45 protein-coding genes and 1 tRNA gene (1 of these 46 running past the window's edge) are annotated in these 57,671 nt (G+C 37.8%); 34 read left to right on the top strand and 12 right to left on the bottom strand.

Annotated features, from left to right (window positions below; genetic code table 11):
• The first annotated feature begins 112 nt into the window (after nt 1-112).
• The 12 genes from ACFINK_RS05880 to ACFINK_RS05935 all read left to right on the top strand — a co-directional run bounded on the left by ACFINK_RS05880 (nt 113) and on the right by ACFINK_RS05935 (nt 16,152).
• Nucleotides 113-188 (top strand) — tRNA-Trp (locus ACFINK_RS05880).
• A gap of 199 nt (nt 189-387) precedes the next feature.
• Entirely contained in the window at nt 388-600 is a 213-nt protein-coding gene (gene secE, locus ACFINK_RS05885) for a preprotein translocase subunit SecE (RefSeq protein ID WP_273790652.1), read from the top strand.
• A gap of 20 nt (nt 601-620) precedes the next feature.
• Nucleotides 621-1,151, top strand: a complete 531-nt coding sequence (gene nusG, locus ACFINK_RS05890; RefSeq protein WP_273790740.1) for a transcription termination/antitermination protein NusG — start codon at nt 621-623, stop codon at nt 1,149-1,151.
• Between the two features lie 150 nt (nt 1,152-1,301).
• Nucleotides 1,302-1,730 (top strand): 50S ribosomal protein L11, encoded by a 429-nt coding sequence (rplK, locus tag ACFINK_RS05895; RefSeq protein ID WP_273723157.1) that lies wholly within the window; start codon nt 1,302-1,304, stop codon nt 1,728-1,730.
• Between the two features lie 4 nt (nt 1,731-1,734).
• Nucleotides 1,735-2,439 carry a 50S ribosomal protein L1 gene (rplA, locus tag ACFINK_RS05900; RefSeq protein ID WP_375638421.1) on the top strand — a complete coding sequence of 235 codons (705 nt, stop codon included), beginning with the start codon at nt 1,735-1,737 and terminating at the stop codon, nt 2,437-2,439.
• Between the two features lie 354 nt (nt 2,440-2,793).
• Nucleotides 2,794-3,312, top strand: coding sequence for a 50S ribosomal protein L10 (gene rplJ, locus ACFINK_RS05905; protein ID WP_012755027.1), 519 nt, complete (start codon nt 2,794-2,796; stop codon nt 3,310-3,312).
• Between the two features lie 101 nt (nt 3,313-3,413).
• The gene (gene rplL / locus ACFINK_RS05910) at nt 3,414-3,785 is read left to right on the top strand and encodes a 50S ribosomal protein L7/L12 (protein WP_273790654.1); all 372 of its coding nucleotides are present in this window, start codon (nt 3,414-3,416) and stop codon (nt 3,783-3,785) included.
• Nucleotides 3,786-4,074: 289 nt separating this feature from the next.
• Entirely contained in the window at nt 4,075-8,223 is a 4,149-nt protein-coding gene (rpoB, locus tag ACFINK_RS05915) for a DNA-directed RNA polymerase subunit beta (protein ID WP_375612113.1), read from the top strand.
• 172 nt (nt 8,224-8,395) lie between these two features.
• Nucleotides 8,396-12,607 (top strand): DNA-directed RNA polymerase subunit beta', encoded by a 4,212-nt coding sequence (rpoC, locus tag ACFINK_RS05920; RefSeq protein ID WP_375638422.1) that lies wholly within the window; start codon nt 8,396-8,398, stop codon nt 12,605-12,607.
• 714 nt (nt 12,608-13,321) lie between these two features.
• On the top strand, nt 13,322-13,525 hold the full coding sequence (locus tag ACFINK_RS05925; protein WP_375638423.1) for a hypothetical protein: 204 nt from the start codon (nt 13,322-13,324) through the stop codon (nt 13,523-13,525).
• A gap of 205 nt (nt 13,526-13,730) precedes the next feature.
• Nucleotides 13,731-14,420, top strand: coding sequence for a nitroreductase (locus ACFINK_RS05930; protein WP_375612167.1), 690 nt, complete (start codon nt 13,731-13,733; stop codon nt 14,418-14,420).
• Nucleotides 14,421-14,760: 340 nt separating this feature from the next.
• Entirely contained in the window at nt 14,761-16,152 is a 1,392-nt protein-coding gene (locus ACFINK_RS05935; protein WP_375620780.1) for an L-serine ammonia-lyase, read from the top strand.
• Between the two features lie 1,831 nt (nt 16,153-17,983).
• Here ACFINK_RS05935 and ACFINK_RS05940 read toward each other — a convergent pair.
• Entirely contained in the window at nt 17,984-18,262 is a 279-nt protein-coding gene (locus ACFINK_RS05940) for a hypothetical protein (RefSeq protein WP_375629616.1), read from the bottom strand.
• 32 nt (nt 18,263-18,294) lie between these two features.
• Nucleotides 18,295-19,644: a D-alanyl-D-alanine carboxypeptidase gene (locus ACFINK_RS05945; protein ID WP_375629618.1), complete on the bottom strand. Its 1,350-nt coding sequence runs from the start codon at nt 19,642-19,644 to the stop codon at nt 18,295-18,297.
• A 234-nt stretch (nt 19,645-19,878) separates the two neighbouring features.
• Here ACFINK_RS05945 and clpS point away from each other — a divergent pair, with 234 nt between their 5' ends.
• Together clpS and clpA are read left to right on the top strand one after the other, a co-directional pair.
• Nucleotides 19,879-20,250, top strand: coding sequence for an ATP-dependent Clp protease adapter ClpS (gene clpS / locus ACFINK_RS05950; protein ID WP_375612119.1), 372 nt, complete (start codon nt 19,879-19,881; stop codon nt 20,248-20,250).
• Between the two features lie 6 nt (nt 20,251-20,256).
• The gene (clpA, locus tag ACFINK_RS05955; RefSeq protein ID WP_375613468.1) at nt 20,257-22,608 is read left to right on the top strand and encodes an ATP-dependent Clp protease ATP-binding subunit ClpA; all 2,352 of its coding nucleotides are present in this window, start codon (nt 20,257-20,259) and stop codon (nt 22,606-22,608) included.
• Between the two features lie 7 nt (nt 22,609-22,615).
• Here clpA and ACFINK_RS05960 read toward each other — a convergent pair whose 3' ends face one another.
• A complete protein-coding gene (locus ACFINK_RS05960) occupies nt 22,616-23,038 on the bottom strand; it encodes an HIT family protein (RefSeq protein WP_375607220.1) in 423 nt (140 codons plus the stop codon).
• Nucleotides 23,039-23,172: 134 nt separating this feature from the next.
• Complete coding sequence (locus ACFINK_RS05965) at nt 23,173-23,634, bottom strand: RidA family protein (RefSeq protein ID WP_375607219.1); 462 nt, start codon at nt 23,632-23,634, stop codon at nt 23,173-23,175.
• Between the two features lie 145 nt (nt 23,635-23,779).
• Here ACFINK_RS05965 and ACFINK_RS05970 point away from each other — a divergent pair, with 145 nt between their 5' ends.
• The 13 genes from ACFINK_RS05970 (at nt 23,780) to lpxB (ending at nt 37,867) form a co-directional block, all read left to right on the top strand.
• Entirely contained in the window at nt 23,780-24,616 is an 837-nt protein-coding gene (locus ACFINK_RS05970; protein WP_375612121.1) for a cell envelope integrity EipB family protein, read from the top strand.
• Between the two features lie 167 nt (nt 24,617-24,783).
• A complete protein-coding gene (gene rpsB, locus ACFINK_RS05975; RefSeq protein ID WP_273788135.1) occupies nt 24,784-25,563 on the top strand; it encodes a 30S ribosomal protein S2 in 780 nt (259 codons plus the stop codon).
• A gap of 102 nt (nt 25,564-25,665) precedes the next feature.
• Complete coding sequence (gene tsf, locus ACFINK_RS05980; protein ID WP_375612122.1) at nt 25,666-26,589, top strand: translation elongation factor Ts; 924 nt, start codon at nt 25,666-25,668, stop codon at nt 26,587-26,589.
• A 156-nt stretch (nt 26,590-26,745) separates the two neighbouring features.
• Nucleotides 26,746-27,465 carry a UMP kinase gene (gene pyrH / locus ACFINK_RS05985; protein WP_273790666.1) on the top strand — a complete coding sequence of 240 codons (720 nt, stop codon included), beginning with the start codon at nt 26,746-26,748 and terminating at the stop codon, nt 27,463-27,465.
• Between the two features lie 37 nt (nt 27,466-27,502).
• On the top strand, nt 27,503-28,063 hold the full coding sequence (frr, locus tag ACFINK_RS05990) for a ribosome recycling factor (RefSeq protein ID WP_273790667.1): 561 nt from the start codon (nt 27,503-27,505) through the stop codon (nt 28,061-28,063).
• A 731-nt stretch (nt 28,064-28,794) separates the two neighbouring features.
• A complete protein-coding gene (locus ACFINK_RS05995) occupies nt 28,795-29,610 on the top strand; it encodes a phosphatidate cytidylyltransferase (RefSeq protein WP_375613469.1) in 816 nt (271 codons plus the stop codon).
• Nucleotides 29,611-29,625: 15 nt separating this feature from the next.
• Entirely contained in the window at nt 29,626-30,774 is a 1,149-nt protein-coding gene (locus ACFINK_RS06000) for a M50 family metallopeptidase (RefSeq protein WP_375613470.1), read from the top strand.
• Between the two features lie 202 nt (nt 30,775-30,976).
• A complete protein-coding gene (bamA, locus tag ACFINK_RS06005) occupies nt 30,977-33,373 on the top strand; it encodes an outer membrane protein assembly factor BamA (protein WP_375613471.1) in 2,397 nt (798 codons plus the stop codon).
• A 65-nt stretch (nt 33,374-33,438) separates the two neighbouring features.
• Nucleotides 33,439-34,485: a UDP-3-O-(3-hydroxymyristoyl)glucosamine N-acyltransferase gene (lpxD, locus tag ACFINK_RS06010; protein ID WP_375612127.1), complete on the top strand. Its 1,047-nt coding sequence runs from the start codon at nt 33,439-33,441 to the stop codon at nt 34,483-34,485.
• Between the two features lies 1 nt (nt 34,486).
• On the top strand, nt 34,487-34,954 hold the full coding sequence (gene fabZ, locus ACFINK_RS06015) for a 3-hydroxyacyl-ACP dehydratase FabZ (RefSeq protein WP_375629629.1): 468 nt from the start codon (nt 34,487-34,489) through the stop codon (nt 34,952-34,954).
• A 24-nt stretch (nt 34,955-34,978) separates the two neighbouring features.
• Nucleotides 34,979-35,803: an acyl-ACP--UDP-N-acetylglucosamine O-acyltransferase gene (gene lpxA, locus ACFINK_RS06020; RefSeq protein ID WP_375609506.1), complete on the top strand. Its 825-nt coding sequence runs from the start codon at nt 34,979-34,981 to the stop codon at nt 35,801-35,803.
• A 2-nt stretch (nt 35,804-35,805) separates the two neighbouring features.
• Nucleotides 35,806-36,678 (top strand): LpxI family protein, encoded by an 873-nt coding sequence (locus ACFINK_RS06025; RefSeq protein WP_375612129.1) that lies wholly within the window; start codon nt 35,806-35,808, stop codon nt 36,676-36,678.
• The gene (lpxB, locus tag ACFINK_RS06030; RefSeq protein ID WP_375612130.1) at nt 36,671-37,867 is read left to right on the top strand and encodes a lipid-A-disaccharide synthase; all 1,197 of its coding nucleotides are present in this window, start codon (nt 36,671-36,673) and stop codon (nt 37,865-37,867) included. The genes ACFINK_RS06025 and lpxB overlap by 8 nt, the downstream gene beginning before the upstream one ends.
• 20 nt (nt 37,868-37,887) lie before the next feature.
• Here lpxB and ACFINK_RS06035 read toward each other — a convergent pair whose 3' ends face one another.
• The 7 genes from ACFINK_RS06035 to gltX (ACFINK_RS06065) form a co-directional block, all read right to left on the bottom strand.
• Nucleotides 37,888-38,661, bottom strand: a complete 774-nt coding sequence (locus tag ACFINK_RS06035) for an amino acid ABC transporter ATP-binding protein (protein WP_375612131.1) — start codon at nt 38,659-38,661, stop codon at nt 37,888-37,890.
• A gap of 79 nt (nt 38,662-38,740) precedes the next feature.
• Entirely contained in the window at nt 38,741-39,448 is a 708-nt protein-coding gene (locus ACFINK_RS06040; RefSeq protein WP_375612132.1) for an ABC transporter permease, read from the bottom strand.
• On the bottom strand, nt 39,445-40,167 hold the full coding sequence (locus tag ACFINK_RS06045) for an ABC transporter permease (RefSeq protein WP_375612133.1): 723 nt from the start codon (nt 40,165-40,167) through the stop codon (nt 39,445-39,447). The genes ACFINK_RS06040 and ACFINK_RS06045 overlap by 4 nt, the downstream gene beginning before the upstream one ends.
• A gap of 79 nt (nt 40,168-40,246) precedes the next feature.
• A complete protein-coding gene (locus ACFINK_RS06050; RefSeq protein WP_375612134.1) occupies nt 40,247-40,999 on the bottom strand; it encodes a transporter substrate-binding domain-containing protein in 753 nt (250 codons plus the stop codon).
• Between the two features lie 464 nt (nt 41,000-41,463).
• On the bottom strand, nt 41,464-42,216 hold the full coding sequence (locus ACFINK_RS06055; RefSeq protein ID WP_375612135.1) for a transporter substrate-binding domain-containing protein: 753 nt from the start codon (nt 42,214-42,216) through the stop codon (nt 41,464-41,466).
• Between the two features lie 707 nt (nt 42,217-42,923).
• Nucleotides 42,924-44,219: a citrate synthase gene (gene gltA, locus ACFINK_RS06060; protein ID WP_375612136.1), complete on the bottom strand. Its 1,296-nt coding sequence runs from the start codon at nt 44,217-44,219 to the stop codon at nt 42,924-42,926.
• Between the two features lie 261 nt (nt 44,220-44,480).
• Nucleotides 44,481-45,911: a glutamate--tRNA ligase gene (gltX, locus tag ACFINK_RS06065; RefSeq protein ID WP_375613476.1), complete on the bottom strand. Its 1,431-nt coding sequence runs from the start codon at nt 45,909-45,911 to the stop codon at nt 44,481-44,483.
• Between the two features lie 111 nt (nt 45,912-46,022).
• On the opposite strand from gltX (ACFINK_RS06065), the gene ACFINK_RS06070 reads away from it, so the two are divergent.
• The 7 genes from ACFINK_RS06070 (at nt 46,023) to gltX (ACFINK_RS06100) (ending at nt 56,352) form a co-directional block, all read left to right on the top strand.
• Nucleotides 46,023-48,281 (top strand): ComEC/Rec2 family competence protein, encoded by a 2,259-nt coding sequence (locus tag ACFINK_RS06070; protein WP_375638424.1) that lies wholly within the window; start codon nt 46,023-46,025, stop codon nt 48,279-48,281.
• 482 nt (nt 48,282-48,763) lie between these two features.
• Complete coding sequence (gene rpiA / locus ACFINK_RS06075) at nt 48,764-49,468, top strand: ribose-5-phosphate isomerase RpiA (protein WP_375613478.1); 705 nt, start codon at nt 48,764-48,766, stop codon at nt 49,466-49,468.
• 106 nt (nt 49,469-49,574) lie between these two features.
• Nucleotides 49,575-50,144, top strand: coding sequence for a DUF2059 domain-containing protein (locus tag ACFINK_RS06080; protein ID WP_375612140.1), 570 nt, complete (start codon nt 49,575-49,577; stop codon nt 50,142-50,144).
• A 203-nt stretch (nt 50,145-50,347) separates the two neighbouring features.
• Nucleotides 50,348-51,739: a glutathione-disulfide reductase gene (gor, locus tag ACFINK_RS06085; protein ID WP_375620794.1), complete on the top strand. Its 1,392-nt coding sequence runs from the start codon at nt 50,348-50,350 to the stop codon at nt 51,737-51,739.
• A gap of 68 nt (nt 51,740-51,807) precedes the next feature.
• Nucleotides 51,808-53,187 (top strand): class II 3-deoxy-7-phosphoheptulonate synthase, encoded by a 1,380-nt coding sequence (locus tag ACFINK_RS06090; protein WP_375620795.1) that lies wholly within the window; start codon nt 51,808-51,810, stop codon nt 53,185-53,187.
• Between the two features lie 119 nt (nt 53,188-53,306).
• On the top strand, nt 53,307-54,968 hold the full coding sequence (locus tag ACFINK_RS06095; protein WP_375638425.1) for an NAD+ synthase: 1,662 nt from the start codon (nt 53,307-53,309) through the stop codon (nt 54,966-54,968).
• A gap of 10 nt (nt 54,969-54,978) precedes the next feature.
• The gene (gene gltX / locus ACFINK_RS06100; protein WP_273790689.1) at nt 54,979-56,352 is read left to right on the top strand and encodes a glutamate--tRNA ligase; all 1,374 of its coding nucleotides are present in this window, start codon (nt 54,979-54,981) and stop codon (nt 56,350-56,352) included.
• 59 nt (nt 56,353-56,411) lie between these two features.
• On the opposite strand, the gene ACFINK_RS06105 is transcribed toward gltX (ACFINK_RS06100), so the two are convergent.
• Nucleotides 56,412-57,671, bottom strand: the 3' portion of a protein-coding gene (locus ACFINK_RS06105; protein ID WP_273790690.1) for a DEAD/DEAH box helicase. It continues 144 nt past the right edge of the window; 1,260 of the gene's 1,404 nt are visible here — the last part of the coding sequence; the start codon falls outside the window, past its right edge — the gene reads right to left on this strand; its stop codon occupies nt 56,412-56,414.

The following is a 57,671-nucleotide window of genomic DNA, read 5'->3' on the forward strand; positions in this document are numbered from 1 at the left end:
GTTTTGCTATTCGTGAAGGTGGTCGTACTGTTGGTGCCGGTATCGTCTCTAAGATCATTGAATAAATAATGCTTGTTAAAGGGGTGTTAAAAGTGTTTTAGTTTTGAGAGTTAGGGGTATAGCTCAGTTGGTAGAGCGGCGGTCTCCAAAACCGCAGGTCGCGGGTTCAAGTCCTGCTGCCCCTGCCAAAGGGGGGTTTTACATATAAGGGAGTGGATTTTGCTGCCTTTTTCGCTTTTTTTGATATGGGGCTTGTTTTTTTGTGTGTGAAACGGTATTGAATAGAAAGTAAGGAAATTGCATAAGTCTGAAAGTTGGCTTTTGCGTTTTTTCCTGTTTATTTTGTTCTATAAAACACAATAGGACTAGAGAGAGTATAGTGTGACGATGGCATCTAAAACCAATCCGATTACCTTTTTGAAGCAGGTTTATGCAGAAACAATTAAAGTGAAATGGCCTACACGTCGTGAGACGGTTATTTCTACTATTATGGTTTTGTTGGTAACTGCATTGGCTTCAGCTTTCTTTTTTATTGTGGATCAGGTTATGCATTTTGGTGTTTGGCGGGTTATTGATCTTCTGAAATATCTTTTTAGTTGAGAATGTAAGGAAGTGTGACTGTGGCAGCTCGTTGGTATATTGTTCAGGCATATTCAAATTTTGAAAAGAAAGTAGCGGAAGCTATTGATAAGGAGGCAAAGCAAAAGGGACTTGATCATCTTTTTGAAAAGATTTTTGTTCCAACAGAGCGTGTTGTAGAGGTTCGTCGTGGACGCAAAGTTGATACTGAGCGAAAATTTTTTCCTGGTTATGTTCTTGTTCGTGCTGAGTTAACAGATGAAGTTTATCATCTTATTAAGAATACGCCTAAAGTGACAGGTTTTTTAGGGTCGGATGCGCGTCCTGTTCCTATTTCTGATCGAGAGGTTGAGCAAATTCTCAAACAAGTTCAGGAAAGGGTTGAGTCTCCAAAGTCCTCTGTATTGTTTGAGGTTGGAGAGCAAGTTCGCGTTGCTGATGGTCCTTTTGTTTCGTTTAATGGAATTGTTCAAGAGGTTGAAGAAGAGCGCTCTCGTCTTAAGGTTGAAGTGCTTATTTTTGGGCGTCCTACGCCTGTTGATTTGGAATTTGGTCAGGTTGAAAAACTCTGATTAAACTTAGAGTAGTTTTAATTACTTTAAGGAAGGAGTGGGAGGTGATTTATAGCTTTTGTCGGCTTAATGATCCGAACCACGTGACTGCAAGCGGGTAACGGGCAAGATGAATTGTCAGTATACCAGTGAAATTAAAGGCAGATTGTTATGGCAAAAAAAAGTATAGGTCAGCTTAAGTTGCAGGTTCCTGCAGGAGCTGCTACTCCATCTCCACCAATTGGTCCAGCTCTTGGGCAGCGTGGTATTAATATCATGGAATTTTGTAAGGCGTTTAATGCAGCGACACAAGAAATGGAAAAGGGGGCACCGATTCCAGTTGTTATTACGTATTACCAAGATAAGTCTTTCACCTTTTCTCTCAAGACGCCTCCTGTATCATTCTTTTTAAAGAAGGAAGCAAACCTGAAATCTGGCTCAAAAGAGCCTGGTAAAGTGTCTGTAGGAAGCATTTCTCGCGATAAAATTCGTTCGATTGCGGAATCAAAGATGAAAGATCTTAATGCGAATGACATTGAGGCAGCAATGCGTATGGTTGAAGGTTCTGCTCGCTCGATGGGCTTGGAAGTGGTGGGCTAATATTATGGCAAAAGTAGCAAAAAGAATAAAAAATATCCGAAAAGATATTGATTTTAATGAACTCTACGCTTTAAAAGATGCCGTTTCAATGGTTAAGGAGCGTGCCGTTGCTAAGTTTGATGAAACAATCGAAATTTCAATGAACTTGGGTGTTGATCCTCGTCATGCTGATCAAATGGTTCGAGGCGTTGCTTATTTGCCTAATGGAACAGGGAGAAATATTCGTGTTGCCGTTTTTGCTCGTGGGGATAAGGCTGAGGAAGCTAAGGCGGCAGGAGCTGATATTGTGGGTGCCGAAGATTTATTTGAAAGCGTTAATAGAGGGACTATAGATTTTGATCGTTGTATTGCAACGCCAGACATGATGCCTCTTGTTGGTCGTCTTGGTAAGATTCTTGGTCCACGGAGTTTGATGCCGAATCCGAAAGTTGGTACTGTAACACTTGATGTCGTCGGTGCTGTCAAAGCTTCTAAAGGTGGTGCTGTTGAGTTTCGTGTGGAAAAAGCTGGTATTGTGCATGCTGGTATTGGTAAGGCTTCTTTTGGTGTTGAAAAAATCGTAGAAAATATAAAAGCCTTTGCAAGTGCAGTTATTAAAGCCAAACCGCAAGGTGCAAAAGGTGAGTATATTAAGCGCGTTGCTGTTTCGTCGACTATGGGAATTGGTGTTAAAGTTGATCCAGCAACGGTTCGTTCAGAGCTAGTATAAGCTGATTTATAATTTTGTTTTGGGGTATGGGAATATCAAAATTGTATTTAAAATGCTGATTTTGATCAGCTCGCTATCTAAGCTTTATAGGGCTTAGGTTGTACCGGGAGAAATTCCGGAATATCCTGTCCGAGATTGTAGGTGATGCTTTTAAGTATCTTAATCAAAAAAACCTGCATGAGACTGGGGTAAAAACTGAGAGTTAAAAGACTTAAAGGGTTTGAGCCAAGGTTGCCTTTGAACGCTGTGCGTGAAAAAGGGGACAGGATCCTCATCGGTGACATGAAGTATTTTATGTTATCAAAGGTAACCAACAGGTTTGTTTTAAGCAAATCTGTTAAATGGAGAGAGACAGTGAATAGAGCGGAAAAACGCGAATTTGTTACATGGCTTAACGAGGCTTTTCGGAAGTCTGGTTCTGTTGTTGTTGCACATTATTCCGGTCTGACAGTTTCACAGATGAATGATCTGCGTTCGAAAATGGGTGAAGCTGGCGGTGCCGTTAAGGTCGCCAAAAACCGTCTTGCTAAAATCGCTCTTCAGGGCACGGAATCTGAATCGATAGTGGGTTTGTTTACTGGACAAACACTTATTGCTTATTCAGAAGATCCAATCACAGCACCGAAAGTTGCTGTTGATTTTGCGAAAAGCAATGACAAATTTGTCATACTTGGCGGTTCAATGGGTGCAACAAGTTTAACTGTAGATGCTGTGAAGTCATTGGCTTCATTGCCTTCATTAAACGAGTTGCGTGCAAAACTTGTGGGTATGATTTCTACCCCTGCGACCCGTATTGCACAGGTTGTTAATGCCCCTGCTGGTCAGGTTGCACGTGTCATTGGAGCATATGCTCAGGAGGATAAGGCGGCTTAAGGCTGTTTGTATTCACGTTTATGGAAGAGCTTTAATGCTTTTCTGTTTTTTTGAATAAGATTTAATAATGGTTCAAATCTTTTAATTGAAGGAATTTAAAAATGGCTGATCTAGAGAAGATCGTAGAAGACCTTTCTAATCTAACCCTTTTGGAAGCCGCTGAGCTTTCTAAGTTACTTGAAGAAAAGTGGGGAGTTTCGGCTGCTGCTCCTGTAGCTGTCGCTGCTGTTGCTGGTGCTGCTGCTCCAGCTGCTGAAGAAAAAACAGAATTTGATGTTATTCTTGTTGAAGGTGGCGCACAAAAAATTAATGTTATTAAGGAAGTTCGTGCTCTTACTGGACTTGGTCTTAAAGAAGCTAAAGATCTGGTTGAAGGTGCACCTAAGCCTATTAAAGAGGCTGCTTCTAAAGAAGAAGCAGAAAAAATTAAATCTCAACTTGAAGCTGCCGGTGCTAAGGTGGAACTTAAGTAAATTTAATTTTATCGGCGGGCATTTATGTTCGCCGATTTTCTTTCTCTTAATACAAAGAGGGAAAATAATGAGTAAAAAACTTTTCCCAATGGTTTCGTAACAGGAATGGGATAGGTTTGGATTACTTACCCCTTCATCATAGAGTCAAAGAGATAAATGGCTTATGTTGGTAGGGAAAGTTAATGATGCTCATTATTGAGTGTCAAGTGAACTGGTCTGCATATGCAGGTTAATGGTATAAGGCTTTCAAGGTTGGTCTACCTTGAAGAGTAAAGATCAAGGAGCGACGATGGCTCAGACTCACGCAATGATGTCTCAATTCAATGGTCGTAAGCGCGTACGGAAATTTTTTGGTAAGATTCCTGAAGTAGCAGAAATGCCGAATCTTATTGAGGTTCAAAAAGCCTCATACGATCAATTTCTCATGGTTGAGGAACCGAAAGGTGGGCGACCAGATGAAGGTTTGCAAGCTGTTTTTAAATCGGTTTTTCCTATTTCAGATTTTTCCGGTACAGCTATGCTTGAGTTTGTAGGTTATGAATTTGATTTACCAAAATTTGATGTTGAAGAGTGCCGTCAACGTGATTTAACTTATGCTGCCCCATTAAAGGTCATATTGCGTTTGATTGTTTTTGATGTTGATGAGGATACTGGCTCCAAAGATATCAAAGACATTAAAGAGCAAGGCGTTTATATGGGCGATATGCCTTTAATGACGACGAATGGTACCTTTATTGTTAATGGTACGGAGCGTGTTATTGTTTCTCAGATGCATCGTTCTCCTGGTGTCTTTTTTGACCATGATAAAGGAAAGTCCCATTCATCAGGAAAGCTTCTTTTTGCTGCTCGTGTTATTCCGTATCGTGGTTCTTGGCTTGATATTGAGTTTGATGCTAAGGACATCATTTATGCGCGTATTGATCGACGGCGCAAGATTCCTGTTACTAGTCTTTTGATGGCATTAGGTATGGATGCGTCGGATATTTTATCGACGTTTTATGATAAAGTGACTTATGAGCGTGATGGAGAAGGATGGCGAGTTCCTTATTCTGTGGATCGCTTTAAAGGAATGAAGCTCATTTCTGACCTTATAGATGCAGATAGTGGTGAAGTCGTTGCGGAGGCTGGTAAAAAATTAACAGTTCGTACTGCGAAGTCTTTGGTAGAAAAAGGACTTAAAGCGGTTAAAGTTAGTGAAGATGATTTATTAGGTTGTTATCTAGCCGAAGATATCGTCAATTACGAAACAGGTGAAATCTACCTTGAAGCTGGTGATGAAATTGACGAAAAAGTATTAAAAGTTCTGCTCGATGTTAGTGCTGATCAAGTCAATATTCTTGATATTGATCACATGAATATTGGCGCTTACATCCGCAATACTTTGAAGGTGGATAAAAATGAAAGTCGGCAGGATGCGTTATTTGATATTTACCGGGTGATGCGTCCAGGTGAACCTCCAACAATCGATACAGCAGAAGCAATGTTCCATTCATTGTTTTTTGATCCAGAGCGTTATGATCTTTCAGCTGTCGGGCGTGTTAAGATGAATTTACGTATGGATCTTGATTGTCCAGACACAGTTCGCATTTTACGCCAAGAGGATATTCTTGCTGTTGTTAAGATGTTGGTTGAATTGCGTGATGGACGTGGTGAAATTGATGATATTGATAATCTTGGCAACCGTCGCGTTCGTTCCGTCGGGGAGTTGATGGAAAATCAATATCGCATTGGTCTTCTTCGTATGGAACGTGCGATAAAAGAGCGTATGTCATCGGTTGAAATTGATACAGTTATGCCACAGGATTTGATCAATGCAAAGCCTGCGGCAGCAGCAGTCCGTGAATTTTTTGGGTCTTCACAATTGTCGCAGTTTATGGATCAAACCAATCCATTGTCAGAAATTACCCATAAGCGCCGTCTTTCTGCTCTTGGTCCAGGTGGTTTGACTCGTGAACGTGCGGGTTTTGAAGTCCGTGACGTACATCCTACGCATTATGGTCGTATTTGTCCGATTGAAACACCAGAAGGCCCCAATATTGGTCTGATTAACTCCTTAGCAACATTTGCGCGAGTTAACAAATATGGCTTTATTGAAAGCCCATATCGAAAAATTATTGATGGAAAAGTCACAAAAGAAGTTATTTATCTTTCAGCGATGGAAGAAGCAAAGCATTATGTCGCTCAGGCTAATTCTTCATTAGATAACGAAGGTCGTTTTATAGAAGAGTTTGTTGTTTGCCGTCATGCTGGTGAAGTTTTAATGGCGCCGCGTGATCATGTTGATTTGATGGATGTTTCACCAAAACAGTTGGTTTCAGTTGCAGCAGCGCTTATTCCTTTTTTGGAAAATGATGATGCGAATCGTGCGCTTATGGGATCGAACATGCAGCGTCAAGCAGTTCCTCTTGTACGCGCTGAAGCGCCATTTGTTGGGACGGGAATGGAATCTATTGTTGCGCGCGATTCAGGAGCTGCTGTGAGTGCAAAACGTAGTGGTGTTGTTGATCAAGTCGATGCTACCCGTATTGTTATCCGTGCAACAGAAGATTTAGATCCTTCAAAATCAGGCGTTGATATTTACCGCTTACAGAAATTTCAGCGTTCTAATCAGTCCACTTGTATTAATCAGCGTCCTCTTGTACATGTCGGTGATAGGGTAGAGAAAGGTGATATCATTGCAGATGGTCCATCCACGGATCTTGGTGATTTGGCTCTTGGGCGGAATGTTCTCGTAGCCTTTATGCCTTGGAATGGATACAATTATGAAGATTCTATTTTGTTATCCGAGCGCATTGTTGCTGATGATGTGTTTACTTCAATTCATATCGAGGAATTTGAAGTTGCGGCACGCGATACAAAACTTGGACCTGAGGAAATTACGCGCGACATTCCTAATGTTGCGGAAGAAGCGTTAAGAAATCTTGATGAAGCTGGCATTATTTATATTGGTGCTGAAGTTCAACCAGGTGATATTTTAGTTGGAAAGATTACCCCGAAAGGTGAAAGTCCCATGACGCCGGAAGAAAAGCTTCTGCGTGCAATTTTTGGGGAAAAGGCATCCGATGTTCGTGATACTTCTATGCGTATGCCTCCTGGGACTTTTGGTACTGTTGTTGAAGTTCGCGTTTTTAATCGCCATGGCGTGGAAAAAGATGAACGTGCGATGGCAATTGAGCGTGAAGAAATTGAGCGTTTAGCAAAAGACCGTGATGATGAACAGTCTATTCTTGATCGCAATGTTTATGCGCGCCTCACCGATATGTTGACAGGTAAAGTTGCTGTAGAAGGTCCGAAAGGCTTTTCGGGTAGTAAAAAGCTTGATAGTACAGTAATGGGGCATTATCCGCGATCCCAGTGGTGGCAATTTGCTGTTGAGGATGAAAAGCTTCAAAATGAAATTGAAGCTTTGCGCAAGCAATATGATGAATCAAAAGAAGCATTACAACGTCGCTTTATGGATAAGGTTGAAAAGGTCCAAAGAGGTGATGAAATGCCTCCTGGTGTCATGAAAATGGTGAAAGTTTTTGTGGCTGTGAAGCGCAAAATCCAACCAGGTGACAAGATGGCGGGACGTCACGGGAATAAGGGTGTTGTTTCACGTATTCTTCCCGTAGAAGATATGCCATTTCTTGAAGATGGGACCCATGCTGATATCGTCTTGAATCCGCTGGGTGTGCCTAGTCGTATGAATGTTGGACAAATTCTTGAAACGCATCTTGGTTGGGCATGTGCGGGGATGGGCAAGAAGATTGGTGCTTTGTTAGAGTTATATCAAGAGACTGGGGATATATTGCCGTTGCGTCAGCGTATTGAAAATCTTATGCCTGATGATAATCATAATGAACCAGTTCGTCAGTATGATAATGAAAGCCTTTACAAATTGGCATTGCAGATGAAGAAAGGGGTTTCAATTGCAACGCCTGTTTTTGATGGAGCACATGAGTCTGATATTAACATGATGCTGGAAGACGCAGGCTTAGATAGTTCAGGGCAGGTTACGCTTTATGATGGTCGTACTGGGGAGCCTTTTGATCGTCCAGTAACGGTGGGATATATTTACATGTTGAAATTGCATCACCTTGTTGATGATAAGATTCATGCGCGTTCTATTGGTCCCTATTCACTTGTTACGCAGCAGCCATTAGGAGGTAAGGCACAATTTGGTGGTCAGCGTTTTGGTGAAATGGAGGTATGGGCGCTTGAAGCTTATGGTGCTGCATACACTTTGCAGGAGATGCTAACAGTAAAATCAGATGATGTGGCTGGTCGAACAAAAGTCTATGAGGCAATTGTGCGTGGTGATGATACATTTGAGGCAGGTATACCCGAAAGCTTTAATGTGTTGGTAAAAGAAATGCGCTCACTTGCTCTTAATGTGGAGCTTGATGATGCGCGTGAACTTATTGCACAGCGGGCATTGTCTGATACGGCAGAATAATAATTCAAGGAGCGCACTAGAAAAGGGCTGCGCTCTTATTACTTTAAGAGGCTCAATAACCTTATTAAGGCTATACAGGTCATTTTTAAAAGTAAATGTATTTTAAAGAAGATCTGTTATAAAATAAATGAGATATTACAACAGGTTCTAAGAATCTTTGAAGGAGAACAGCATGAACCACGAGGTCATGAATCTTTTCAATCCTCAAGCGCCAGCGCAGACATTTGACTCTATTCGTATTTCTATTGCGAGTCCTGAGAAAATTTTGTCCTGGTCGTATGGTGAGATTAAGAAGCCTGAGACTATTAATTATCGGACTTTTAAACCAGAACGTGATGGTCTTTTTTGTGCACGTATATTTGGCCCTATTAAGGACTATGAATGTCTATGTGGCAAATATAAACGCATGAAGTATAAGGGCATTATTTGTGAAAAATGTGGTGTAGAGGTTACTCTTTCGCGCGTACGTCGTGAGCGTATGGGGCATATTGAACTTGCGGCACCCGTTGCGCATATATGGTTTCTTAAATCATTACCAGGCCGTATTTCTACACTTTTAGATTTAACTTTAAAAGATATTGAACGGGTTCTTTATTTTGAGAATTATATTGTAACCGAACCAGGGTTAACATCTCTTAAGCTCCATCAGCTTCTTTCTGAAGAAGAATATATGCTTGCTATTGATGAATTTGGAGAAGATCAGTTTACAGCTATGATTGGCGCTGAAGCTATTTACGAGCTTTTAGCTAGTATGGAGTTAGATAAAATCGCTAATGATTTGCGTCTTGAATTAGCTGAAACAACTTCAGAGTTAAAGCAGAAAAAATTGATTAAACGACTTAAAATCGTTGAAAATTTTCTTGAATCTGGAAATAAGCCAGAGTGGATGATTATGAAAACAATTCCGGTTATTCCACCGGATTTGCGTCCATTGGTTCCGCTTGATGGTGGGCGTTTTGCGACATCAGATCTGAATGATCTTTATCGGCGTGTTATCAATCGTAATAACCGCTTGAAGCGGCTGATTGAATTGCGAGCTCCTGGAATTATCGTACGCAATGAAAAGCGTATGGTACAAGAAGCTGTTGATGCATTGTTTGATAATGGACGGCGTGGGCGTGTGATTACTGGAGCCAATAAACGTCCTCTTAAGTCTTTATCAGATATGTTGAAGGGCAAGCAAGGGCGTTTTCGTCAGAACTTACTTGGGAAGCGTGTTGATTACTCGGGGCGTTCTGTTATCGTGACGGGTCCTGAATTAAAATTACATCAATGTGGTCTTCCCAAAAAAATGGCTCTTGAATTATTTAAGCCTTTTATTTATGCGCGGCTTGATGCAAAAGGCTATTCATCAACGGTAAAGCAGGCAAAGAAGCTTGTTGAAAAAGAACATCCAGAAGTTTGGGATATCTTGGATGAGGTTATTCGTGAACACCCTGTTTTGCTCAATCGTGCACCAACATTGCACCGTTTGGGAATTCAAGCTTTTGAGCCTATCTTGATTGAGGGAAAAGCTATACAGCTACATCCATTGGTGTGTACTGCTTTTAATGCGGATTTTGATGGTGATCAGATGGCGGTTCATGTTCCGCTTTCTCTTGAAGCACAACTTGAAGCCCGTGTTTTGATGATGTCCACCAATAATATTCTTCATCCGGCCAATGGTGCTCCCATTATTGTTCCCTCACAGGATATGGTTCTTGGTCTTTATTATCTTTCAATTGTTTCTGAAAAAGAACCAGGTGAAGGAATGGCCTTTTCTGATATAGGTGAGCTTCATTATGCCTTGGAAAATAAGGTTATAACGCTTCATACGAAGATTAAAGGCCGTGTTAAGAATATGGGGAAGGATGGAAAAGAAGTCTCTAAACTTTATGATACGACACCTGGTCGTTTGATTATCGGTGAGCTTTTGCCAAAAAGTGCGGATATCTCATTTGATATTGTCAATCAAGAGATGACGAAAAAGAACATTTCTAAAATGATTGATCATGTTTATCGGCACTGTGGACAAAAAGAGACGGTTATTTTTTGTGACCGTATTATGCAGCTTGGCTTTTCTTATGCTTGTCGTGCAGGAATTTCATTCGGTAAGGACGATATGGTTATTCCTGATAGTAAGTCGCGTTTAGTCGCAGAAACAGAAGCTTTGGCTAAGGAGTACGAACAGCAATATAATGATGGTTTGATTACACAAGGTGAAAAATACAATAAGGTTGTAGATGCTTGGGGTAAATGTACAGATCGCGTCGCAGATGAAATGATGAAACGTATTCAAGCTGTGGATTTTGATCCTAAAACAGGTCGTCAACGGCCGATGAATTCTATCTATATGATGTCGCACTCTGGTGCTCGTGGTTCTGCTAACCAGATGAGACAATTGGCCGGTATGCGTGGATTAATGGCAAAACCATCGGGTGAAATTATTGAAACACCCATTATTTCAAATTTTAAAGAAGGTCTAACTGTTAATGAATACTTCAATTCCACGCATGGTGCACGTAAAGGACTTGCTGATACTGCGTTAAAGACGGCGAACTCTGGTTATTTAACACGGCGTCTTGTTGATGTTGCACAGGATGCTATTATTTCAGCAGTTGATTGTGGTACCGCAAAAGGGCTTACCATGCAGCCGATTGTTGATGCAGGACAAATTGTTGCCTCCCTTGGGCAAAGAATTCTTGGTCGTACAGCGCTTGTTGATATTCTACATCCTGTCTCTGGAGAGGTTATCCTTGAAGGTGGAGCAATGATTGAGGAAGCTGATGTCGCGAAGATTGAAGCAGCTGGGATTCAATCTGTTCAAATTCGTTCTGCATTAACATGTGAAACACGTCTTGGTGTTTGTGCAAAATGCTATGGTCGTGATTTGGCGCGTGGAACACCTGTTAATCAGGGAGAAGCGGTTGGTGTTATTGCTGCTCAATCCATTGGTGAGCCGGGAACACAGCTTACTATGCGTACTTTTCACTTAGGAGGAACTGCGCAGGTTGTTGATTCATCGTATTTAGAGGCATCTTATGAAGGTAAGGTGGAGATTCGTAATCGTAATGTAGTTCGTAACTCTGAAGGCCATTTGGTTGTTATGGGGCGTAATATGGCTATCCTTATCAAGGATGAGTTAGGAAAAGAGCGCGTTGTACATCGTGTTAGCTATGGTGCTCATATTTTTGTTGATGATGGTGATGTGGTTAAACGTGGCCAACGTATAGCAGAATGGGATCCTTATACACGTCCAATTTTAACGGAAGTTGAAGGCTATGTGGGTTTTGAAGATATGATTGATGGTTTATCTGTCACTGAAACAGCTGATGAATCTACGGGTATTACGAAGCGTTTGGTGATTGATTGGCGCGCTAATCCACGTGGTGCGGATCTTAAACCAGCTATTATTATTCACACGGATAAAGAAGGTGAATCCATTGCTAAATTGTATAAGGGAGGTGAAGCCCGTTATATGATGTCAGTGGAAACTATTCTTTCTGTTGAGCTTGGTGCTCATGTTAAGGCTGGTGATGTTATTGCTCGTTTGCCAATGGAAAGTGCCAAGACGAAAGATATTACGGGTGGTCTTCCTCGTGTGGCTGAGCTTTTTGAAGCGCGTCGTCCAAAGGATCATGCGATTATTGCTGAAGTTAGTGGTACAATTCGATTTGGCCGTGGTTATAAGAATAAACGTCGTATCATTATTGAACCAAATGATAAAACTCTTGAGGCAGTAGAATACTTGATTCCAAAAGGTAAGTTGTTCCACTTCCAAGAAGGCGATCAAATTGAAAAGGGAGATTATATCCTTGATGGTAATCCAGCACCTCATGACATCTTGGCGATTAAGGGGGTTGAAGCTTTGGCATCTTATCTTGTTAATGAGATTCAGGAGGTTTATCGTCTGCAGGGAGTTCTTATTAATGATAAGCACATTGAAGTGATTGTTCGTCAAATGTTGCAAAAAGTTGAAATTACTGAATCTGGAGATTCTGGTTATATTCCAGGTGATAATGTTGATCGTATTGAACTTGATGAAATCAATGATAATTTGATTGCAGAAGGGAAGAAACCTGCATCTGGTAATCCCATTCTTCTTGGAATTACAAAAGCTTCTCTTCAAACACCTTCTTTCATTTCGGCGGCATCGTTTCAGGAAACAACACGTGTTCTTACTGAAGCAGCAGTTTCTGGTAAAATTGATACTTTGCAAGGACTTAAAGAGAACGTTATTGTCGGTCGTCTTATTCCAGCAGGTACGGGTGGTACAATTTCTCAAATCCGTCGTATTGCTGCAGTTCGTGATGATTTGATTGTAGATGAGCAGCGTAAGTCTAGTAATAACGAAGTGGCTAAGGCTATGTTGACAAATATGACAACTGGGGCCGTTACTGAATAATTTAAATACAACACCACATAATATAAAAACGTCTGAATAGAAAGTTCAGACGTTTTTTATTTCGAAATGCAGAAGTTGTATATTTTCTTGAAAAATATCAAAAATTATAAGGCGATAGTTATTTTAAACATCTTTAGTAGCTTATTATTTTGTAATGATGCTTATCTTTTTTGTTACTTTATTTTAAAGTTTCTTAATTTCTAAAAGCAGTATAGAATTTTTCCAAAATATGTGAAACTCAAAAATCATATTCAAGGAAAAGAGTTGATTATCTACAAATCAAATAAGATTGATTTTGAACTTTAGGAAAATTTTTGATTGATATCTTCTATAAAAATTTAAAAGGACTTATGATGAAAGATCAAGAGTCTTTTCTATAATCTAAAAAATAATTGATTCTCTACTATACAATGTTTGTGAATGTATTTTCTTCTAAATTAGAATGCAGAAAAGTAGAGATTAAGGTGCTCACTAAGTTTTATAAAAAATAGACATATTTCTTATAACAATGTGATCTATGCAGACAGAATAATAAAATGTACGAATATTATTCAATTGGAAAATTAACACGTGAGTTTTCAATAATAGCTCGAACTTTGCTATGAAGAAGAGGGACTTCTTATCCCTTTTCGGTGTGGAAGTACACGGCTTTATACATAAACGGATCGTCATAAGTTAAAACAAATCCTGTATGCTAACAGAGTAAAATTTTCGTTGTCTGAAATATCTGATATGTTGACAATGGTTGGAAAACCACCTGATGATGAGAAAAAGCTTAAGAAATTAATTGCAGGAATTCATAAAAAACAAACTGATTTAAAGCAGATGCAGCATGATGTTGATGATCTTCTACAGGATTTAGAACGAATTGAAGAGAGTTTTTTTGAGAGCTTAGCGGAGTTGGGGGGTAGTCATTGATTATAAATTTATTTTGTCTTCTTTTAGACTAATTTCTTTCTCTTAAAAGAGATAGATTATACCGTCTCTAAGGGGAATATTTACCACTGCGTGAAATGTGTAAGTCATTTAAAGAAATAGAGTGTTTGAAAAAGCTGCAAAGGTATTTTCGCAGTATATTATTCTTGATAAGAAAAAACTATTTTTCATAAAGAAAGTAAAAACAATGACAGTTTCTCCTATGAGTGTTTTTCAATCTATATTGTCACGAAAGTCAATTCGCGCTTTTACTGATCAGCCAGTTAGTTTGGAAACAATCAAAGAAATCTTAAAACTTGCAGCACGTGCACCATCTGGAACAAATATTCAGCCATGGCAAGTAATTGTGCTTACAGGAAGTGTATTACAGAAAGTAGGGCAAGAGCTTTCACAACTTGTGCTTTCAGGTGTAAAAGGAGAGCGTGAATATAGTTATTATCCACGTCAGTGGCGTGAGCCCTATATTTCAAGGCGTCGAAAAGTTGGTTTGGATCTTTATCAGAGTCTTGGAATTCAAAAAGGTGATGAAGAAAAAATACTTCATCAAAAGGCGCGAAATTTTTTATTTTTTGATGCACCTGTAGGACTCTTATTTACAATGGATCACGACATGGAAATGGGGAGTTGGCTTGATTTGGGTATGTTTATGCAGACCATTATGTTAGCTGCACGTGGATTTGGATTAGATACCTGTCCTCAAGCTGCTTTTGCTGATTATCATAAACAGATTCGTACGCTTTTATCTATTCCTTCTGATCGCCATATTATCTGTGGTATGGCACTTGGTTATCGCGATATGAGTGCTCCAGAAAACAATTTTGAGACAGAACGAGAATCGTTAGAAAAATTTGTACGTTTCATTGAAACATACCCATAAAATATTTTATACAATTAAGCATATGTTTTGAAGAACTTAGTGCATTATGAAAAATATTTCCGATAAGATTTCTCATCCTTATTGAATTTTAATATTGCATATTAACACTTATTTTACTACGTTTGGAACATTGGGAGTGGTGACTCTAGGGGCATTGTCCGTTTTAAAGGTTGGCTAATGGAAAACACTATAGAAAGAAAGTGTTGGGTGGTAGCAAGACGAGCGACATTCGTGTTTATTGTTGTCATTTTTTTAGTTTATCTCGCAATTTGATTTTAAACGGAAGAAACGTTATGAAAAAGCATATATGCTCAAGCTGTACTATAGTTTAAGGTGATACGTGTTTCTATCTGTTTTTGAACTTTTTAAAATTGGGATTGGTCCTTCTAGCTCACATACGATGGGACCAATGACTGCTGCTAATATGTTTTTGCAAAAGATAGGAGATTTTTCTCAGTCGTCTGATGTTCAAGTTTCTCGTATACGTGTTTATCTTTATGGTTCTTTAGCTTTCACGGGTATTGGTCATGCAACAGATAGAGCTATCATATTAGGACTTTTAGGAGAAAAAGCTTCTACTGTTGATCCTGATAGCATGGGGTTTTTGTTAGAAAAAGTTATACGTGAAAAAAAAGTGCAACCAGAAGGTCATCCCGCTTATCAGTTTGATGTGCAACGTGATCTTATTTTTGAACGAAAGCAAATCCTCCCTGGACATACAAATGGACTAGCCTTTGAAGGACTTGATACTGATGGGAATGTTCTGTTGCGGCAGATTTATTATTCTATCGGTGGTGGCTTTGTTGTGACTGAGGATGAATTAAGCCATATGAATGATAATATACAACCAGAAGCATTTGAGGTACCATATCCATTCGATTCTGCTTGTACAATGTTATCAATGGCAGAAAAATCAGGGCTTTCAATTGCTGAAATGAAGCGCTTAAATGAAGAAACAAAGATAGAGCGTTCTTCTCTTGATGTAGGGCTTGATGAAATTTTTTCAGCGATGACAAATTGCATTGATAGAGGTCTTTCACAAGAAGGTGAGTTGCCTGGTGGATTGCGTGTTTTAAGGCGCGCTAAAAAGCTGCATGAAACGCTTTTGGAAAAACAAAAGAAAAATTACAATTATCCACTTTGGGCAAATGATTGGCTTTCGGTATATGCTATAGCAGTCAATGAGGAAAATGCAGCAGGTGGTCGTGTTGTTACAGCACCAACAAATGGAGCAGCCGGTGTCGTCCCAGCCGTTTTGCGTTATTATCTTCAGTTTAATGATGATTCAGATCGAGAGGGAATACATAATTTTCTATTAACGGCAGCAGCTATAGGTGGTGTTATTAAACATAATGCCTCTATTTCTGGTGCAGAAGTTGGGTGTCAAGGTGAAGTTGGAACGGCATCTTCAATGGCCGCAGCAGGGTTGACCGCAGCGTTAGGTGGAACACCAGCTCAAATTGAAAATGCGGCAGAAATTGCGCTTGAACATCACTTGGGAATGACATGTGATCCTGTTGCAGGTCTTGTACAAGTGCCTTGTATTGAGCGTAATGCAATGGGAGCTGTTAAGGCGGTAACGGCTTCTTCTCTTGCATTATATGGTAATGGAGATCATTTTGTTTCTCTTGATGCTTGTATAGAAACAATGCGCCAGACTGGTCATGATATGAGTGAACGCTATAAAGAGACAAGTAAAGGTGGTCTTGCAGTCAATGCGATATCTTGTTAAGAGCTGGAACATTTTTCAATCCATAACTGGACTTTTTGGAGAGAGATCGTATTTCCTAATAAAGCTTATGTTTTTTGTTCCTTATAAATCAAAATTCCGCTTTAATGCAGCAGTAGTTTGAAATAAATCTGAGATGATTCAGTGTTTTCTTAACGAATAATAGCTTTTTCATGCAAGCTTGGAGGCGAGAGTGTTCTACATCTGTTTGATTTGTCTCTAAAATAGGAAAAAAGTGTAATTTGGAAAAAATAAGAAAGCGTAAAGTAAAATTAGTGATCAATCTGCCATTATTTTTAGCTGGGTTTTATGGCTTTAAAAAGTTTCCATAGCCATATATCTTTTAAGTAATGGAAGATTATGCCTGAGTATCCAAGGAAAATTTGTTTTAAGTCTGAATAATTATGATGAAGAAAGTAGAATTTTAAAGGTTTTAATTTTTTAAAAGTGAAGTTTTTTTTCTACCTAGTATGGTAAAAAATGCCTTGAAAAAAAACACTAATTTACAATAATTAAGAGATATATTGGAAATATCTTTTTTATTTATAAATTTTGTACCGACAAAAAAATTAAAATAAATAATAACGTATACATTAAGAAATATTTATAAAAATTCTCATGAGAATAGAATGCACACGATAGAACATTATCGTGTTACGCGTTCGTGAGTTCGTTTTAAAAAAATATCTCTCAGGTGCCCCCAAGCTCATTTCGCGATGGCACCTGTGAATGATATAACGGTAAATCCATTGAGCTGTCTCCATCTTTATGCTTAATAAAAAGAAGTACGCTGGCATGGTTACACACTTTGCCAGAACCCCCCTCTGTACAGGGGGACTAAAGCACTTGGCATTTGAAACGGTTCATTATAGGCATTTTTAGTCTTTTTGGTACAGTTTCACGCTACACACTAATCTCGCTCATAACATGCAAGAGACGGTTTTGATTGATTCAACATAAACAGATTTTAAATGAGAGAATCTTACGATATTCGAGATTCTCATCTAACATACAAAATAATTAATTATCTTTATAAATCAGTATCTTGCATATGAATAATATAATGTAAGTTTTCCATGAATGGTATAAAATCTATAGAGTATTAGCATCTTTATTTATAAAGGGAGAAAACCAGCAATATCATCCTTTTTTTCAACGTTCAATATTACAAAAGATCCTAGTACTTGAAATGATTCATAAGGGATACTTTGATTCCTTTTGTAAATGGTTTATATGTCAATTTTGTTCGTGATGAGCAAGCGAGCGATTTTGACTGATTCAATATAAGAAGTAAAATAAGAGTATTTTACGAAAATCTCTTGTTCAATATGCAAAAAATAAATTATAATTATAAATTAAAATCTTATGGGAATCGTTATCATAATATTTAATCTGATAATTTATTTACGTTTTTTCATCGATAGTATTTGTATTTTCCAATTTTCTGTGCCTGTTGACATAAATACAAGTAAGAGAAGTGAGATTGTTTTTTTTTACAGCGTTTATGTTGTATAGGGAGCGTTATTAAGAGGGATTTTCTTTATTGAACTTTTACAATAATCCCACCAAATGATAAGCTTTCATCTAATGAAGCTATTCATTTTTTCCAGAAAGATATCAAGGATAATTTTTTATATTAAATCCAAAAGTGGAAAAATATTGGGTATTTTTATGTCCTTAACAATGTTTTATTGAAAGCTTGGAGATATTGGATAGTTGGAAAAGCTGTCAGAAAATTCAACAATTTAAGAAAAAAGTATGTTTATCAAAAGGTTTTCTAAGGTTGTAGATAATGGTTAATAATAAAATAATTTTTTAGAGAGGGTCTGTAGAATTAAATATTTGTTGCTCCTAAACGGATTTTAATAGGCACATTACCAGTTTGGCTCGCAACGCGTAAATGAATGCGTACAGGAGGCATTATGAGACGACGGTTGCGCATTGTTTGGCAAATGAGAAGGTTAACAAGAGACTGTGTATCTAATGCAGTAGAATTATATTTTAAACCAGTAAGTTTTGCGGCAGCATCGTGAAGAGGACGCAATGAAAGGAGGGATGATTGCTTCAATAAAATTTCTTTTTTATGGAATGAAGCAAAAGCATTATCTGTCATAATACTATCCTTAACGCAGAATTCAAAAATTTTTAGTAGGCTACAGTATAGCAGTTAAAATTTGCTTTCTTTAATGTAGAGCAAGCGTCAAATGCAGCTTTTTTTGATTGAAACCCTGTAAAGCGCGCTCGGTAATAACGCCGCCCATTTTTTTCAAACAGTTGCATGTGTGAAGATGCGTGCTTTAAAGTAGAAAAAGCTATATTTTTTGCTTTTAAAAGTAGAGTTTTTGCTTGTTCTTCACTAGGAAGAGAACCAATTTGGATAGCCCATCCGGCATTTTCGGACAAAGAGACTGTTACAATTTTATGAGTCTCAGCCGGTATAGTTTTTTGAGGATTCGGTATTGGTATAATTACCTTATTGACAGCCGTTATTGCGATATTGGAGTTTTTAGGTTGTTCTGCAAATGCTGTCAACATAGTCGAAATTTCATCGTCAAAATTACTTGAATCAGCTTTAATGGTCGGTATAGGAGTATTGGCCCCAGTGGGTAAGTGATAGCGTACAGAAGCTATTAAACGTTCACCACTTTTCATTTGGCTTGCTTTGGGCAAATATTGATTCAATAAGCTAGCCATATGCTCGTCACGTGCAGTAGATGATTTACCTCCCATAACAACAGCGACAATAGAGCGCCCCTCAAGACGCATCGAAGTTGCTAAATTAGAACCTGACATTTGTGTGTAGCCTGTTTTAATTCCATCGACACCTTTCATTATTTTAACAAGTTTATTGTGGCTGTTAATTTTATGTCCACGGAAATTAAAACTTTTTGTTTTGAACAATTTATATTGTTTGGGAAAATGTTTACGTAAAGCTAATGACAAAGTCGCTATATCTCGTGCTGTAGAATAATTGTGCACATCCGGAAGTCCTGAAGCATTTGCAAAATGTGTATGTTTCATGCCAAGTTTACGAGCTTTTACTGTCATCATTTGAGCGAATTTTTTTTCACTACCTCCAAGATATTCTGCAATGGCAGCAGCAACATCATTTGCGGATCTTGTAATGAGTGCTTTAGCTGCTGATTCTGCAGAAATTGTTTGGCCTGCTTTAAATCCAATTTTTGTCGGTGGACGCATTGCTGCATAATGTGAAACAGGAATTGGTGTATTTGGTGTCACACGACGCATCTGCATAGCTTCAAAGAGTAAGTACAATGTCATCATTTTTGTTAAAGAAGCAGGATAACGTTTCAGTGTTGCATTGGCTTGAAATAAAGTTTTTCCCGTAGTAGCATCTATAACAATAGCCGCATACTTATCAGGATAGGCGCCTTGAGGTGTGGCGGATGCCCAACAGTAAGAAAAAGCTAACATAACAAAAGAAATTGCTATTGTTTTACAGTAGCGCATAATTTTTTGATAATTAATATACACTTGCAGTATCCTATTTCTCCATTTATCCTAAAAAACTTCTATAAAGCTTCCTTTTCTGTAATTTATTGATGCAGTTTAGACGAATGGTATTACTAATTTGTTTACAGAAGTTATTTTATGAGTGAGTGATTGAAGTCTAACCATAGAGGGAAATTTTTTTCTAATACAAACAGGTATTGCAATAGTTATGAAAGAATTTAAAATTAATAAAAATGTGCTGCATGGAAAACGATAATGGGACAGATGCTCATAATAAACTCTATAGCTCATATTATGCATAATGAAAAGGGCAAGAATTGGGATGAAGGTAGGCATGGTGCGGTTATAATGCCTAAGGCTAGAGAAAAACTCGAAAAACCTAAATTATGTCGAGTTTTTTTGCTTAATGATGATTACACACCTATGGATTTTGTTGTTTTCGTTTTGAAGAACTTTTTTAAAAAAAGTTTCGAAGAGGCAACGCGGATAATGTTAAATGTTCATCACAATGGGATAGGAGAATGTGGGACTTACACTTATGAAGTCGCTGAAATGAAAATATTACAAGTGAGGGAATGTGCGCGTCAAAATGAACATCCGTTACAATGTGTAATGGAATGGAAGTGAGGAGCTATGCCATCTTTTACACCTAGTCTTGAAGAGGTTTTGCATCGTGCATTAACAATTGCTACTCAAGCACGGCATGAATATGCAACACTAGAGCATCTTCTACTTGCGCTGTTAGATGATGCCGATGCAAATTCCGTTATTCAGGCTTGCCAAGTAGATGTGGAGGAATTGCGAGAGCGCTTAACCAATTATCTTCGCTCAGAGTTAGATGAACAGATTAGAGCTGATGAGGATACAAAGCCTACAGCTTTTTTCCAGCGTGTTATCCAACGTGCGGTGATTCATGCACAATCAGCTGGAAAAGATGAAGTATCGGGGGCAAATGTTCTTGTTGCAATTTTTTCTGAACGTGAAAGCCATGCAGCATATTTTCTTCAAGAGATGGGAATGACACGCTACGATGCTGTACGTTTTATTTCACAGGGTGTCACGCGTGATGATGGGTTATCCATGTTACTTGAAGGACTTGAAGAGCAATTAGATCAGCAGATTTCGGATAATGGTGAAAGAGGAACAAGTGCTTTAACGAATTATTGTGTTGATCTCAATTGTAAAGCACGTAATGGAAAAATTGATTTATTAATTGGCCGTGAAATAGAAATTTCACGCATGATACAGATTTTATGTCGAAGGTCAAAAAACAATCCGCTTTTGGTTGGTGATCCTGGAGTAGGGAAAACAGCTATAATTGAGGGGTTGGCAAAGCGTATTGTTGATGGGCAAGTGCCTGAAGTTTTATCAAATGCAACAATATTTTCTCTTGATATGGGGGGACTTGTTGCAGGTACACGTTATCGCGGTGATTTTGAAGAACGCTTAAAACAAGTTATTAAAGAGTTTGAGCTGTATCCAGATGCTATTTTATTTATTGATGAAATTCATACCTTAATTGGAGCAGGAGCGACATTAGGGGGAAATATGGATGCAGCAAATCTTTTGAAACCTGTGTTATCTTCTGGAACTATGCGATGTATTGGTTCGACGACTTACAGAGAATATCGCAAATTCTTTGAACAAGATCGTGCTTTAGAGCGTCGTTTTCAGAAGATTGATATTAATGAACCTTCTGTTACAGATGCGATTAAGATTTTGCAGGGGATGAAGCCTTACTTTGAAGATTTTCATCAGATTAAATACACAGATCAGGCGATGAAGGCATCTGTAGAATTATCTTCACGTTATATAATTGACCGTAGGTTACCTGACAAAGCAATTGATATTATTGATGAAAGTGGCGCAGCGCAAAAGCTTTTGCCACAAAAACAACGCAAGAAGAGTATAGGTGTTAAAGAAATTGAAGCGACTGTTGCTACAATTGCAAGAATTCCATCAAAAACAGTTTCCCGGAATGATCAGAAGATACTGAGTAAGCTTGAAAGAGAACTCAAACATGTTGTTTATGGTCAAGATCAGGCAATTTCCGTCTTAGTTTCATCCATAAAATTGGCGCGAGCAGGTTTACGCGAACCGGATAAACCAATAGGAAGTTATTTATTTTCAGGACCAACAGGTGTAGGAAAAACTGAAGTTGCAAAACAGCTTGCATCATCTTTAGGCATTGAATTATTGCGTTTTGATATGTCAGAATATATGGAACGGCATACGGTAGCACGTTTAATCGGAGCACCTCCAGGTTATATAGGGTTTGATCAAGGAGGTCTCCTTACAGATGCCGTTGATCAGAAACCTCACGCAGTTCTATTGCTAGATGAGATTGAGAAAGCGCATCCAGAGTTATTTAATATTTTATTGCAGGTAATGGATTATGGTAGATTAACAGACCATAATGGTAAGAAAATTGATTTCCGCAATGTTATTTTGATTATGACAACCAATGCTGGTGCTTCAGATATGGCAAAATCAGCTATTGGATTTGGGAAAGTACATCGTGATGGTGAGGATATAGAAGCAATCAATCGGTTATTTACACCAGAATTTCGTAATCGGTTAGATGCAATTATTCCGTTTGCACCTTTATCTCATTTAATCATCAATCAGATAGTGCAAAAATTTATTTTTCAGCTTGAAGCACAATTAGCTGATCGGGGAATTTGTTTTGAATTAAGCCCTTCTGCAACTTTATGGCTTTCTAATAAAGGATATGATTCTCAGATGGGAGCACGCCCATTAGGGCGTGTTATACAAGAATATATTAAAAAGCCATTAGCTGATGAAATTTTATTTGGAAAGTTACGCAATGGTGGTACCGTTCGCGTATTGACACAAAAATCAAATGGTAAAAAAGAAAGCTTACAGTTAGAAATTTCATCTTCCGATATATCTGTAAGTTCAAAGAAAAGTAAAATGGAAAACTTTACAAAAAAACGTGTAGGAAAAAAAAGCACAACAACTTAAGAGTGTGTTATAAAGCTGCACGAATTTTTTTTGCATTCTCTTCAAGTATTTCTGGAGGCGTTACCATATCATTATGAGGGGTAAGCTCTATTCCCTCCATACGTGGTATAATATGAAAATGAAGGTGATAGACGGTTTGTTGACTAGCTGCTTCATTAAATTGCATGACAGTTATGCCATCTGCTTGAAAGGCTTTTTTGACAGCATTTGCAATTTTTTGAACAGCTTTAATAACAGGAAATAATGTTTCAGGATCTGCATCAAGTAAGTTTCTAGAGCCTTTTTTAGGAATGACCAGCGTATGACCTGGTGCCTGTGGCATGATATCCATAAATCCAATAACATCATCATCTTCGTAGACCCGAACAGAAGGGATTTCATTGCGAATCAATTTAGCAAAAATATTGTTATTGTCATAAGCTTGTTTCATACAAATATTTCCTTTTATCGTAAGTTTAAGATTCTAATTTAAAAACGAAAAAATGCAAGGTTTATCAGAGTGTAAGACAAAGAAGTATTTTGACTTCAGTTATATTTAGGATAATGCACTGTCTTAATGAAGGTTTAGATTTCTATGATGGCTTCAACTTCTACAGGAACATCCATAGGAAGAGAGGCAACACCAATAGCAGAACGGGCGTGTTTTCCAATTTCACCAAGGATATTGACGAATAAATTAGAAGCTCCATTGGCAACAAAAGGAATATCGGTAAAATGAGAATCTACAGCCACAAAAACAGTAATTTTGACCACACGTTTTATTTTATTTAAGTCACCCAGAGTTGCCTTGAGTTGCGCGAGAATATTGAGAGCGCAAGCTTCAGATGCTTTTTGGGCTTGTTCGGTATTCACAGTTGCACCAACTTTACCGATGGCTATTGGTTTTCCATTAATAAGAGGGAGTTGTCCAGAAATAAAGAGTTGATTGCCACTTTGTGAAGTGGTGATGTAATTGGCAAGGGGGGAGATTACTTCAGGAAGAGTGATTCCGAATTTTTCTAAGTTTTTTTCAATCATATTGGTCATAATTTTAACTCCATAGCTGCTCTATAATATATTCATTGCATAATCTATTTTTTGATTTAAGAAAATGTGTGGTTAATTGAGAAATTAACCTTTTTTGCCTTATTGTATGATGTTATGCAACGGGGATAAAGTTCGGAAGTTGGGAATGATTAGATCATTATTTATAATAATTTTATATATTGTTTTTTTATGTACTGCGAGAGCTGAAGAGCGCATTTTTATTGTGCCTCATCGAGCAATTTATGATTTTCATCTCGATAGTGTTTCTCATGAAATGACAATTTCTGCGATGTCAGGACGAATGGTTTACGAGCTTACTGGTTCGGCATGCCAAGGCTATAGCACACGTTTTCGTTTCATTAGCCGTGTTCACATTGAAGATATGCCAGTACGTTTGACGGATCAACAGACGACGAGTTATGAAACAGGAGACAGCCGTACATTTCGTTTTAATATTACAGATCAAGAGGGAGAAGAGGTTGTGCATCGTGCCGAGGGGGTTGCGGAGCGTACGCAAGATGGTATCACAGTTACCTTAAAAAAGCCAAAGGAAAAAGAGTATAAGCTTGCAATGGCTGAATTTCCAATGATGCAACTAAAAAATATTATCCGCCATGCAAAAGCAGGAGATCATTTTTACAATGTTACTGTATTTGATGGGACAAATAAAGCAGATAAAGTTATAAAAGAAAGTATCGTCATAGGGGAAAAGAAGACGCTTTTATCTGATAGCGAAACGGAAAAAGTAAGAAAATTGGATGAAGAAGAATATTGGCCTGTTACAATTTCTTATTTTGATGATGGAGAAAATAAAGATGGTTTGCCGGTTTATCGTAGCAGTTTTCTCTTACATGAGAATGGTGTCATGCGTGATCTTCATATAGATTATGGAACTTTTTCAGTGCGTGCAAAATTGAACAGTCTCGAATTCTTGGAACTTGGAAAAGATCTTAATCAATGCGAAAATGCAAATATTAAATGATTAAAGAAAATAACTTGAAAAAGAATCAAATATTAGTATGTTTGCGCTATTCCACACGCGGAGTCTGGGTGTTTGCAAATGATCTGTGAGAAACTTCTAGCAAGCATCCGCCGGTAGCAGGTCTTCCTGCTTTTTCCGCGGAGGTTGAACCGGAAAGGATAAGATTTATGGCACTACCCGATTTTACTATGCACCAGCTTTTAGAAGCCGGTGTGCATTTTGGTCACCAGACTCATCGCTGGAATCCCAAAATGACTCCCTATATTTATGGCCAGCGTAATAATATCCATATTATTGACCTTGCTCAGACCGTTCCACTTTTACACCAAGCACTTAAACTTGTTTCAGATACTGTAGCGCGTGGTGGTCGTATTCTCTTTGTTGGTACGAAACGGCAAGCATCTGACATTATCGCAGATGCGGCGAATCGTTCCGCTCAGTATTACGTTAATGCACGTTGGCTTGGCGGCATGCTCACAAACTGGAAAACGATTTCCAATTCGATCCATCGTTTGCGGAAGCTTGACAAAATTCTTGCTGCTGAAGCGCAAGGCTTTACTAAAAAGGAACGTTTAAATCTTGAACGTGATCGTGAAAAGCTTAATCGTGCGCTTGGTGGTATTAAAGATATGGGTTCTGTTCCAGATCTTATCTTTGTTATCGATACGAATAAAGAAAATATTGCACTCCAAGAAGCAAAGCGTTTAGGTATTCCAGTGATTGCTATTATTGATACCAATTGTGATCCCGATGACGTAACACATCCAATACCAGGTAATGACGATGCTTCACGTGCAATTTCTCTTTATTGCGATCTTTTTGCCCGTGCTGCTCTTGATGGTATTGCACGCCAGCAAGGAGCAATGGGTATCGATTTAGGAGCTCAAGTTGATGCACCTGTGGAGCCTATTTTGGAAGAAAATGCAGTTTCAGAAGTTTCTGAATAATATAAAATGCCTAATTAAGGTACTTTTATTGTCTAAAGAAGAAGTTATAGGCGTGCAGAGGGATTTTGCACGCTTTCACTGTTATAAAATAAAGAGGCAAATATGAGCATTACTGCTGCACAAGTAAAAGAACTTCGAGAACTATCTGGCGCTGGTATGATGGACTGTAAAGCCGCCCTAGCAGAGACCAATGGTGATATGGAAGCTGCTGTTGATTGGCTTCGTAAAAAAGGAATAGCTAAAGCAGATAAAAAGGCTGGTCGTACAGCAGCTGAGGGATTAATCGGAGTCGTATCAAAAGATTCACATGCAGTTTTGGTTGAGATTAATTCTGAAACAGATTTTGTTGCGCGCAATGATGGATTCCAAGACATCGTGCGTAAAGTAGCAACTGCTGCCTTAGATACGCTAGGGGATGTTGAATCTGTTTCTGTTTCTCTTTATCCAGGTTCTGAGAAGACTGTAGAGCTTACGATTAAAGATGCAATTGGTACAATTGGCGAAAATATGACATTTCGTCGTTCCGCTAAATTGTCTGTTGAGAATGGTGTTGTTGCGACTTATATACACAATAGTGTGGCTGATGGGCTTGGAAAACTTGGTGTTTTGGTTGCGATTGAAACAACAGGAAATAAAGAGGCTGCTCTTGCTTTTGGTCGGCAGGTCGCGATGCATATTGCGGCAACCAATCCATTAGCACTTACAGCACAAGATGTTGATGCTGCTGCTGTTGAGCGAGAAAAAGAAATTTTTTCAGATCAAGCACGTCAGTCTGGAAAACCTGAAAATATCATTGAAAAAATGGTAGAAGGACGTATGCGTAAGTTTTTTGAAGAGGTTGTTTTGCTTTCTCAAGCTTTTGTTATGAATCCTGATATAACTGTTGAGGCCGCTTTAAAGGATGCTGAGAAATCAATTGGTGCTCCAGCAAAAATTACAGGCTTTATTCGTTTTGCATTAGGTGAAGGTGTGGAAAAAGAGGAGTCTGATTTTGCTGCAGAGGTTGCTGCTGCTGTAAAAGGCTAGTTATTGCAAACTCTTGAACAGAGATTTAAAGTCATATCGTTGGTTGTAGAATCTCTGAGGGGAACAATGTAATTGTTGAGAGGGCGTCACGTGAAAAAAGTGGTGCCCTTCGTGGTGTCAAAAGCGAAAATAAATGTGCTTTTGGGGAGATTATGAATGGCATTAGCACTTCCGTATAAACGTATTCTTTTAAAGGCTTCTGGTGAAGCTCTTATGGGAGGGCAGAATTTTGGCATTGATGTTTCTGTTGTAGACCGTATTGCCGCTGATATTGCAGAAGTGCGCACAATGGGGATAGAAGTTGCGGTTGTTATCGGTGGGGGAAATATTTTTCGTGGCGTTGCTGTTGCTTCGCATGGTGGGGACCGAGTGACAGGTGATCATATGGGAATGCTTGCAACTGCTATTAACTCTTTAGCATTGCGAACATCTTTGACAAAATTAGGGGTTGAAACTGTTGTACTCTCTGCGATTGCTATGCCACAAATTTGTGAAAGCTTCTCGCAACGTAAAGCAATAGCTTATATGAATCAGGGAAAAGTTGTTATTTTTGCAGGTGGTACAGGAAATCCATTTTTTACCACTGATTCTGCTGCTACTTTACGTGCAGCAGAAATTGGTGCGGATGTCCTTCTTAAAGGAACACAAGTTGATGGTATTTATTCAGCAGATCCAAAAATAGACCCTACGGCTAAGCGTTTTGACCAATTAACACATGTTGAAGTTTTGCAATGGGGATTATCTGTTATGGATTCAACGGCGGTCACTTTAGCACGTGAGAACAATGTACCGATTATTGTGTATTCCATTCATGAAAAAGGCGGTTTGGCTAAGGTCTTGAATGGAACAGGACGCTTTACAATAGTATCGGAATAAGGGTAAGCTTCAAAGGACAATTGAAGGAGACAGAAATATGAATGTTACATCAATTATGGATGATCTGAAACGTCGCATGGATGGTGCCATTACGGCTTTTAAACATGAATTAGGTGGTTTGCGGACTGGACGTGCATCGGCCAGTTTATTAGAACCGTTGACCGTTGAATCTTATGGTTCTGTTGTGCATATAAATCAGGTTGCTAATATTTCTGTTCCCGAACCTCGGATGCTTTCTGTTTCTGTATGGGATAAAACGATGGTCGGAGCTGTAGAGCGCGCTATTCGCGATTCTGGTCTTGGTTTAAATCCCATAACTGATGGTACGAATCTACGTATTCCTTTGCCTGAATTGAATGAAGAGCGCCGTAAAGAACTTGTAAAAATTGCGCATCACTATGCAGAGCAAGCGCGTGTTGCTACACGTCATGTTCGTCGGGATGGTCTGGACAATTTGAAAAAGTTAGAAAAAGATGGTGAAATTGGACAAGATGAAGCCCATAGTTTGTCTGAAAAAGTTCAAAAACTCACGGATGAAACTATTGCTGATATTGATAAAATTTTAGCCGTAAAAGAATCTGAAATTATGCACGTTTAAGACGATTTTGTCACTAGAAAAAGGATATTTACTCCCAGCCTGTAAATTGTTTCTAGGGATAATTGTGGGGAGTGGTGTGCTCTGTGGTAGCAAGGTGTGATGCAGGAAGGTGTTCTATCATTTTGATATGGGAGAGACTGATTTGAAAGGGCAGATGTTTTAATTTTTTAGTCTGCGTGATAAATCATGCCCTTTGCTGGGAGACACTATTTAACAGCATGGTGCGGGTTTTTAGTTGAGCACGTCTTTGTTAAAATGCATAATGAAAGCATTATTAGAAATTATTCAAATATTCTAAGATGAAGGTTGAGGAAAGAATATAATGCAAAAAAACAAGTCTAACCTTTCTCTTATTTCTCATTATAAAACATGTGAGTATAATTGATCAAGCAGATGTTATGTGGCGTAATTCATTTTTTAATGACGAATAGTTGATAGAAAAGTGTTTTTATACGAAACCTATATTAGTTAATTTGTATGGGGCAGAGGTAACTGCTTTTTCATTTTATATTGAGAAAATATTAAAAAAATATTTTATAATTTTGACGGAGATTTTTGAAGCTGTTTTCATTGATTATTAGTTTCATAAGCGCTATCTTAGTAGACTGAATTATTTATGATAAATTATAAGAGAAATTATACAGGTATGAGATAAAAATACTGCGTAGGGGAGTTTTTCTTGCGTTAATTTTAGAGCTTGTATTTTCTATTTTTATTGTTTGGATGTTGTTTTGTCTAATTTGGTTTATCGTATTCTGACAGCTTTTGTTTTTGGCATTATTGCGTTGTATCTAACATGGTTGGGAGGAAACTTCTTTTTTTTATTTGTATGGTGTATTGGCGGTTTTGTTCTTTATGAGTGGATGAGTATTACTAAAGAGAAATGGTGTATTTTACAAAAAATATTAGCAAGTATCTTTTATTTAATCTTTGGCTTTTTTTTAGTATTGAGTGTATCTGCTTCATTGATTTTTTGTGTTTTAATCGTTTTAGCTACAGTGTTAGCTATTATATCTATAAAAAAGAGTGGTTGGGTTTTTTGTGGTTTTTTATATGCATCTTTTCCTGTTGTTGCTTTATGCTTTCTACGGGATCATGAAATGTTGGGGTTCCAAGTTGTTATTTTCTTATTTACGATAGTGTGGGGAACAGATATTGGTGGTTATTTTATCGGACGTGCATTAGGGGGCCCTAAATTAGCACCACAATTTTCTCCTAATAAAACATGGTCAGGAGCACTTGGTGGTACATTTGTCGGAGTTTTCGGTGGTATATGGGTTGCTTTTGGATTTTTTGATATAAATTTAGCCAGTTTTTTTGTGCCACTCCTTACACTTGTTTTGTCAATTGTTTCACAATTGAGTGATTTAGGGCAATCATGGCTCAAAAGACGGTTTTCTGTTAAAGATTCTAGTTCTTTATTGCCTGGACATGGTGGTTTTATGGATCGTATAGATGGATTGGTAGGGGCAGCTTTTCTTCTTTATTTAATTGGTTCATTTATGTCTGATATGGATGCGCCTTTTAATCTTTTTAGTATGATCTAATTGGGAGAAGATAGTTTGGAACTTTTAAATCATATCGTCACTATGGGTGATTTTCTTTTAAGAAGTTTGAGTATTCTTTTCATCATTATGATTATCATTTTTGTGCACGAATTTGGGCACTATCTCATTGGTCGGTGGTGTGGTATTAAGGCGTTAATTTTTTCGCTTGGATTTGGACCAGAAATAGCGAGTTATACAGATAAGCATGGCACGAAGTGGCGTTTAGCACTTATCCCCTTAGGAGGTTATGTAAAATTTGTTGGGGATGAGGAAAAAATCGATACGGAATCATCCCAATCATCTCTGATTGTCGATGGTTCATTTGCTAGTGCGCATGCTTGGAAAAAAGCAGCAACTGTTTTTGCCGGTCCTTTCTTCAATGCCCTTTTTACTGTTGTTATTCTAACATTTTTTTTCTTTATCTATGGTCGTGTAGCCATTGAGCCCGTTGTTGGTTCTTTGGTAAAAGATAGCCCTGCTCTTCAATCCGGTTTGGAATTAGGTGATCGTTTTGTTGAAATGGATGGACGACGGGTTGAAAGCTTTGAAGATTTGATGAATTATGTAGCTTTTCACGGAAGAGAACCCATAGAGTTTAAAATAGAACGCATGGGGCGAGTCTTTACAACGATGATTACCCCGAAAGTCGTTGAGCGAGATGATGGATTTGGTAATCGAACACGAAGTGCTATGATAGGTGTAGGTGTTCCTGTTGATTTAAATAATCCTGCACGTTTAGATCCAACTTATATAAAACATATTCGCTATGGTTTTGTAACAGCTGTAAGAAAAGCGTCAGACCGTACTGTGTTTATCGCCACTCAAACCGTTCTTTTTATGAGTCGTTTAATAGGAGGCAAAGAGGATCGTTGTCGGCTAAGTGGACCTTCTAAAACCGTTAAAATTGCTTGGAAAGTGAGCGAGACAGGTTTTATCTCTTTGTTGAATTTGGCAGCTTTTCTTTCAATAAGTGTTGGGCTTATTAACCTTTTTCCGATTCTACCGCTTGACGGTGGGCATCTTTTATTGCATGTCATTGAGGTCATTACTGGGAGGAAAATATCTGCTAAAATTCAGGGAATCGTTTTTCGTTTAGGTTTTTCCATTCTTCTCCTTTTTATGATCTTTGTCTTTTTTAATGATTATTTTTGTTGGTTTAGCTAATTAAATTATGGAAAACGCTTTATAAATTAAGTAATAATAGCAAAAACAAATTGAAGGTTGTTTACCATGTCTACAAAATGTTGTGGCGTTGTACATTATAATGAGTAATTAAGGAATGAAAAGTCTCGCTGTAAAAAGGTTGTTATGGCAGTTAGCTTTTAAGGCATCATGTCCAAGGAACGAGAGTAAGGTAAAAAAGCCAATGACTACGAATTCAAAGTTTTTAAATGCAGCATCTGTATTGGTGTTAAAGATGGGGATGTTTGCCCCAGCAACGGTTTTTATGTCAATTGCTGCGGTCGGAGAAATACAAGCGTCTGTAGTCCGCTCTATTGAGGTTCGTGGGAATAAGTTTGTAAGTTCTCAGGCGATTCGAGACAATATGGGGATTAAGGTTGGGCAAGGTGTTTCCAGTGGTGATGTTGATAGTGCTGTGAAGAACCTTTTCGAATTGGGTTTATTTTATGATGTTAAAATAAATCCGGTGGGTGATAAATTGGTTGTATTCGTAAAAGAATATGAGGTTGTCAATCAAATATTGTTTCAAGGAAATAAATCTTTTAAAGACCCAGATCTTAAGCGGTTTATTTCTTTAAAACCGAATGAGCCTTTTAATTCTGCTAAGCTTTCTGCTGATATAAATACAATTCGTGAGGCTTATAAAACTCTTGGTCGTAATAATATCACTGTTAACGTTCAAACGATTAACCTTGGAAAAGGGCGGGTTAATGTGGTATTTAATGTCGTTGAAGGGAAAAAAACAAAGATTGGTGATATCACTTTTAAGGGAAATAATGTCTTTGGAAGTCGTCGTTTGCGTGATGTGATTTCAACAAAAACTTCAGGAATTTTTTCGAAGTTGTTGGGAGGTGATGTTTACAGTGAAGAGCGCCTCGCTGTTGATGAAGAAGCTTTACGTCGCTTTTATTATAACCGTGGTTATGCAGATTTTCGTGTAGTCTCTTCTAAAGCAACTTTTGATGCAGCAAGCAATACGTATAAAATTTCTTTCGTTCTTGATGAGGGTGCGCTCTATAAAATTAGCGATATTCAGGTTGAAAGTGATGTTGATGGAATTGACGTTCAATCTGTGAAAAGGATGCTTAAAACCCAGCCAGGTAATGTTTATAGTGCAGAAGATATTGAACAGTCTGTTGCAACTATTAATAACAAAGTTGCTGATTCGGGATATGCTTTTGCTAAAGTTGAACCGCGGGGAAATCGTAATTTAGCAAATCATACAATTTCAATTTTATATAATATTGAACGGGGTACACGTGCTTATATTCAACGTATTGATATACGTGGCAATGAGAAAACGCGTGATTACGTCATTCGCCGTGAGATTGATTTAAACGAAGGAGATGCTTACAATCAAACTTTATTACAGCGGGCAAAACGTCGTCTAGAAAGTTTAGGTTTCTTCAAAGCCGTTAATATTTCAATGGTTCCTACAGATCAATCTGACCAAGTTGTTTTGGTAATAGATGTCGTTGAAGCTTCAACAGGAGATCTTTCTCTTTCTGGAGGGTATACAACAGGGGGAACAAGTCCTGGTATGTCACTTGAAGTTTCTGTTACTGAACGTAATCTTGGGGGACGTGGTCAATATGTTCGTTTAGGATTAGGTGCGGGGCAAGAAAAATCTCGTAATTATAATTTATCATTTGTTGATCCTTATTTCTTAGGGTATCGTTTATCTGCTGGTGTTGATGTTTTTCGTAGTACTTATCGTGCTGATAAAGCCTATGATGTACGGCAGACAGGTGGATCGCTGCGGTTTTCGTTACCTATTAATAATCAATTATCTGCTAATGTAGCTTATTCTTATGTGCAGGAAGAATATGATTTTGGCGGAGAGTATGATTTTGACAAAGAGAGTGACATAATAGAATTATATGGGAAATATTCTGGTGCGATTGTTCAAGCTGCAAAACACAGCCCTTGGAAACGTTCATCAATTAGTTATGGTTTCACCTATAATACGATTGATGATATGAGATCCCCCCATGATGGGTGGTACGTGCATCTGCTTCAGGAATATGCAGGGCTTGGTGGGAGTGCAAAGTTCTTGAAGACCACGGGTAAGGCGATGATGTACAAGACTCTTTCTGACCAGAAGGATATCGTTGGTTTGCTTTCCTTTGGGGGTGGTTATATCCACGGAATGGGCCGAGATGGTGTTCGTATTTTCGATATGTTTAAAGTAAATTCTGATATGATTCGAGGGTTCAAATATAATGGAATAGGTCCGCGTCAGGTTTCCAGTAAGGGTGAGGTTTATTTCTTGGGGGGAACGACATATATGAATGCGACTGCTGAAGTACAGTTCCCTATCCCTGTCGTGCCTGAAGGATTTGGGTTGCGCGGTGCTTTATTTGCGGATATTGCCACGCTTTATGGCAATAATTATAAAGCCGTTTTTAAGGGTGAACCGTCTGTTACCAATACCAAAAGTGCTTGGCGTTCATCTGCAGGTGTGAGTTTGATGTGGGATTCTCCGTTTGGTCCTTTGCGTTTTGATTATGCTTGGCCAATAACGAAGCAGGAAGGTGATCGTTTGCAACAATTGAACTTTGGTATTTCTACGAAGTTCTGATTTGAGCGATTTTAAGAAGGAAAAACTTGAAGAGAATAGCTTAAGCTGGGAGAGAAAGTGTTTTGATGGCGGATACATTTTTTTTTACGCCGTCCCGACGATTGACAGTTGCAAATGCTGCTGAGTTGACGGGTGCAAAGCTTCTTAATCCAGAGTTTTCTCATAAAGTTATCAATACTCTTTCTTCACTTGAGAGTGCTGTGGAAGGTTCGCTTGTTTTTGTAGAGCATCGGAAGTTTTCTGATGCTTTACTGGACAGTTCTGCTGTTGCTGTTTTGTGTACGAATGAGATTGTTTTTAAAGTTCCCGAAACTATGGCAATTTTGGTGACATCCACACCACAGCGTGACTTTGCTCAGATTGGTCGTATTTTGTTTCCAGATTCTGTCAAGCCAATGCCTTGGTTGGGGCAGAAGGGGATTTCATCGCATGCGCATATTCATCCAACGGCTAAGTTGGCACATGATGTGTGTATTGAAGCGGGAGCTGTTATTGGTAAAAATGTTGAGATTGGTGCAGGAACTCTTATTTCATCCACAGCTGTTATCGGTGAAAATTGCCGTATTGGATGTGACTGCTATATTGCTCCTAAGGTAACAGTTCAGTGTTCTATAATAGGTGATAAGGTTCAGCTTTATCCTGGTGTTTGCATTGGGCAAGATGGTTTTGGTTATGTTGGGGGCGTTTCTGGAATCGAGAAAATTCCACAGCTTGGTCGCGTTATTATTGAGGATGGTGTAGAAGTTGGTGCGAACACGACAATTGATCGTGGAACATTTCAAGATACTGTTATTGGTGAAGGAAGCAAGATTGATAATCTTGTACAAATTGCCCACAATGTCAAAATTGGACGCTATTGTCTTATTGCCGCTCAATGTGGCATTGCGGGAAGTACATCTATAGGGGATATGTCTCAGCTTGGCGGAAGTGTGGGAGTAGCGGATCACATCATAATAGGTAAATCTGTTCAGATTGCTGCTCGTAGTGGTGTTATGAATGACATTCCGGATGGCGAAAAATGGGGAGGTAGTCCAGCGCGACCATTTAAACAATGGTTTCGTGAAGTAGCGGCATTGCGCAGTATGGGAAAAGTTAAAAAGGAGAAACGCTGATATGATCAGCAGTGAAAAAACTAAAAACTTAGAGGCTGTCGATATTGAAAAACTATTATCAATATTACCGCACCGTTATCCATTTTTATTAATTGATCGTATCGTTGATATTGATGGTGAACAAGAAGCGATTGGTATTAAAAATATAACGATTAACGAGCCACATTTTATGGGACATTTTCCCTCAAAGCCTGTTATGCCTGGAGTTTTGATTTTAGAAGCTATGGCACAAACGGCAGGAGCAATAGCACTTTTAAATTTAGGCAATAAGCAAACAAATTTAGTTTACCTTATGACGGTTGATAATGCGAAATTTCGTAAGCCGGTTATGCCTGGTGATCAGCTCAAGATTCATGTTCAGCTTTTGAAAAAAAGATCTGGTATGAGACGTTTTTCATGTGTTGCAAAAGTAGAAGATGTCCGCGTCGCTGAAGCAGAAATTGCTGCGATGATTGTTGAAAAAGAATAAACGATATTTGATGGGGATTTAAAAATGTCCGGTACGAAAATCCATCCAACTGCTCTTGTGGAGAAGGGAGCGCAGCTTGGTGAGAATGTACGCGTTGGACCATTTTGCCATATTAGTTCAGAGGCTGTTATTGGTGATGAATGTAGTTTGACAAGTCATGTTGTAATAATGGGAAAGACAACGTTAGGAGCCAAGAGTAAAGTATTTTCTCATGCCGTTTTGGGGGCAGATCCGCAAAATAATAAACATAAAGGAGGGGCTACAACTCTTTTTATTGGTAAGAATTGTACGATTCGTGAAGGTGTAACAATGCATAGGGGGTCCGATTCGAGTGTAGGAATGACAGTTGTTGGTGATAATTGCCAATTTTTTTGTTATGCGCATATCGCTCACGATTGTTATGTAGGCAATCATGTAACATTTGCCAATAACGCAATGATTGCTGGTCATGTTACTATTGGTGATTATGTGATTATTGGTGGTGGTGCTGCTGTTCATCAATTTGTTCGTGTTGGACATCATGCATTTATCGGCGGCGTATCTGCACTGGTTGGTGATCTGATACCTTATGGAACAGCTGTTGGTGTGCAGGCAAAACTTGCTGGACTCAATATTATTGGCATGAAGCGTGCAGGACTTGAGCGTCAAGATATTCATGCACTCCGTCATGCGGTTGCTATGCTTTTTGATCATAGCAAACCATTTAAAGAGCGTGTCAGTGATGTTGCTTCTTTCTATTCTTCTTCTCAGTCTGTTTCTGAAGTTGTTAATTTTATTAAAGAAGAAGGAAAGCGTTTTTATTGCACACCAAAATTTGAAGGTGTTAGAATAAAAGAACATAAGGATTAAAAATGCCTATTTGGGGAGCCAGAAGTTTTCTTTCCGGCCGTACTGCTATTATAGCAGGAAATGGTGTTCTACCGATTACTGTTGCGCAGACTCTTGAGAAGAATGGAGAAAATCCTTTTCTTGTGCTTTTGCATGGTGAGGCAGATTCTGTTCTTTATCGCTATGAGCATTGCGAGCTATCAATTGTAGAGTTAGCACGACTCGTTAAAATTTTAAAAGAGGCTGGTGTATATAATGTTGTTTTGGCAGGTGGTGTGAAAAAGCGTCCACTTCTTAAACAATTGCGACTGGACTGGACAACATTTTTAGCTCTTCCTAAGTTAATCGGAGCTTTGAAGAGGGGAGATGATGCGTTATTAAAAGCTTTTATACGGGTTATTGAAGCACACGGTTTTTGTGTTATTGGTGCTCACGAAATAGTCCCAGATCTTTTAGCTCCCATAGAATTTAATTTAACAGTACGGCGCGCTACTCCAAAAGAGAAAAAAGATATTTTTTTAGCAGTAGAAGCAGCAAAGCTTTTAGGTCAATTAGATATCGGGCAAGCCGTTGTCGTTGTCCAAGGAAGGGTGGTTGCTCTAGAGGGCGCTGAGGGAACTGATAATATGTTGTGGCGTATTTGTGAAATGCGAGAAAGAGGGCAAATTCCCCTTAAAGGTGGCATTCTTGTAAAATGCGCAAAACCACAACAGGATAATCGCGTTGATTTGCCATCAATTGGGCCCGCGACAATAATGAATATTGCAAAGAGTGGTTTATCTGGTGTTGCGGTGGAGGCAAATAGAAGTCTAATATTATCAGTGAAAACAACAATAGAAAAAGCCAACAAATATTCTTTATTTATAGAGACATTTGAAAAGTTTGGTCATGAATAATTGTTTCTTAAAGATTGCAGTGGTTTCAGGTGAGGAATCTGGTGATTTACTTGGGGCCGATCTAATTTCTTGTTTATCACAACAGATAGGATGCAATATTCATTTGATTGGTGTTGGGGGGAGCCATTTAAAGGCATTAGGCTTAAAAAGCTTTTTTGATTCCCATGATATTGCTTTAATAGGTTTAAAGGAGGTGTTGAAAAAACTACCATTGTTGTTGCTACATATTCGCAATTTATCCAAATTTATTGCACAAGAACAACCTGATTGTTTAATTATTATTGATAGTCCTGATTTCACGCATCGTATTGCAAAAAAGGTACGTGCTTTAGCGCCTTCTATTCCTATCATTAAATATATTGCACCAACCGTTTGGGCATGGAGGCCAGAGCGTGCAAAAGCTATGTGTGGATTTGTTGATCATGTTTTAGCGGTTTTTCCTTTTGAAGAAAAGATTATGCAAGATTTGGGAGGCCCTGCCACGACTTATGTTGGACATCGTCTTTTGACATATCCTCCCCTTTTGAGAGTTCAGTCAGAAAAAAAAAGCCAATTAGAACAAAGAAATTTGATCGATACACAAACATTATCGCCTACATTAGTTATTTTGCCAGGATCACGCAATTCAGAAATTCGTTCCTTAATGCCTATTTTTCGAGAAACAGTAGAGATTCTTGTACAACGTATTCCTCATTTACGTATTATTTTACCAACCTTACCTCATTTGGTAGATAGAATCCGGGACTTTGTGCAGGGCTGGAAAAGCAAGATAGAAATTGTAGTTGGTGAAGATGAAAAATGGCGTGCTTTTGCACAAGCAAATGTTGCTCTTGCTGCACATGGAACTGTTTCACTTGAATTAGCCTTAGCAAAAGTTCCTATGGTTCTTTGCTATAAACTTGATTTCTTTTCTAAATTATTTATTTTTCCTAAAATGATGTTATGGAGTGCTGCTCTTCCAAATATTATTGCTGATAAGCCTATTGTTTCGGAATATTTGAATGAATTAATCCGTCCTGGCATGTTAGCAAGACAGGTAGAACAACTTTTGGCTAATCCTTTATTGCGACAGGCACAACTTGATTCCTTTGAGATGGTAGAACAGAAAATGAAAACTGAAGTACCATCGGGGGTTGTTGGCGCACAAACAATTATCACTCTTTTAAAAAGCAGGAATAAAATTGTATAAATAAAGCAATATTTTAATGATTAATATTTAATTTTAGCAAGAAAATTACAAGCACGTTGGCTTTTAGGATTGGTAAAAAATTCTTCAGAGGCTGCATCTTCAACAATTTTTCCATTTTCTAGAAAGAGTATTCTTTCTGAGACTTTACGTGCGAAGCCCATTTCATGGGTAACACAAAGCATTGTGATCCCTGTATCGGCTAATCGAGCCATCACTTCCAAAACTTCTCCCACACTTTCTGGATCAAGAGCAGAGGTTGGTTCATCAAAAAGCATGACTTCGGGTTCCATACAAAGTGCACGGGCAATCGCAACACGTTGTTGTTGCCCACCAGAAAGTTGTAAAGGATATTTTTCACAGTGTTTTTCAATACCAACATGCGTTAAGTAACGAATTGCCCGTTCTTGTGCTTGTTGTTTGGAAAGCCCTTGAACGGTCATAGGTGCTAAAATACAATTTTGTATAACGCTCATGTGGGGAAATAAATTAAAGTTCTGAAAGACCATTCCTATCTTACGAAGAACATTTTTTTGCTGTTGTATAGGTGCAGTATGGATATCAACGTTATGGATACAGATTGAACCTTTTTGTGCTTGTTCTAATTGATTAATACAACGAATTAACGTTGATTTTCCTGATCCGGATGGTCCACAAATAACGATATGTTCACCAGCTTGAACATTAAAGTTGATATCATGTAGGACCTGAAAGTTTCCATACCATTTATTTAGATTTTGGATAGAGATCACAGGGTTTTTACTGGGAGAGATCGATTTATTATTTTTCAAATTCATCTTATTTTATTCTTTCATTGATGAAGAACTTGATTAATTCAACATTTTGATTTGATACTGTTTTTTATGATCATTTTATTTACCGTAAATATCGAGTGAGGCGCTGCTCGATAAAAACAATAAAACGATGAATGAGTTCAACGATAAAGAGATAGATAAGAGCAGCCCAAACGTAAACTTGAAAATCGAAAGTCCGTGAATAAGCGAGTTTAGCAACCCCCATTAAATCATAAACAGTAATAAGTGAGGCAACAGCACTGGATTTAATCATTAAAATCAACTCATTTCCTAAGGGGCGTAATGCTACAATCATTGCTTGTGGAAGAATAACTCTAAAAAATGTGACAGAGTTGCTTAAACCTAAAGCTTTTGATGCTTCGCGTTGTCCAGTTGTTACGGATAGAAAACTTCCTTTAAAGATCTCAGATTGATAGGCAGCAGAATTGAGTGTAAAAATAAAAAGACAACAATACCACGCGTTTTGAAAAAACCACCATAGCCCCACTTGTTGCCAAAAACTGTTCATTGAACCAAGCCCATAATAAAAAAGAAAGAGTTGAGCTAATAAAGGAGAGCCACGGAAAAAATAGACATAAGCATTTGCAAAATATTGTAAAAATGTATTCTCTGATAGACGTGCAAAAGCGATAATCATACCAAGAAAAAGGCCTAGAGAACAAGAAATAGAAACAAGTTCAACAGTAACAATAAAGCCATTAATAAATTTGGGTCCATAATGACTTAAAAGATCAGGATTAAAAAGAAAATAAAGCCACTCAGGAATCATTGACTTAGCACCTTTTTATAGCCTATTTGAGTGTATGTTTCCAAATGGCGTAAGATTGCAGTAAAAACCGCTGAAAATAACAAATAGAGTAAGCATGCTACAAAATAAAATAGCATGGGTTTATTGGTAGCAGCGACAGCTAGATTCGTTTGTCGCATGAGGTCAACAAGCGCGATGGTAGAAACAAGGGATGTATCTTTCAGTAAAGTAAGCCAATTATTAGAAAGTCCTGGCAAGGCATTTCGGATGAGCTGAGGGAAGACAATACGAAAAAATGTGGTTGACCGTGAAAGTCCTAAAGCTTTAGCTGCTTCATATTGACCTTTATCAAAAATATTAAATGCTCCAAGCCAAACTTCACAAGAAAAAGCTGCAAGAACCATACTAAGGGCAAGAACACCAGCAACAAAAGCATTGATACTGAACATGATTTCAAAACTAAAATAGTCAAATAAATTTTGAATAAGGCTTTGTAATCCGTAGTAAACTAAAAACAAAGTTAAAAGCTCTGGTAGCCCACGAAATATCGTTGAAAAGAGGCGTGCCATAGCTTTGGCCATCTTAATATTGGATCGAATCATCACTGCATTGAGAAGCCCTAGAGGAAATCCTAGAAGTCCACAACATAATGCCAATGACAAAGTCATTCCTGCACTGGAAAGTATAACTGCTCCCCATCCACCATTGCTAAATGATAGCAATGCTAAATTTTCAATCATTCTTGTATTCCTCATGAAAGAGTTAGATAATATTTTTTAGCAATAACCAACGGGTTTCATTAAAATATCATATTGATATTTAATAAACATCACTTGTAAAATATTTTCTCATAATTTTTTCATAAGTTCCATCCAAACGGATTTCTTTTATAGCTTCATTGAACTTATTTTTAAGATCATTATTATTTTGACGGACTGCAATTGCAACAGGAAATCTTGTTTCTTCTAGAGTTCCCAAGAGGAGACAACAATCTTTTCCTTCATTTTTAAGCCAATTTAATGCTTGTAATTTATCAACAATGATCACATCAAGTCGATGATTTAAAAGATCACGATTCACTTCTATTGTGGAAGGATAGAGTTTTATTTTCACCTCTTCAGAGGCAAAATGATCTTCTGCATAGAAAGCTTGTGTTGTATTTGATTGCACACCAAGATTTTTACCTCTAAAGTCTTTTGTCGAGATTTCTTTAATTCCCGAAGCTTTGGTAACAATAACAGCCAGTGCTGTATCGTAGTAAGGATCTGTAAAGTCAATTTTTTGTAAACGCTCTTGTGTGAGAGAGAGGGAAGCAATGATAGCATCATATTTTTTTGCAATAAGTCCAGGGATCATTCCCTCGAAGTCTTGTGTAACAATAGTACACTCAACATTCATTTTTTTACAAAGTGCATAAGATATATCAATATCAAGTCCCTGCAATTTATTATTTGAGTCAATATAACTGAAGGGAGGATAGGTGCCTTCACTCGCAATTTTTAATGTTTTCGCATCAGCCAATTGGGTGAATAGTGCGGCGCTTATTATAAGAGCTCCTGCTAATAGTTTCATGATGTTCTCCTATTGGATAAGCGGGCAATATGAAATCATTATGTTTTTATAATCTGTAAGCTTTTTGGGAGCAATTCAAAAATTTATTGATGTTTATTTTAGATCATTATGTTGGGCATTATTGATAAAAAAAGAATAAATATCTTATTGCTTGTATGATAGCTTAATTTTCACGAAATGATTGATTTGAATCATTTCATGAGTAAAAACTGAGGATTTTTCTTGAAAATAAGGCTATTAAATTTGAACATAAAAAAATTAGATTTTGATACGGTAAAAATACAACCTTATTGTTGTCATTAGATTCTACAAAATATTTAGATCTCAAGGAGCAATTAAAAGTTATTTTGATAAATGTAAATTTTCTTATAAAAATGCCGAATTTCCAATTATACCTGCATGTTCAATAAAGAGTTAAAGATACCCCTTAAATATACAGATTGAGTTTTAATTCATAGTACTATCTAATTGATATCGAAAGTAAAATATTTTCTCATAATTTTCTCATAGGTTCCATCGGCGCGGATTTCTTCTATTGCTTTATTAAAACTGTTTTTAAGATCATTATTATTTTGACGGAGTGCAATTGCAATAGGAAAATTTGTTTCTTCTAGAGTTCCCAAGAGGAGACAGCAGTCTTTTCCTTCATTTTCAAGCCAATTTAATGCTTTTAATTTATCAAAGATGATGATATCAAGCCGATGGCTTAAAAGATCACGATTAACTTCTGTTGCTGTAGGATAAAGTTTGATATTAACTCCTTCAGAGGCATAATGATCTTCCGCATATGCAGCTTGTGTTGTATTTGATTGTACACCAAGGTTTTTACCTCTAAAGGCTTGTGTTGAGATTTCTTTAATTTCCGAATTTTTGGTAACGATAACAGCGAGTGCTGTGTTGTAGTAAGGATCTGTAAAATCAATTTTTTGTAAGCGCTCTTTTGTAGGAGAAAGGGAAGAAACGATAGCATCATATTTTTTGGCAAGAAGACCGGGAATCATCCCCTCAAAGTCTTGTGTGACAATAGTACATTCAACATTCATTTTTTTACAAAGCGCATAAGATATATCAATATCAAACCCTTGCAGTTTGTTATTTGAGTCAATATAACTAAATGGCGGATAAGAAGCATCGCTTGCAATTTTCAGCGTTTGAGAATTGGCCGATAGGGTAAACAGTGTCGCGCTTATTATAAGAGCTCCTGCTAATAATTTCATTATGTTCTCCTATTAGATAAGCTGGCAAATATGAAACCATCATGAATTTTTATAATCTGTAAGCTCTTTTGGAGCAATGTAAAAAATTTATCTATGTTCATTTTGCTATCATTATGCTGAATATCATTATCAAAAAAATAATTTCTTTTTATCAAGTATGGGAATAAAAAATATAGGAAAGAAAGTCACCTCTTATTGGTTATAGGGTGATTTTTAATAATTTTATTTAAAAATCAATAATTTATCTTTAAAAGAAAAACTATCAACTTAAATACAAAGAAAATTTCAGCTTTTAACAGGACAAAATGTAAAAGTGTTTTTATTCTAATTAGAGAAGCACTTAATGTAAGCTTTTTGCAATTTTATCTGAAGAAGATAGAAAGAAAAATTCTGACATTGCTAGATTTTAATATGTAATAAGGCTTTTAAACATGGGGGAATGATAGGGAATACATTTCCATTAAAGATAATGAGGATTATAAGGTAAAATTTTCAATTTCTTTTTGCTAAATGTTTGGCTAATTTGCAGAAGAGTATTCTCAATTTCTTTACAGAGCTAAAACTTAGAATTTTTTAGTAAATTTTTATGATGATGTTATCTCTGTAGAAAGAGTTTTAAAATCACGTTTTATAAAAATTTTTAAAGGATGTTTTTTGATTACTCTCAATAAAGCTTCAGTAAATTGAAGCTTTATTGATTTCTTTTTTTAATTTGCACGTTCATCTATAGGAACATAGTCACGCATAGCATAGCCTGTGTAGAGTTGTCGAGGACGACCAATTTTTTGTGCAGGGTCTTCAATCATTTCTTTCCATTGTGCCACCCACCCGACACTGCGCGCCAATGCAAAAAGGACAGTAAACATTTCAGTTGGAAAACCTAGAGCTTTTAATGTAATGCCGGAATAGAAATCAACATTGGGATAAAGCTTTTTCTCAATAAAATATTCATCACTTAAGGCAATTCTTTCAAGCTCTATTGCAATATCAAGAAGAGGGTCATCTTGAATGTTGAGTTCTTTTAAAACTTTATGACAGGTTTTTTGCATGATTTTTGCACGTGGATCATAATTTTTATAGACACGGTGCCCAAAGCCCATAAGGCGGAAAGGATCATTTTTATCTTTTGCACGTGCAATAAATTCAGGAATTCTTTTAATAGAACCTATTTCTTGTAGCATTTTTAGGCATGCTTCATTGGCACCACCATGTGCTGGTCCCCAAAGGCATGCAACACCTGCTGCAATACAGGCAAACGGATTAGCACCTGAGGATCCAGCAAGACGTACCGTAGATGTAGAAGCATTTTGTTCATGATCTGCATGAAGGGTAAATATTTGATCCATCGCCCGAGCAAGCACAGGGTTTGTTTTATATTCTTCACAAGGAACAGCAAAACACATATGGAGGAAATTTGCAGCATAACTAAGATCATTACGTGGATAAACAAATGCTTGTCCAATACTGTATTTATAGGCCATAGCAGCAAGCGTTGGAACTTTTGAGATAAGACGAACAGAAGCAATCATTCTCTGGTGAGGATCTGTAATATCAATAGAGTCGTGATAGAACGCAGACATAGCGCCAAGGCAGGCAACCATGACGGCCATAGGATGAGAATCACGACGGAAGCCATGGAAGAAGCGTGCAAATTGTTCGTGGACCATGGTATGCTGCATAATACATCGATCAAATTCATTTTTTTCTTGCTGTGTTGGGAGTTCACCATAAAGTAAAAGATAACAACTTTCGAGAAAGTCTCCTTTTTCAGCCAATTGATCAATAGGATAACCACGATAAAGCAATATGCCTTTATCACCATCGATATAAGTAATTTTTGATTCACAAGAAGCTGTTGAAGTAAAACCAGGATCATAAGTAAAAATATCGGTTTTTTTATAGAGAGAAGCAATTTCAATGACTTCAGGTCCACTCGTGCCTTTACGCAAGGGAAGCTCTACTTTTTTATCATTCACAATAATATATGCGTTATTCTCAGACATTCGGTATTCCTTTCAGATCCTTCACTTCTAAAAATTAAGACTCTGCTTCATCAGAGTGGGGGATGTATAACTGAAGCTTTTCTTACTTATTTAAGGGTAGATTGCCTCTAAAAGTGAGTACATGCAATCTAAAAATATTTCCTTATTGATCATTATTACTCAATAAGAAATGTATTTCAATGATATAACATAAAAAACTCTTTTAGGGCGCGTTGAGATATCTGTATAGATCCTTATTTGAGGAAATATACTCAGTGCACATCATGGGCATATTGTTGTGATAAGTTGGTCCTTGATGCGATGAAGGGATTCATTGCGTCCTAATAAAATAAGAATATCCAAAACACCTGGTGATGTTGCACATCCTGTAAGAGCTGCGCGAAGTGGTTGGGCGATAGATCCAAATTTGAGATTCTGTGTTTGGACAAAAGAGCGAAGTGTTTCATCTAGAGTTTTTGTATCCCAAGAGGGGCACGCTTTCAGAGCAAGATAAAGATCGTTTAAAATGGTTCGTCCATTTTTATCTAAGAGCATTTGAGCTTTTTCATCAAGTTGTAAAGGTCGTTGCGTAAAAATGAAGGAGGCATTGTCAATCAGTTCGCACAGTGTTTTTGAACGTTCTTTCAAATGCGGGATTGCTTTTAAAAATTGAACACGGCGTTTTTCATCAAGTCTTTCAATAATTTGTGCTCCCCTATCGGTTTCTGGTAGAATATTAAGAGCGGCATCAAAAAGTTCTTGATCATTACTCATACGCATATAGTGTCCGTTGATGGAATCGAGCTTTTTGAGATCAAAACGAGCAGCACCTTTGTTAATATCCTCAATATCAAACCAAGAAATCATATCTTTAAGTGACATCAGTTCGTCATCACCATGACTCCAACCTAAACGGACAAGGTAATTGCGCAAAGCAGCAGGAAGATATCCCATTGTTCGGTAGGCATCAACACCGAGCGCACCATGTCGCTTTGATAATTTTGCACCGTTTTCACCATGGATAAGAGGAATATGGGCCATAACAGGAATGTCCCATCCCATTGCTTTAAAGATAATCGTTTGTCGGGCTGCGTTGGTAAGATGATCGTCACCACGTATAATATGTGTGATGCCCATATCATGATCATCAACGACAACAGCATGCATATAGGTAGGCGAACCATCAGAACGCAAAATAATGAAGTCATCGAGATCTTTATTAGGAAAACGGACATCACCTTGAACACGATCATGTACAATCGTTTCTCCATCTTGAGGGGCTTTGATGCGAATAACAGGCTTAACACCTTTAGGAGCTTCAGAACTATCACGGTCACGCCAACGTCCATCATAACGTGGTGGGCGCCCTTCTGAACGGGCTTTTTCACGCATTTCAGCTAACTCCTCAGGTGAAGCATAACAATAATATGCTTTGCCATTCTTGACCAACTGTTCAGCGATTTGGCGGTGACGTTCTGCTCGTTCGAATTGCGAAATAGGGGCGCCATCATAACTAAGACCCATCCAGTGCAAGCCATCTATAATGGCTTTTACAGCTGCTTCGGTTGAACGCTCTCGGTCTGTATCTTCAATTCGTAAAAGCATTTTTCCACCGGTATGTTTTGCATAAAGCCAATTAAAAAGAGCAGTACGAGCACCACCAATGTGAAGGAAGCCAGTGGGTGAAGGGGCAAAACGAGTAATAACAGACACGAATATTTTCCTTTAAACTAAGATATTACTTATGGAATTTTATAGAAAAGTCATGTTAGCATAAGTGATGGGGCATGCAATAGCCGTATTGCGAGTTAAAGTGGGGGACTGATGTTTTATAAAAGTAAAGAGGGTTTATCCGAAAAATCTGTTACAGAAAGAAAAAAGCCATGTCAGATAGGGCAGAGTGTTTTTTCTAGGTATGATGATGCAAAGAACAGTAGCTATAATCAACAAAAACTTTTTTTATTGACACTCTTAAAAGAAGTAATCATTTTTTTTCGCAAATGGTTAGAAGATTGTATTAATAAAGAAGTTTCTTTTGGTATCCTTTTTTCGCTGATTTTAGTCTTTTTTGCCCTAGGAATCATTTTCTATTTTCATTTAGAGTGGGAACCAAGTTGGGGACAATTGGGGGCGTTGGTCAGTATTTTTCTGGGAATATTCTATGTAGCACGTTTTTATCGAAAAATATCGATTCCCGTGGGGTTTCTGTTTTGTATTATATTGGGTGCTTTAGCGGCAAAAATAGAAACGTGGCGTATTGCAACACCCATGCTAAGCAGTGACATTGTCACTACATTGACGGGAAGAATTGTTTCTATTGAGTCAGGTGCCAAAGGAGGATTTCGTTTAGTTTTGGATATTTTGAATACAGAAAATCCCGTATTACGCCATAGTCTTCATCGTGTTCGTTTATCGGCAAGATATTTGCCATCTGGCTTAGCGATTGGTGATGGATTGCATGGAAAAGTTAAGATTCGTGCATTCTCTGGGCCGGTGCGTCCAGGAGGCTACGATTTTAGTTTTCATAATTATTTTAAAAGAATTGGAGCACAAGGCGTTTATTTAGGAAAACCAAGAAAAATATCCGTTTCGCAGCCTGATGGAATATTCGCTATCATTCTACAGAAAATTGAAAATTTACGCACGAAGATGACACAAAGAATCCGTATAGCCCTTGAAGGAGAAAAGGGGAGTGTTGCAGCTGCCCTCATAACAGGGCAGCGTGCTGGTATTTCAAATGAGACAAATGAAGCATTACGTACAGCTGGATTAGCTCATATTTTATCAATATCAGGTTTACATATGGCGTTGTTAAGCGGCATAGTTCTTTTGAGTATCCGTAGTTTTTTAGCATTTTTTCCAGTTTTTTCTTCCTATTATTCCAGTAAAAAATTTGCTGCTATCGTTGCTTTTATGATAACAGCTTTTTATTTGTTATTGTCGGGCTTAGCAATATCAGCGCAAAGAAGTTTTGTGATGATTGCTGTTATGTTGGTTGCTATATTGTGTAATCGCTCTGCTATAACAATGCGTAATTTTTCCATTGCAGGGTTGATAACTCTGGCGATGACACCCCATGAAATATTAGGTCCTAGCTTTCAAATGTCCTTTTCTGCGACTGCTGCTTTGATCGCTTTTTTTGATTGGTGGAGTGGGAGATCATTTTTTCGTAAAAGAAAAACAACTCCCTCTTATGTTGGAGGGGGAGTGATAAATTTTGTTTTCTTATCGATGCTTTCAACATGTGCTTCTTCCTTTGTTGCAGGGAGTGCAAGTGGAATTTATGCTGCTTATCATTTTTCTAATATGGCATCTTTGAGCATTATCAGTAATGCCTTTGCTTTGCCTGTCATCTCAATTTTTGTCATTCCCTTTGGATTAATCGCAGTTCTTGCAATGTTAGGAGGATTCGAATGGCTTCCTCTTCAAATTATGGGTTTTGGAGTTGATCTTGTAATAAAGATTGCACATGCTATCAAGGCTATTTCTCCTGATTTGAATCCTGGTTTTATGCCGTTATCAGCGTTAGTTTTATTGAGCATAGGCTTGGTTGGACTGACTTTTTGCAAAACACCCATCCGGCTCTTTTTTAGTTTGTTTATTTTGGCAGGTGTTTCTATTTGTGTATTGCATTCACCTGTACAACTGATTATAGCAGATAATATGCGCCTCGTGGGCGTTATTCATGATAAAAAATTATATATTGATCGTTACCATATTTCTAAGTTCACGACATCCATATGGAAAAAGTCATTTCGTGTGAATGAAACGATTAAACCAACAAAATATGGTCCTTCGTTACACGGACAATTTATTTGTGATTATCATGTATGTACATCTTTATTGGATAATGGATTAAAAGTGATCGTTTTACAGAGAGAAACAGATCAATGTGTAGAGGCAGATATTCTCATTCAGACATTTGTGATGCATAATCCAACTTGTTACAAGAAGGCAAAAATAGTATTTATACCTCAACAATTGTTATCACGAGGAAGCGTTATGATGACCAAAGGTGGAGATATTATTTGGTCTTCGCTAGGGTTTCATAGACCATGGAATATGCACAGACAGCATTCATAAAAACATATAATCAGTCATATTTTGCTTCACATTTGGATAATGACAAAACAAAAAATAACAGAAGACTTTTCTCATAATATTTTACGGTATTTAAATTGGTAAGTTTATCAACGTTATTGAAATGAGATAATAATCTACAGTTTTCTAGAAATAGATGATTTTTTATATCTGATCATTTTAATTTTTTCAAAAAAATTGATATGTGCATCTTTGTGCATCCTATTGATAGCACAAAATAAATCAAAAATTCTTATTGAATGAGAAAAATGCTAACAAATATTCTCAAAGAAATAAAAAAGATAATTGTTGATTATTCTATTTTATTCTTATCATATATTTCTATAACGAGTAACATCTCTTCAAGCAAGAGATGATGGTCAATTTAAATAGATTGCGTCAAGAGGTTATCTTTTATTATCATTATTATCGGTGGTAATAGGGGTGATAAATGCTGCTTATACGGATAGAAGGCAAAGTCATTCATGAATGTTCAGCAGTTAAAAAAAATGGCAGCTATTAAAGCGCTTGAGTTTGTTGAAGATGGTATGCGGCTTGGTATCGGATCTGGTTCGACAGTCAATGAATTTATTCATCTTCTAGGTGAGCGTGTTGCGGATGGTTTGCGGGTGACTGGTGTTGCTACTTCAAAATATTCTGAACAACTCTGTCATAAGTTTGGAGTGCCTGTTAGCACTTTAGAACAAATACCTGAGCTGGATCTTGATATTGACGGAGCAGATGAAATTGGTCCTGAGATGATGCTCATTAAAGGGGGAGGGGGAGCATTGTTGTATGAAAAAATTGTAGCGTCGGCATCTCGTGCAATGCTTGTCATTGCGGATGAAACAAAGGTGGTAAAAAGACTTGGTGCTTTTGCACTACCAATTGAAGTTAATCCATTTGGTATCCACACAACATGCAGAGCCATTGAAAAAGTCGCTGATGATTTAGGGCTTTCTGGAAAAATTGCATTGCGAATGAATGGAAAAAATCCTTTTGAAACAGATGGTGGCCATTTTATTCTTGATGCATTTTGGGGCTGCATTTTGCAACCAAAACCATTATCGGATGCACTTCTTGCTATTCCTGGTGTTGTTGAGCATGGCCTTTTTTTGGGGTTGGCTTCACGTGCAATTGTCGCTATGGCTGATGGTCAAATAAAAGTTTTAGAACCGTTTGATTTTTAGAAAAGGCATTTACATGATGATATGTTAGCACAGTAAAAAAGGGTCTTAAAGATTTTAGGTAGAATAACGAATTAAAATTATAATTAGCGATCGGGGTAATCATTAAATGAAAATAATATTTTCTTTTCAGCGTTTTGTCGTATATTTTAGTGCAATTGCTATTTTTGTTGTGAATGTTGGCATGGCTTATGCACAAGGTGTGAGTGATCAACATTTAGATTCAGCGCGAAAGGCAATCAGAGCTATTCATGCAACGGATCAATTTGATAGCTTTTTACCAAATGCGGTCCATGATTTCAAAAATGAACTGATTAGCGATGATCCGAATTTGGCAACAGCTATTTCTGATATTGTTGATAAGCAGGCGCTTGCTTTAATTAAAAGGCGCTCTGATCTAGAAAAAGAGATTGCTCACGTATATGCAAAATATTTTACTCAAAAAGAGCTTGATGCGATAACAACATTTTATAATTCTGATACCGGTAAAAAGTTTTTGACAGAAGTCCCCAATATTGCACGTGATTCTTATTCAGCATTTGATATATGGCGTACTGCTCTTATGCGGGATCTTGTAGAAAATGTGAAAAAAGAGATGTCTGAAACACTTAATTTGAATAATTCTACTATGCCTACAAATATGCCTATAAAATCAGAATCTTCAGAAAATAAAAAATAGCTTGATCGATATCATGACAACAATGGGCAATTTCTGATTTTTTTAATAGCGGCGGTTTTTCCGCCGTTTTAAATATTTTAATGAGAATAAGTCTTTTTAGAATACTGCTTTATAAAAAAGGCTTCTTCAAAAGAAAAAAAGACTTTCATTTGATAATAAAAGATCTTAGCCTACTCTTGCAGATGTATAAGAAGGAATAATTCGTGGGCTCTTTTGACTTTGATTTATTTGTTATTGGAAGTGGTTCTGGTGGAGTGCGTGCAGCACGGCTTGCTGGAGGTCTTGGCAAGCGGGTCGCTATAGCAGAGGAATATCGTATAGGGGGCACTTGTGTTATTCGTGGTTGCGTTCCCAAAAAACTTTATGTTTATGCATCACAATATGTAAAAGAATTTAAGAAAAGTGTTGGTTTTGGGTGGGAATATGCGGATCCAATTTTTAGCTGGGAAAAGTTGGTTGCAGCTAAAAATAAAGAAATATCAAGGTTAGAAGGGTTGTATCGTAAGGGATTAGAAAATAACAATGTGCATATTTATGAAAGTCGTGCTACTTTTATAGATGATCACACATTAGAGCTTTCTGCCACGGGTGAGCGGGTAAGTGCAGAAAAAATTTTGATTGCAACAGGGGCAAAACTTGCACCAAATACGTCCATAGAAGGCGGTGAATTTTGCCTTACTTCTAATGAGATTTTTGACCTTAATCAACTCCCAAAATCAATAGTGATTGTTGGTGGAGGGTATATTGGTGTTGAATTTGCTAATATTTTTCATGAATTAGGTGTAAAAACAACACTCCTTCATCGTGGTGATTTAATCCTTCGTAATTTTGATCATGATTTGCGGCAATTGCTCAGCGATGCAATGATTGAAAAAGGGATTTCTATTCTTTATGGCATAACAATTTCTAAAGTGCAGGCTGCAGAAAATTGTTATGAAGTTGTTTTATCAAATGGGAAAATAATCAGAGCCGATCAGATTATGTTGGCTACGGGGCGTGTACCAAATACAACGGGTTTAAGACTTGAGCGGGCAGGTGTTAAGGTGAATGAATTTGGTGCAGTTGTTGTTGATGAGAAAATGACAACAAATATCCCCCATATTTGGGCTGTTGGTGATGTAACAGGTCATATTCAATTAACACCCGTTGCGATTCATGATGCAATGTGTTTTGTTAAGACAGCATTTGAAAATATTCCAACAACACCTGATTATGATTTAATTACAACAGCAGTTTTTTCACAGCCAGAGATTGGAACGGTTGGTCTTTCAGAAGAGGAGGCGGTAAAGCGTTATAAGCGTCTTGAAATTTATCGTACAGTTTTTCGTCCTATGCGTAATGTTCTTTCTGGTAGTTCAGAGAAAATGCTTATGAAACTCATTGTTGATGGTGAAAGCCGTATTGTTGTGGGCGCTCATATTTTAGGGGAAAATGCTGGTGAGATGGCTCAGCTTATAGGGATATCTCTCAAGGGTAAGCTGACGAAGGATATCTTTGATGAGACGATGGCAGTGCATCCAACGATGGCAGAAGAATTGGTAACGATGTATAAACCAAGTTATATATATGAAAATGGGAAGAAAATAGAAAGTTAAACAGCATATATTGCGGTAAAAAGCTTTTGATATGCTAATCTGTAAGATTAATCTTTAGAGAGAGTGTAATGATAAAAGAATGGGCGCCTGACACTTGGAGAACAAGGCCAATTAAACAAGTTCCGACTTATCCGGATAAGTCTATGTTAGAAGATGTTGAGCGAAAACTGAGAAGGTATCCTCCTTTAGTTTTTGCCGGTGAAGCACGTGATTTAAAAAATGAATTAGCAGCCGTTGCGAAAGGCCAAGCTTTTTTATTGCAAGGTGGTGATTGTGCCGAAAGCTTTGCAGAACATGAAGCTGATAATATTCGTGATTTTTTTCGTGTATTTTTGCAAATGGCGATTGTTTTGACCTTTGGTAGTTCTAAACCGGTTGTTAAAATTGGTCGTATTGCTGGTCAATTTGCAAAGCCTCGCTCTTTTGATATTGAAAGAAAAGAGGGAGTTGAATTTCCTGCTTATCGTGGGGATATTATTAATGGCATTGAATTTGAAGCCGGTTCTCGTATTCCAGATCCGCAACGGATGTCTATGGCTTATCGCCAATCTGCGGCAACACTTAATCTATTGCGTGCTTTTTCACAAGGTGGCTATGCTAATTTAGAAAATGTTCACACATGGATGTTGAGTTTTGTTTCTAACAGTCCGCAGGGAGAACGTTATGAATTATTGGCAGAGCGTATTTCTGAAGCAATTGATTTTATGCGTTCTATAGGGATTACATCCAAAACACATTCTTCATTGCGTGAAACATCTTTTTATACCAGTCATGAAGCACTGTTGCTTGGTTATGAAGAGGCTTTGACTCGGATTGATTCAACTTCAGGAAATTGGTATGCAACATCTGGTCATATGCTATGGATTGGTGACCGTACGCGTCAGATTGACCATGCTCACGTTGAATATTGTCGCGGCATTAAGAATCCTATAGGATTAAAATGTGGTCCTTCCATTGAGCCTGATGAGCTTTTAAAATTAATTGATATTTTAAATCCTGAAAACGAGTTGGGGCGGCTTACTCTCATTACGCGCTTTGGTTATGATAAAGTTGAAAGTTATCTGCCTAAACTCATCCGTGCTGTTGAACGCGAGAAGCGTGCGGTTATATGGTCATGTGATCCAATGCATGGCAATACAATTACTGCCAATGGTTATAAGACGCGTCCTTTTGATTATGTTTTAAAAGAAGTAGAGAATTTTTTTGCAGTGCATCGTGGAGAGGGAACTTATCCAGGAGGCATTCATATTGAGATGACAGGTCGTGATGTTACTGAATGTACAGGAGGGGCGCACGCCATTTCTGTGGACGATTTATCTGATCGTTATCATACGCAATGTGATCCACGGTTAAATGCAGATCAAGCGTTAGAATTGGCTTTTCTTGTTGCTGAACTCCTTAAAAAAAATCGCGTGACTGAATCGTTAGCAATTGCTGCTGGGGGGTAGGCAAAAATTTGCCTAATATTTTTAGGTCATTATGGCAGAAAAGAATTTTAAAAAATGATGTTTCCGATGATGAAGAATAAAGTTGTGGTTGCTAAACTGATGAAATGATACAAAGGCTTATGAAAAATGATTTTCGGGTATCAATTGCCCAATTAAATCCTATTGTCGGTGATATTGAGGGGAATTTTTCTTTAGCTGTCATGGCGCATCAAAAGGCCAAAGAAGAGGGGGCTGATCTTGTTTTATTCACGGAACTTTTTATAAGTGCTTATCCGCCGGAAGATCTTGTTCTAAAACCTGCTTTTACAAAAACATGTGAAGAGACTGTTGAGAAATTAGCAAAGATAACCGTAGGCGGACCAGGAATTGTCATTGGTCTTCCATTAAGGCGCAATGGTAATATTTACAACGCTGTCATGGTTCTTGATGAAGGGAGAGTCATTGCCGAATGTTTGAAGTTTGATTTACCTAATTATGCTGAATTTGATGAAAAGCGTTTATTTTCTTCAGGTCCACGTCCTCAGCCTATTGTCTATCATGGAATTAAATTAGGAATAGTCATTTGTGAGGATCTTTGGAATGATTCCTCTCTTAGTACAGAGCTTAAAGATAAAGGAGCGGAAATTATTCTTGTCCTTAACGGATCTCCTTATTATCGTAATAAAACATTAAAACGTATAGACGTTGTTCATACACAGGCTCTACAATCTGGAGTGCCAATTATCTACGCTAATCAAGTAGGTGGTCAAGATGAGCTCGTTTTTGATGGTGGGTCTTTTGCCTTGAATGGACAAGGCAAAAAGATATTTCAAATGAAACACTTTGATAGCCATATTGCTTTAAGCCATTGGCAAAAAACAACGACGGGATGGCACTGTATTTCAGGTCCTAATGAAAGTCTTCTCAATGGATTAGCGGCTGATTATCAAGCTTGTGTTTTGGGGTTGAAAGATTACGTTAATAAAAACGGCTTTAAGGATGTTATTCTTGGTCTTTCAGGAGGAATTGATTCAGCCCTGTGTACGGCAATGGCGGTGGATGCTCTTGGTGCTGAGAGGGTTCGCACCATTATGATGCCCTATCATTATACTTCGCAAGAATCATTAAAAGATGCCAAAGAATGTGCTGATCTTTTGGGATGTCGTTATGAAATCATACCGATTGCACAACCTGTTGAGGCTTTTTTAAAGACAATGGCACCTGTTTTTTCAGGGTTACCCTCTGACGTCACAGAGGAAAATCTTCAAAGTCGTATACGCGGTACACTTTTAATGGCGCTTTCAAATAAATTCGGCTCAATGGTGGTAACGACAGGCAATAAGTCAGAAATGGCTGTGGGATATGCAACACTGTATGGGGATATGAATGGCGGGTTTAATCCTCTTAAAGATATTTATAAAATGCAGGTTTATGCATTAGCGGAGTGGCGCAATAAAAATCACTTGCACAATTTGAGAGGACCAGAAGGAATGATCATTCCATCCAATATTATAGAAAAAGCACCCTCTGCAGAGCTGCGGGAAAATCAAAAAGATGAAGATTCTCTTCCGCCTTATCCTATTTTAGATGATATATTACAATATCTTGTAGAAAATGACATGAGTATTTGTGATATTGTTAAACGTGGACATTCACGAGAAACTGTTGCGAAAGTTGAACAGCTTCTTTATGGTGCCGAATATAAAAGGCGTCAATCTGCGCCTGGTGTAAAAATCAGTTACAAAAATTTCGGACGCGATCGTCGCTATCCTATAGTCAATCATTTTCGCGATAAAAATTGAGTATTATTTTATGGTTAAAGTTCGTTTTGCTCCCTCTCCAACAGGTTATATTCATATTGGCAATATCCGTATTGCGCTTTTCAACTGGCTTTATGCGCAAGCGTATAAGGGAGAATTTATTTTACGCTATGATGATACAGATATTGAACGTTCTAAACAAGAATATATCGATGCTATTGCTGTTGACCTTGAATGGCTTGGTATTCAACCAGATGCAATTTATTACCAATCCAAGCGATTTAATCGATATGATGAAGTGGCAGAAATTCTCAAACAACGTGGCCTTCTTTATCCTTGTTATGAGACAACAGAGGAATTAGAGCGGCGTCGTAAAATCCAGCTTTCACGCAAATTGCCTCCTGTTTATGACCGTGCAGCATTGAAGTTGACAACAGAAGAGAGAAAAAACTTTGAATCACAAGGTCGTAAACCCCATTGGCGTTTTCTTCTTCCTAATTTTGAAAGTGATCCTTTACACACAAAGCGAACAGAAGTTTGCTGGAATGATGCAATAAAGGGAAAGCAGACGATTGATTTAGCTTCTCTTTCAGATCCTGTTCTTATTCGTGAAGATGGAACCTATCTTTATACATTGCCGTCTATTGTTGATGATGTAGATATGGCTATTACGCATATTATTCGTGGGGATGATCATATTACAAATACAGGCGCTCAAATTGCTCTTTTTAAAGCTCTTAATGCAGAATTACCGGTTTTTGCTCATACCAATTTATTGGCGACAGTTTTAGGAAAAGGATTTTCAAAACGTAATAATGATCTTTCTATTCGTTCTCTACGGGAAGAAGGATTTGAATCTATAGCTGTTCAATGCCTTGCCGTTTTGATTGGGACATCGCAAAATGTGCATCCCTATCCCAATCAAGCTGCGCTTTTAGAGCATTTTAATCTCCAAGATACGTCAAGATCCGTTGCAAAATTTGATATTGCTGATCTTCTTGCTTTGAATAGTCATCTTGTCCATGAGTTAACCTATGAGGAAGTAAAAATGCGCCTTAAAAAACTTTCTATTGAGGGAGATAAGGCGGAATATTTCTGGAACGCGATAAGAAGCAATATTAATAAAGTCAATGATGCTGTTTTTTGGTGGAAAATCATTCATGATGAACAGAATTTTGATACAGTAGCACTAGAGGATCGTGCTTTTGTGCACCAATCACTCGATTTCTTACCTGAAGGTGCTTTGAATGAGGAAAGTTGGAAAATTTGGACAACAGCATTAAAAGAAAAAACAGGTCGAAAAGGAAAAGCTTTATTTATGCCATTACGTCAGGCACTTACGGGCATGGATCATGGACCTGAAATGGGAAAAATTTTGCAGCTTTTAGGGCGTGAAAAGGTAACGGAAAGGCTCTCTAGGAAATAAGAGCGGATTTTTTAAAAGTATTTCGTTCATTTCACTCTAAAAGAGAGTAGAGAACGGGTTTATTTACACGTTTTTATAAGCATGAAAGCAGGAATATCATCACCAAATCCAATAGGTGTGTAATTCTTATTTTTTCGTGAGCGTTGTTGCTCAGATGGCTTCTCCTTATTATTTGCATTTTTGATATATTCTGTTTTATTCTCTTCTACAGATTTTTTAGTGTGAACAACAGGCTCTTTTGGAGCAGTTTTCTTTGATGGTTTTGAAGATTTTTTCTTTACAACAATATCTTCTGTTTGATCATCGGCTATTAAAGTTGAGAGATCTCCATTGAGCCATTCAATTTTTTCATTACTCATTTCCTCGATGGCATTGATATATTTTTGATCAGCTTTTGTAACGATTGTAAAGGCTTTTCCGCTACGATTTGCACGCCCTGTACGACCAATTCGATGGATATAGTCTTCAGCATGTGTAGGAACATCATAGTTAAATACATGACTTACAGCTGGAATATCGAGTCCACGGGCAGCAACATCAGAAGCAACAAGAAGTGTAAGTTTATTATTTTTAAAATCAGCTAGGGTGTTCATGCGCGAATATTGGTCCATATCTCCATGAAGTGCCCCTACATTAAAGTTATGTTTGATAAGCGATCTAAAAAGTTCAGAGATATCTCTCTTTCGATTACAGAAAATGATTGCATTTTGAAGCTCTGCACCTTCATTTTGGATAAGCTCTCGTAAAACCGCTCTTTTATCCCATGATTTATTTCCAGATTTGACAAGCCGTTGTGTAATTGTGGTAGCTGTTGAGGAAGCTTTTGTAACTTCAACAGATACAGGAGAATGTAAAAATTGTTTCGTTAGCTTTGTAATTTCTGGCGCCATTGTTGCAGAAAAGAACAAAGTTTGACGCGTAAAAGGGGTTAGTTTACAGATGCGTTCAATATCAGGAATAAAGCCCATATCCAACATGCGATCAGCTTCATCAATCACAAGGATTTCAACGCCCATCAGGAGCAGTTTACCGCGCTCGCAATGATCAAGAAGGCGCCCTGGTGTTGCTATAAGAACATCAGCTCCCCGTTCAAGTTTGCGATCTTGGAGTTCAAAAGAAACGCCACCAATCAAAAGAGCAACATTTAAACGATGATTTATGCCGTATTTATCGAAATTTTCTTCAACTTGAGCTGCAATTTCTCTTGTTGGTTCTAAGATAAGCGTACGGGGCATTCGTGCTCTTGCACGACCTTTTTCAAGGAGAGTGAGCATAGGCAATACGAAAGAGGCAGTTTTACCTGTTCCCGTTTGGGCGAT

The organism is Bartonella sp. AA16NXGY, from assembly GCF_042197325.1.
Taxonomy (GTDB): domain Bacteria; phylum Pseudomonadota; class Alphaproteobacteria; order Rhizobiales; family Rhizobiaceae; genus Bartonella.

Excerpts from the sequence above, each read along its gene's own strand:
- secE (WP_273790652.1), top strand. The coding sequence starts at position 388 with ATGGCATCTAAAACCAATCCGATTACCTTTTTGAAGCAGGTTTATGCA.
- rplK (WP_273723157.1), top strand. The coding sequence starts at position 1,302 with ATGGCAAAAAAAAGTATAGGTCAGCTTAAGTTGCAGGTTCCTGCAGGA.
- rplA (WP_375638421.1), top strand. The coding sequence starts at position 1,735 with ATGGCAAAAGTAGCAAAAAGAATAAAAAATATCCGAAAAGATATTGAT.
- rplL (WP_273790654.1), top strand. The coding sequence starts at position 3,414 with ATGGCTGATCTAGAGAAGATCGTAGAAGACCTTTCTAATCTAACCCTT.
- rpoB (WP_375612113.1), top strand. The coding sequence starts at position 4,075 with ATGGCTCAGACTCACGCAATGATGTCTCAATTCAATGGTCGTAAGCGC.
- rpoC (WP_375638422.1), top strand. The coding sequence starts at position 8,396 with ATGAACCACGAGGTCATGAATCTTTTCAATCCTCAAGCGCCAGCGCAG.
- ACFINK_RS05930 (WP_375612167.1), top strand. The coding sequence starts at position 13,731 with ATGACAGTTTCTCCTATGAGTGTTTTTCAATCTATATTGTCACGAAAG.
- ACFINK_RS05940 (WP_375629616.1), bottom strand. The coding sequence starts at position 18,262 with ATGACAGATAATGCTTTTGCTTCATTCCATAAAAAAGAAATTTTATTG.
- clpS (WP_375612119.1), top strand. The coding sequence starts at position 19,879 with ATGGGACAGATGCTCATAATAAACTCTATAGCTCATATTATGCATAAT.
- clpA (WP_375613468.1), top strand. The coding sequence starts at position 20,257 with ATGCCATCTTTTACACCTAGTCTTGAAGAGGTTTTGCATCGTGCATTA.
- ACFINK_RS05960 (WP_375607220.1), bottom strand. The coding sequence starts at position 23,038 with ATGAAACAAGCTTATGACAATAACAATATTTTTGCTAAATTGATTCGC.
- ACFINK_RS05965 (WP_375607219.1), bottom strand. The coding sequence starts at position 23,634 with ATGACCAATATGATTGAAAAAAACTTAGAAAAATTCGGAATCACTCTT.
- ACFINK_RS05970 (WP_375612121.1), top strand. The coding sequence starts at position 23,780 with ATGATTAGATCATTATTTATAATAATTTTATATATTGTTTTTTTATGT.
- rpsB (WP_273788135.1), top strand. The coding sequence starts at position 24,784 with ATGGCACTACCCGATTTTACTATGCACCAGCTTTTAGAAGCCGGTGTG.
- tsf (WP_375612122.1), top strand. The coding sequence starts at position 25,666 with ATGAGCATTACTGCTGCACAAGTAAAAGAACTTCGAGAACTATCTGGC.
- pyrH (WP_273790666.1), top strand. The coding sequence starts at position 26,746 with ATGGCATTAGCACTTCCGTATAAACGTATTCTTTTAAAGGCTTCTGGT.
- frr (WP_273790667.1), top strand. The coding sequence starts at position 27,503 with ATGAATGTTACATCAATTATGGATGATCTGAAACGTCGCATGGATGGT.
- bamA (WP_375613471.1), top strand. The coding sequence starts at position 30,977 with ATGACTACGAATTCAAAGTTTTTAAATGCAGCATCTGTATTGGTGTTA.
- lpxD (WP_375612127.1), top strand. The coding sequence starts at position 33,439 with ATGGCGGATACATTTTTTTTTACGCCGTCCCGACGATTGACAGTTGCA.
- fabZ (WP_375629629.1), top strand. The coding sequence starts at position 34,487 with ATGATCAGCAGTGAAAAAACTAAAAACTTAGAGGCTGTCGATATTGAA.
- lpxA (WP_375609506.1), top strand. The coding sequence starts at position 34,979 with ATGTCCGGTACGAAAATCCATCCAACTGCTCTTGTGGAGAAGGGAGCG.
- ACFINK_RS06025 (WP_375612129.1), top strand. The coding sequence starts at position 35,806 with ATGCCTATTTGGGGAGCCAGAAGTTTTCTTTCCGGCCGTACTGCTATT.
- lpxB (WP_375612130.1), top strand. The coding sequence starts at position 36,671 with ATGAATAATTGTTTCTTAAAGATTGCAGTGGTTTCAGGTGAGGAATCT.
- ACFINK_RS06035 (WP_375612131.1), bottom strand. The coding sequence starts at position 38,661 with ATGAATTTGAAAAATAATAAATCGATCTCTCCCAGTAAAAACCCTGTG.
- ACFINK_RS06040 (WP_375612132.1), bottom strand. The coding sequence starts at position 39,448 with ATGATTCCTGAGTGGCTTTATTTTCTTTTTAATCCTGATCTTTTAAGT.
- ACFINK_RS06045 (WP_375612133.1), bottom strand. The coding sequence starts at position 40,167 with ATGATTGAAAATTTAGCATTGCTATCATTTAGCAATGGTGGATGGGGA.
- ACFINK_RS06050 (WP_375612134.1), bottom strand. The coding sequence starts at position 40,999 with ATGAAACTATTAGCAGGAGCTCTTATAATAAGCGCCGCACTATTCACC.
- ACFINK_RS06055 (WP_375612135.1), bottom strand. The coding sequence starts at position 42,216 with ATGAAATTATTAGCAGGAGCTCTTATAATAAGCGCGACACTGTTTACC.
- gltA (WP_375612136.1), bottom strand. The coding sequence starts at position 44,219 with ATGTCTGAGAATAACGCATATATTATTGTGAATGATAAAAAAGTAGAG.
- ACFINK_RS06070 (WP_375638424.1), top strand. The coding sequence starts at position 46,023 with ATGTTTTATAAAAGTAAAGAGGGTTTATCCGAAAAATCTGTTACAGAA.
- rpiA (WP_375613478.1), top strand. The coding sequence starts at position 48,764 with ATGAATGTTCAGCAGTTAAAAAAAATGGCAGCTATTAAAGCGCTTGAG.
- ACFINK_RS06080 (WP_375612140.1), top strand. The coding sequence starts at position 49,575 with ATGAAAATAATATTTTCTTTTCAGCGTTTTGTCGTATATTTTAGTGCA.
- ACFINK_RS06090 (WP_375620795.1), top strand. The coding sequence starts at position 51,808 with ATGATAAAAGAATGGGCGCCTGACACTTGGAGAACAAGGCCAATTAAA.
- ACFINK_RS06095 (WP_375638425.1), top strand. The coding sequence starts at position 53,307 with ATGAAAAATGATTTTCGGGTATCAATTGCCCAATTAAATCCTATTGTC.
- gltX (WP_273790689.1), top strand. The coding sequence starts at position 54,979 with ATGGTTAAAGTTCGTTTTGCTCCCTCTCCAACAGGTTATATTCATATT.